45 protein-coding genes (1 of these 45 cut by a window edge) are annotated in these 55,800 nt (G+C 60.3%); 22 read left to right on the top strand and 23 right to left on the bottom strand.

Annotated features, from left to right (window positions below):
• On the bottom strand, positions 1–499 hold the start of the coding sequence (flhB, locus tag RBR41_RS07400; RefSeq protein ID WP_320351943.1) for a flagellar biosynthesis protein FlhB. The gene continues 581 nt to the left of window position 1, outside the view; only the first 499 of its 1,080 coding nucleotides appear in the window; it begins with the start codon at positions 497–499; the stop codon falls past the left edge of the window.
• Positions 500–759: 260 nt separating this feature from the next.
• Here flhB and RBR41_RS07405 point away from each other — a divergent pair, with 260 nt between their 5' ends.
• On the top strand, positions 760–2,010 hold the full coding sequence (locus RBR41_RS07405; protein WP_320351944.1) for an MFS transporter: 1,251 nt from the start codon (positions 760–762) through the stop codon (positions 2,008–2,010).
• Between the two features lie 470 nt (positions 2,011–2,480).
• Here RBR41_RS07405 and RBR41_RS07410 read toward each other — a convergent pair whose 3' ends face one another.
• The 9 genes from RBR41_RS07410 to RBR41_RS07450 form a co-directional block, all read right to left on the bottom strand.
• Positions 2,481–3,221, bottom strand: coding sequence for a prephenate dehydrogenase/arogenate dehydrogenase family protein (locus RBR41_RS07410; protein ID WP_320351989.1), 741 nt, complete (start codon positions 3,219–3,221; stop codon positions 2,481–2,483).
• Between the two features lie 212 nt (positions 3,222–3,433).
• A complete protein-coding gene (locus RBR41_RS07415; RefSeq protein WP_320351945.1) occupies positions 3,434–4,888 on the bottom strand; it encodes a 3-phosphoshikimate 1-carboxyvinyltransferase in 1,455 nt (484 codons plus the stop codon).
• Complete coding sequence (gene pheA, locus RBR41_RS07420) at positions 4,885–6,123, bottom strand: prephenate dehydratase (protein WP_320351946.1); 1,239 nt, start codon at positions 6,121–6,123, stop codon at positions 4,885–4,887. The genes RBR41_RS07415 and pheA overlap by 4 nt, the downstream gene beginning before the upstream one ends.
• Before the next feature lies 1 nt (position 6,124).
• A complete protein-coding gene (locus RBR41_RS07425) occupies positions 6,125–7,108 on the bottom strand; it encodes a 3-dehydroquinate synthase II family protein (protein ID WP_320351947.1) in 984 nt (327 codons plus the stop codon).
• A gap of 2 nt (positions 7,109–7,110) precedes the next feature.
• The gene (locus RBR41_RS07430; protein ID WP_320351948.1) at positions 7,111–7,908 is read right to left on the bottom strand and encodes a 2-amino-3,7-dideoxy-D-threo-hept-6-ulosonate synthase; all 798 of its coding nucleotides are present in this window, start codon (positions 7,906–7,908) and stop codon (positions 7,111–7,113) included.
• Positions 7,909–8,286: 378 nt separating this feature from the next.
• The gene (locus RBR41_RS07435; protein WP_320351949.1) at positions 8,287–9,405 is read right to left on the bottom strand and encodes a DHH family phosphoesterase; all 1,119 of its coding nucleotides are present in this window, start codon (positions 9,403–9,405) and stop codon (positions 8,287–8,289) included.
• A 98-nt stretch (positions 9,406–9,503) separates the two neighbouring features.
• Positions 9,504–10,424, bottom strand: a complete 921-nt coding sequence (cbiR, locus tag RBR41_RS07440) for a cobamide remodeling phosphodiesterase CbiR (RefSeq protein ID WP_320351950.1) — start codon at positions 10,422–10,424, stop codon at positions 9,504–9,506.
• Complete coding sequence (locus RBR41_RS07445; protein ID WP_320351951.1) at positions 10,417–11,541, bottom strand: glycosyltransferase; 1,125 nt, start codon at positions 11,539–11,541, stop codon at positions 10,417–10,419. The genes cbiR and RBR41_RS07445 overlap by 8 nt, the downstream gene beginning before the upstream one ends.
• A gap of 457 nt (positions 11,542–11,998) precedes the next feature.
• Positions 11,999–14,911 (bottom strand): insulinase family protein, encoded by a 2,913-nt coding sequence (locus RBR41_RS07450; protein WP_320351952.1) that lies wholly within the window; start codon positions 14,909–14,911, stop codon positions 11,999–12,001.
• A gap of 588 nt (positions 14,912–15,499) precedes the next feature.
• Here RBR41_RS07450 and rpsB point away from each other — a divergent pair.
• The 5 genes from rpsB to RBR41_RS07475 all read left to right on the top strand — a co-directional run bounded on the left by rpsB (position 15,500) and on the right by RBR41_RS07475 (position 21,519).
• Entirely contained in the window at positions 15,500–16,276 is a 777-nt protein-coding gene (rpsB, locus tag RBR41_RS07455) for a 30S ribosomal protein S2 (RefSeq protein ID WP_320351953.1), read from the top strand.
• A gap of 139 nt (positions 16,277–16,415) precedes the next feature.
• Positions 16,416–17,273 carry a translation elongation factor Ts gene (gene tsf / locus RBR41_RS07460; protein ID WP_320351954.1) on the top strand — a complete coding sequence of 286 codons (858 nt, stop codon included), beginning with the start codon at positions 16,416–16,418 and terminating at the stop codon, positions 17,271–17,273.
• 398 nt (positions 17,274–17,671) lie between these two features.
• Positions 17,672–19,279, top strand: coding sequence for a TerC family protein (locus RBR41_RS07465; protein ID WP_320351955.1), 1,608 nt, complete (start codon positions 17,672–17,674; stop codon positions 19,277–19,279).
• A gap of 270 nt (positions 19,280–19,549) precedes the next feature.
• Positions 19,550–21,226: an acetolactate synthase large subunit gene (gene ilvB / locus RBR41_RS07470; protein ID WP_320351956.1), complete on the top strand. Its 1,677-nt coding sequence runs from the start codon at positions 19,550–19,552 to the stop codon at positions 21,224–21,226.
• Positions 21,223–21,519: an ACT domain-containing protein gene (locus RBR41_RS07475; protein WP_320351957.1), complete on the top strand. Its 297-nt coding sequence runs from the start codon at positions 21,223–21,225 to the stop codon at positions 21,517–21,519. Before ilvB ends, RBR41_RS07475 begins: the two co-directional genes overlap by 4 nt.
• A gap of 671 nt (positions 21,520–22,190) precedes the next feature.
• On the opposite strand, the gene RBR41_RS07480 is transcribed toward RBR41_RS07475, so the two are convergent.
• Positions 22,191–23,951 carry a methyl-accepting chemotaxis protein gene (locus RBR41_RS07480; protein ID WP_320351958.1) on the bottom strand — a complete coding sequence of 587 codons (1,761 nt, stop codon included), beginning with the start codon at positions 23,949–23,951 and terminating at the stop codon, positions 22,191–22,193.
• A 199-nt stretch (positions 23,952–24,150) separates the two neighbouring features.
• Complete coding sequence (locus tag RBR41_RS07485) at positions 24,151–25,368, bottom strand: 6-phosphofructo-2-kinase/fructose-2,6-bisphosphatase (RefSeq protein ID WP_320351959.1); 1,218 nt, start codon at positions 25,366–25,368, stop codon at positions 24,151–24,153.
• A gap of 90 nt (positions 25,369–25,458) precedes the next feature.
• On the opposite strand from RBR41_RS07485, the gene RBR41_RS07490 reads away from it, so the two are divergent.
• The gene (locus RBR41_RS07490) at positions 25,459–26,151 is read left to right on the top strand and encodes an aspartate/glutamate racemase family protein (RefSeq protein WP_320351960.1); all 693 of its coding nucleotides are present in this window, start codon (positions 25,459–25,461) and stop codon (positions 26,149–26,151) included.
• A 114-nt stretch (positions 26,152–26,265) separates the two neighbouring features.
• Here the strand turns inward: RBR41_RS07490 and tyrS are convergent, their stop codons facing one another.
• The 8 genes from tyrS to hisI form a co-directional block, all read right to left on the bottom strand.
• Complete coding sequence (gene tyrS, locus RBR41_RS07495) at positions 26,266–27,462, bottom strand: tyrosine--tRNA ligase (RefSeq protein ID WP_320351961.1); 1,197 nt, start codon at positions 27,460–27,462, stop codon at positions 26,266–26,268.
• Between the two features lie 456 nt (positions 27,463–27,918).
• Positions 27,919–28,167, bottom strand: a complete 249-nt coding sequence (locus RBR41_RS07500; protein ID WP_320351962.1) for a hypothetical protein — start codon at positions 28,165–28,167, stop codon at positions 27,919–27,921.
• Between the two features lie 537 nt (positions 28,168–28,704).
• Complete coding sequence (locus RBR41_RS07505; protein ID WP_320351963.1) at positions 28,705–29,577, bottom strand: hypothetical protein; 873 nt, start codon at positions 29,575–29,577, stop codon at positions 28,705–28,707.
• Positions 29,578–30,691: 1,114 nt separating this feature from the next.
• Complete coding sequence (locus RBR41_RS07510; protein WP_320351964.1) at positions 30,692–31,423, bottom strand: hypothetical protein; 732 nt, start codon at positions 31,421–31,423, stop codon at positions 30,692–30,694.
• Between the two features lie 2 nt (positions 31,424–31,425).
• Positions 31,426–32,688, bottom strand: coding sequence for a sulfite exporter TauE/SafE family protein (locus RBR41_RS07515; RefSeq protein ID WP_320351965.1), 1,263 nt, complete (start codon positions 32,686–32,688; stop codon positions 31,426–31,428).
• 382 nt (positions 32,689–33,070) lie between these two features.
• Positions 33,071–33,844, bottom strand: coding sequence for a YkgJ family cysteine cluster protein (locus RBR41_RS07520; protein ID WP_320351966.1), 774 nt, complete (start codon positions 33,842–33,844; stop codon positions 33,071–33,073).
• A gap of 187 nt (positions 33,845–34,031) precedes the next feature.
• On the bottom strand, positions 34,032–34,925 hold the full coding sequence (hisG, locus tag RBR41_RS07525; protein WP_320351967.1) for an ATP phosphoribosyltransferase: 894 nt from the start codon (positions 34,923–34,925) through the stop codon (positions 34,032–34,034).
• A 10-nt stretch (positions 34,926–34,935) separates the two neighbouring features.
• Positions 34,936–35,352 carry a phosphoribosyl-AMP cyclohydrolase gene (gene hisI, locus RBR41_RS07530; protein WP_320351968.1) on the bottom strand — a complete coding sequence of 139 codons (417 nt, stop codon included), beginning with the start codon at positions 35,350–35,352 and terminating at the stop codon, positions 34,936–34,938.
• Between the two features lie 764 nt (positions 35,353–36,116).
• On the opposite strand from hisI, the gene RBR41_RS07535 reads away from it, so the two are divergent.
• From RBR41_RS07535 to RBR41_RS07565, 7 genes are all read left to right on the top strand, one after another.
• Entirely contained in the window at positions 36,117–37,910 is a 1,794-nt protein-coding gene (locus RBR41_RS07535) for a DEAD/DEAH box helicase (protein ID WP_320351969.1), read from the top strand.
• Positions 37,911–37,924: 14 nt separating this feature from the next.
• Positions 37,925–38,443 (top strand): hypothetical protein, encoded by a 519-nt coding sequence (locus tag RBR41_RS07540; RefSeq protein WP_320351970.1) that lies wholly within the window; start codon positions 37,925–37,927, stop codon positions 38,441–38,443.
• A gap of 69 nt (positions 38,444–38,512) precedes the next feature.
• Positions 38,513–39,451 (top strand): bifunctional riboflavin kinase/FAD synthetase, encoded by a 939-nt coding sequence (locus tag RBR41_RS07545; RefSeq protein WP_320351971.1) that lies wholly within the window; start codon positions 38,513–38,515, stop codon positions 39,449–39,451.
• Between the two features lie 65 nt (positions 39,452–39,516).
• On the top strand, positions 39,517–40,341 hold the full coding sequence (locus tag RBR41_RS07550) for a histidinol-phosphatase (protein ID WP_320351972.1): 825 nt from the start codon (positions 39,517–39,519) through the stop codon (positions 40,339–40,341).
• A gap of 1,776 nt (positions 40,342–42,117) precedes the next feature.
• Entirely contained in the window at positions 42,118–43,005 is an 888-nt protein-coding gene (locus tag RBR41_RS07555; protein ID WP_320351973.1) for a c-type cytochrome, read from the top strand.
• Positions 43,006–43,007: 2 nt separating this feature from the next.
• On the top strand, positions 43,008–44,399 hold the full coding sequence (locus RBR41_RS07560) for a cytochrome C (RefSeq protein WP_320351974.1): 1,392 nt from the start codon (positions 43,008–43,010) through the stop codon (positions 44,397–44,399).
• 2 nt (positions 44,400–44,401) lie between these two features.
• Entirely contained in the window at positions 44,402–45,991 is a 1,590-nt protein-coding gene (locus RBR41_RS07565) for a c-type cytochrome (protein WP_320351975.1), read from the top strand.
• 330 nt (positions 45,992–46,321) lie between these two features.
• Here the strand turns inward: RBR41_RS07565 and RBR41_RS07570 are convergent, their stop codons facing one another.
• Positions 46,322–46,846 carry a hypothetical protein gene (locus RBR41_RS07570; protein WP_320351976.1) on the bottom strand — a complete coding sequence of 175 codons (525 nt, stop codon included), beginning with the start codon at positions 46,844–46,846 and terminating at the stop codon, positions 46,322–46,324.
• Between the two features lie 259 nt (positions 46,847–47,105).
• Between RBR41_RS07570 and era the strand changes: the two genes are divergently transcribed.
• The 7 genes from era (at position 47,106) to fliQ (ending at position 51,952) form a co-directional block, all read left to right on the top strand.
• The gene (gene era, locus RBR41_RS07575) at positions 47,106–48,029 is read left to right on the top strand and encodes a GTPase Era (protein WP_320351977.1); all 924 of its coding nucleotides are present in this window, start codon (positions 47,106–47,108) and stop codon (positions 48,027–48,029) included.
• Positions 48,030–48,031: 2 nt separating this feature from the next.
• Complete coding sequence (locus RBR41_RS07580; protein ID WP_320351978.1) at positions 48,032–48,763, top strand: YggS family pyridoxal phosphate-dependent enzyme; 732 nt, start codon at positions 48,032–48,034, stop codon at positions 48,761–48,763.
• 150 nt (positions 48,764–48,913) lie between these two features.
• Positions 48,914–49,567 carry a flagellar basal body-associated FliL family protein gene (gene fliL / locus RBR41_RS07585; RefSeq protein WP_320351979.1) on the top strand — a complete coding sequence of 218 codons (654 nt, stop codon included), beginning with the start codon at positions 48,914–48,916 and terminating at the stop codon, positions 49,565–49,567.
• A 77-nt stretch (positions 49,568–49,644) separates the two neighbouring features.
• On the top strand, positions 49,645–50,220 hold the full coding sequence (gene fliN, locus RBR41_RS07590; RefSeq protein ID WP_320351980.1) for a flagellar motor switch protein FliN: 576 nt from the start codon (positions 49,645–49,647) through the stop codon (positions 50,218–50,220).
• Positions 50,213–50,878: a flagellar biosynthetic protein FliO gene (fliO, locus tag RBR41_RS07595; protein ID WP_320351981.1), complete on the top strand. Its 666-nt coding sequence runs from the start codon at positions 50,213–50,215 to the stop codon at positions 50,876–50,878. The genes fliN and fliO overlap by 8 nt, the downstream gene beginning before the upstream one ends.
• On the top strand, positions 50,811–51,605 hold the full coding sequence (gene fliP / locus RBR41_RS07600) for a flagellar type III secretion system pore protein FliP (RefSeq protein WP_320351982.1): 795 nt from the start codon (positions 50,811–50,813) through the stop codon (positions 51,603–51,605). The genes fliO and fliP overlap by 68 nt, the downstream gene beginning before the upstream one ends.
• A 77-nt stretch (positions 51,606–51,682) precedes the next feature.
• Positions 51,683–51,952, top strand: coding sequence for a flagellar biosynthesis protein FliQ (gene fliQ, locus RBR41_RS07605; protein WP_179980675.1), 270 nt, complete (start codon positions 51,683–51,685; stop codon positions 51,950–51,952).
• 347 nt (positions 51,953–52,299) lie between these two features.
• Here the strand turns inward: fliQ and RBR41_RS07610 are convergent, their stop codons facing one another.
• Positions 52,300–53,112: an RNA methyltransferase gene (locus RBR41_RS07610; protein WP_320351983.1), complete on the bottom strand. Its 813-nt coding sequence runs from the start codon at positions 53,110–53,112 to the stop codon at positions 52,300–52,302.
• Between the two features lie 133 nt (positions 53,113–53,245).
• Between RBR41_RS07610 and RBR41_RS07615 the strand changes: the two genes are divergently transcribed.
• Positions 53,246–55,162 (top strand): lytic transglycosylase domain-containing protein, encoded by a 1,917-nt coding sequence (locus RBR41_RS07615; RefSeq protein ID WP_320351984.1) that lies wholly within the window; start codon positions 53,246–53,248, stop codon positions 55,160–55,162.
• 180 nt (positions 55,163–55,342) lie between these two features.
• Here the strand turns inward: RBR41_RS07615 and RBR41_RS07620 are convergent.
• A partial coding sequence (locus RBR41_RS07620) for a hypothetical protein (protein WP_320351985.1) occupies positions 55,343–55,800 on the bottom strand: 458 nt, incomplete at its 5' end.

Here is a 55,800-nt window from a genome sequence, read left to right on the forward strand (position 1 = left end):
AGATGATCCAGGCGGGAATGACGGACAGGATAATGGAAAACATCAGGCTTTTTATGGTGCGCAATATCGTTTGGGGCGAAAACAGCATCTGTTTGATGCCCTTGAAGATATTGAAGCGCTGCATCTTGGGCTTGAACACCTTGGTGGTCCACAGCTTGCCCACCTGAAGGCGTTGGGCCAGCATGCTCAGAAAGGCCAGCGTGAGCAGCACGGGCATGGTGATTTTGCACACCTCCACCATGAGGTCCAGCGTCAGGCTGTAGACATTTTCGGGGTTGGGGTCGAACTCCCAGGCGTGGCTCAAAAAATGGCGGAAGATGTTTTTTATTTCTTCACTCATGGGGCCTATCCATGCATAAAGAATGGACATGCCGCCAAGCAGGCTCACAGCCTTGCCAAGTTCCTGCGATTTGGGAACATTGCCCTCGGCGCGCTGTTTGCTGACGCGCTTTGGGGTGGCTTTTTCTGTTTTGCTGGGGTCTTTCTGCGTGCCGAACATGCCGTATCCGCCGTCGTTTTATTGGCGCGGTTCCGGGCAGGGGCCGCGCCACATGCACTGAGCAAAAAGCGTGCCCGGTGCGCTGGCCAGGCACTTTCGCGGGCACTTTCGCCGGGCACTTTCGCCGTGCAGCGCGTCGGGCCGCAATCCACAGGCTTGAGGGTGGGGCGCAAGGGGTGTATGTGCAAAAAGATACATGTGCGTCACAACGGCGCACGTCAAAAGCGAAACCTGCATGGTTGCCATGTTCTGGCCAGCCCATGCCGCATATTGAGGAAGCCATGTTTTACGGGTGGAAAATCAGTCTGCTGTCCATGGGCGGCAACTTCATGCTGCAGGGCAGCGTGCTCTACTGCATGAACGCCTTTATGGAGCCACTGTGCGAGGCCTATGGCTGGACGCGCGCTGAACTCAACGTCAGTATGGCTGTGGCCGCCCTTGTGGGGCAGTTGGCCATGCCGGTGGCGGCTTCGCTTTCCGCACGGTTTTCATTGCGCCGCCTGATGGCTTCGGGGGCGCTTGTGGGCGGTGTTGCCACCATTTTTCAGGGTATGACGGGCAATATGGCGCTCTTTACCCTGCTGTTCACCATTGCCTGGAGCGCCACCCAGATCTGCGGCGGCGTGGTGGGCAATGCCCTGGTGAGTAACTGGTTCTATTATTTTCGCGGCCGGGCTTTTGGCGTCGCCAACGCGGGCACATCGCTGTCGGGCGTTGTTCTGCCTCTGGCGTCCATGGTGCTGATCAACCATTTTGACGTGAGTACGGCCTATCTTGTGCTCGGCCTGCTGACCTGCGCCCTGGCTCCCCTGTCCTGGGCGCTGGTGCGCGATACGCCGCAGGCCATGCACATGCACCCGGACGGCAGAAGGCATGACCCCCCGATGAGCCGCAAGCAGTGCGCGCCGGACACATCCTTCACCGGGCTTTTGCATTCGCCCCGCGCCTTCTGCCTGGGCATGACCTTTGGTCTGGCGCTCATGGTCAGTTCTTCGGTCATGAGCCAGATGAAGCCCCGCTTTGTGGACCTGGGCATTGCGCCCTATCCGGCCATGTTGCTGGCCTGCTCCGCCGCGCTGTGCGCGGCCCTTGGCAAGTATGTGTGGGGCTGGGCCTGCGACCGCTTCACGCCCCTGACCGCCGTTCACGGCATCATGCTGGCCTGCGCCGCAAGTCTGTGTCTGGGCTTTTTGCCGCCCAATGTGTGGACAATGACCGTCTTCAGCCTCAGCTTCGGCCTGTGCGTAGGCGGATTGTGGACAGTGCTGCCCGCCGTGGTTTCCTACTATTACGGCAGCGACAATTTTTTGCCCTCGTACAAGTTCGTGTCCATCTTCATCATGCTGCGCTGCCTGGGATATCCCATCATGGGATATTCCTATGAAATCACTGGCAGCTACGGAGCTGCGGACGTTGTTTTTGTGGGTTTGCTGCTGCTTTCGCTGGGATTGAGCCTGTACCTGCGTGAAGGCGACGCCGTGGAGGGCGCTGTGCGTCGGCGCAGGATTTAGGGAGCCGCTGATGTATTCCGTTTGGCGGCTTTGCTTCACTTTTTTTGAAACAGTCGAGAGCATTTTAACTTTGAAAAAGTGTAAATGCTCTAACGTTGCACGAGAGTGCAGCGCGCCACAACGTGGCGTGGATTCAGCCGCAAATCGCATTTTCAGCTGAATGAAAACTTTGAAATGTGAAACATTTCAAAGTTGATCTGCTCTAGGACAGAAGAGTCCACTCCTGCTTCAAAAAAGCTCGCGCCTTGCCAAACGAAACAACTGCGCGTTTCCAGGAGGCTCCTTAATAAGTGCTTCTTTAGAGCTAGTTCACGAGCGATGCTGTCGCCAACCGTAAGACTTCTTCGTCGCCTAAGGGCTGCCGCTTGAAATTGCTCTGGCGGGAGGCGTAAGCGCAGCTTCAGCCCTTACATCCGGTCTTTGTGACTGCCCGTATTTGGGGCCGCATTTTGGAGCACATTTGGGGCTTCTTACGCGGCCCCGTTTTCACCCTCGCTCTCGTCCTCCGGCCACCACCAGCCAGCCCGTTCACAGAGCAGATCTATGTCGCCAGCAGCGGCGAGGTTGAGCATCTGCCGATACTGACGCACGGCTTCGTGGCTGTGGGCGTTGGCTTCGAACAGCCCGGAAAAGAGGCGGGCGTCCTCCGTGAGCATCTTGCGGGCCGCGTGCTGCCTCCGTCGAAAGGACGGCGTGAGAAAGGGCAGTAAATCGTCCTGCCCGGCCAGCAGGGCAAAATAGGCCAGGCTGGTGATAAAGTTCATGTTCTGGATGCGGGCCATGGCCTTGTCGTGCTTTTCCGCCGAGGTTTGAAAGGTGCGGCAGCCAAGGTCGGCAAAAAAGCCTTCAACCAGGGCCAGGTGTTCCGGCCCCGCATGATGGCCCGGAGTGATGGCCACGGGCAGATCCGCGTCGGCTTCGGGGCTGGGGCCGAAAAGCGGGTGCGTCCCCACCACAGGCCCGTCCCAGAGGCGTTCCATCTGGCGCAGGGGCTGCTCCTTCACGGAGGTGATGTCGGCCAGCACCGCCGTGGGCGGCAAATGGGGGCAAACTGCGGCGGTCACATCTTCAAACACGGCGGCGGGCACACATATGATGGCCAGGGCCGCTCCGGCGCAGGCATGCGCCAGTTTTTCCGGCGTAAGGGGCACGTCCGCCCCGGCTATGTCCAGACCGGCGGCCTGGGCGCGCTGTATGAGCATGGCCCCCATGCGCCCCTGTGAGCCAATAACGACGGTCTTGCCCCGCGCGTGGGCGGGCGCAGTGTGGCGCGTCCCTGCCTGGCCAAGTTCGGTAGTCTGACCAGTATGGGCAGTCTGGTCGGTATGAGTGGTCTGCCTGCCCTGAGCGGTCTGGCCGTCCTGACATCCTGTCTGCGATTGTGCGCTCGCCCCTGTTTTCAGGGCCGAGCCAAAATGCCCTGTCATGCCAGCCGCCCCCAGATGTTCCAGAATTGCGGAAAAGACTTGCTGACCACAGAGGGGTCATCCAGTCGCGAGCGCACCGTGGCCTCGGGCAGGCACAGATCCAGCAGGGCCAGGGACATGGCGATGCGGTGGTCATTGTGGGCCGAGAGGCTTTGCCCTTCGGGCAGTACGGGGTGATTGGGCTTGCCGTTGTTGCGGCCGCCCAGGCCGTTGATCAGCATGCCGTCCGAAAGCTCGTCCACAATGACGCCGGTTTTGGCCAGTTCCGTGGCAGGGGCCTTGATGCGGTCAGATTCCTTGTGGCGCAAATGGGCCACATTGCGGATGCGCGTGGAACCCTGGGCAAAGGCCGCCAGCATGGCCACCGTGGGCACAAGGTCGGGGCAGTGCCCCATATCCAGTTCCACGCCGTGCAGGCGGGAGGGGTACACCGTGACGGCCTGCGGTTCAACGCTCGCCAGCGCGCCCATTTTCTGCAGGATTTCCAGCATGGCGCGGTCGCCCTGAAGGGAATCGGCCCGCAGCCCTTCCACGCGCACAGGGCGGCGGCCCAGGGCTCCGGCGGCCAGCAGGTAGGACGCGCCGGACCAGTCGCCCTCCACCGTGTATTCGCCCGCCTGGTAGCGGCCGGGATGCACGGTGACGCGCAAACAGCCTGGCCTGGCCTCGGCAAGCTGACGCCATGCGCCGTGGGGCAGGGTCTGCCACGCGTCTGCGGCATCGGGGCGGGTCTGCACTTCAAATCTGATGCCGTAATCCGTCAGGCATTGCAGGGTCAGGCCCACATAGGGCCAGGACACGGCCTTGCTCCCGCCGAGCGACAGGGTCAGGGGCGACGGCCCCATGGGTGCGGCCAGCAGCAGGCCTGAAAAATACTGGCTTGAAATATCCATGCCCAGTTCCACTATGCCGCCGCAGCGCGCCGGATCGAGACCGTCGGCGGTGATCACGCAGGGGGGGCAGTCGGGCTTTTCTTCAAAAACGGTTTTGGCACCCAGGGTCGCCAGGGCATTGGTCAGTTCGGCAATGGGCCGCTCGTGCATGCGGCCTGCGCCGTGGATGCGGAACACCCCGTGCCCGGCGGCCAGTACGGCCGTCAGCAGGCGACAGGTAGTGCCGGATTCCTCCACGTCACAGGAAAGAGGCGCTGCGGTTGTGCCGCCCGAAGGCCTGCCGTCCATGCCCGTGACGCGCCAGGCCCCGGAGGAGGGCGTGCTTTCGGGCAGTTCTTCCATCTTCGCGCCAGCGGCGCAAAGGATGGCGCGGGTGCGTTCCAGGTCGCGGCTTTCAAGCGTGTGGCGCACAATGGACGTGCCGTGAGCCAGGGCCGCACCCATGAGGTAGCGGTGCGAAACCGACTTTGAGGCAGGCGCGGTGACCGCCACTGTTTCCGCCGTGTTCGTGACATCCGCCTTGCTGGCGGCGGTCACGCTATCCTTGGTCTGGTTCATGATTCTTGCTGCTCCGATTCTTCCGTATGAAGGTCAAGGCGGTCCAGTTGCGGGCCCATGGGGTAGCTGCCCAGAATGCGAAAGCTGGTGCAGGCTTCGTGCAGTTTTGTCAGCAGGTTGGTATAGCGTGGGTCTTCCAGATCGCTTTCCACATCGGCGAAGAACACGTACTTCCAGCACTGGCCGCGCAGGGGGCGCGATTCCAGCTTGCGCATATTGATGTCATTCCTGGCCAGCAGGTCCAGCACGTGCGAAAGCGCCCCTGCCTTGTCCGGCAGGGTGAAGAGCAGCGAGGTCTTGTCCGCTCCGGTGTGGCCGGGCTGCGGGTTCTGCGTCTTGTTGCCGCCCTGTCCGCCGCTGACCTTGGGGCCGATGATGACAAAGCGCGTCCAGTTGCCGGGCTCGTCCTCAATGCGGCTGGCAAGAATGCCAAGGCCCATGAGGTCGGCCAGCTTGCCGTGCCCTATGGCGGCGGTGTGCCCCTGATCCGGCTGCGCGGCCCGCTGTGCGGCTGCGGCGGTGGATTCCACCGGCACCAGCCCCGCATTGGGCAGATGGGCGCGCAGCCAGCCGCCACACTGGGCCAGGGGCTGCGGGTGCGAATACACCGTGCGCACGGCGGCCAGGGATGGCGCATTGCTCAACAGGCAATGGGATATGCGCGAAAAAAGTTCGGCCTGAATAAAGACATCGTGCTTGAGAAAAAGATCAAAGCTGACGCCCACAGTGCCCTGCAGGGAGTTTTCAAGCGGAACGACGCCAAGCTCGCAATTGCCCGAAGACACTTCCTCAAAGACCTGCGTCAAATCGTTGCAGGGATGGAACGTGGCCGCGTGGCCCAGATACTCCACACCGGCAAAATAGGAAAATGTGCCTTCCGGGCCAAGATAGGCGACGTTTTGCGGCCGTTGCAGGGCGCGTGAGGAAGAAAAAATCTCGCGCCAGATGGCCCGCAGATGGTCTTCTGGCAAGGGGCCGGGGTTGCGGGCTGCCAGACTGTCCAGCACTTCCTTTTCACGCACGGGCTTGAAGATGATGCCCGGCACGTCGGCCTTGATGTGCCCCACCTCGCGGCTCAGGGCCGCGCGGCGGTTGAAAAGGGACAGCAGATTCTGATCCACCGCGTCTATTTCAGTGCGGATGGCCGAAAGGCGATCCTCGGCATTGCCGGGCTGCTCTTGGCCCCCCGCATTGTGCCGGGCGGCATCGGGCCAGTGGCTGTTGCTGCCGTCCATGCTAAACCTCCTGAATATCTTCGCGCACGCGCATGCCAAAGTGGCGGCCAGCTTCGTCCAGGCGGCAGAGCACGCGGTCGCCGGGCTTGAGGCCCACAACGCTCACGGCTTCGCCCTCTGGCGTGGTCAGGCGGATGGTCTCGGCATTCTGCAGAAAAACAGCGCCGGTCTTCACGCCGTCATCGGTCTGCACCTGCGCTTCCACCAGCAGCATGGGGCGCACTTCAATCTTGACCCGCCCAAGGGTGGCGACGCTGGTTTCACCGGTATAGTCCACAACAAGCACTTCCTGCCCGGCCCTGAATTCGCCAAGGTAGGTGGTCTGGTCGCCCGGCAGGCGCACATAGGCGTGCACGGCTCCGGCATTGACCCTGAAAGGACGTGCGGCCACGTATTCATTGTGCTCGGTTTCGGCGTGCACAAGAAAGGTGAACGCGCTGGAGTTGCCCACCAGCATGCCCTGCCCCTTGCGCAACAGCGAAAGGGTGTCGGCGCAGACGCGGTGCCCCAGGCCCACGGACTCCACACGGGTGATCACGGCAGTCTGAAGTTCTTCACGGGTGCGGGCCATCTTGCACTGAGCCACGATATCCTTGAGATCAGACACGGCCCCTCTGGATACAACAATGCCCGCCACACCGCGTTCCAAAATTCCTGCGGCAAGGCGGGCCTCGTCCAGCGTTCCGGCCTCGGCCAGCACACTGTCGCTCTGCGCCAGAAGGTTTTCTACCGGTATAACCTCCCAGCCGCGAGCCAGCACAACGCGCTCCCCGGCCAGCAGCCTTTGCAGCACGGCCTCTTCATCAGCCTTGGCATTGAGTTCCACCATGGGCGTTTCTTCGGCGGCCCATACGGTGCAGCGCGAAAGACCGGCCACCTGCTGCACATGCTCGCGGGGCACAATGACGCCGTCCACGCCGGACTCAAGGGCCAGCGTTACGTCGCCTTTGTCAAAGGGAGTGCAATTGAAGTAAATGCGTGACATGCCTATTCTCCCACGATGGTCATGGCCTGAGCCACAGAGGCGTTTTCGTGCACGATGGCGCGCAGGGCCTTGACGAGCGCCACGCGGTTGGGATGCTGAAAAACGTTGCGCCCCACTGAAATACCCGCGCCGCCCGCTGCTACGGAGTCGGAAACCATCTGGAGTATCTGGCGGGTGGATTCCATACGTTCGCCCCCGGCAATGACCACGGGCACGCAGCAGGAGGAGACCACCTCGGCAAAGCTGTCCACATCGCCGGTGTAGGGAACCTTGACGATGTCCGCACCCAGTTCCACGCCCACGCGGGCGCAATGGGCCACGATGTTCTTGTCAAAGCCGTTCTTGATCTGCGGGCCGCGCGCGTACATCATGGCCAGCAGCGGGATATGCCAGTTGTCACAGGCTTCGGCCACGCGGCCAAGGTCGGCCAGCATGAGGCGCTCGTTGGGGTCGCCCAGGTTGACGTGCACGGAAACGCAGTCCGCGCCGTGCTTGATGCCTTCTTCCACCGTGCCCACCAGGGTCTTGGTGTTGCCGTTGGGCGTAAGCGCCGTGGAGGCGGAAAGATGGACGATGAGGCCGATGTCCTTGCCCGCGCTGCGGTGGGAGCAGCGCACAAGGCCCTTGTGCATGAGTACGGCGTCCGCGCCGCCGAGGGCCATGTCATTGACGGCGCCACGCATGTCTACAAGGCCGTCGACAGCGCCGATGGTAACGCCGTGATCCATTGGTACGATAATGGTGCGGCCGTTCTCACGATTGATGATGCGTTCCAGGCGGACTTTTTTGCCAAGGTACATGGCTTGCTCCTTTCAGTTGCTGTGCTGCGTATTGCAGATCAAGTACATACTGCCTGTAGCCATGGACCGCGCGGCTGATGACATTTTTGTGCCCGGCTGCCCATACAAGAAAAGGGCCGCCGGCGGTTTGCCTGCGGCCCTTTGAACTTGCTAACTTGTATTTTCGCGTCAGCGAAGCTCCCGACCACAGGCATCCGTAAAGTACGCAAAAAAATACCAGCTATAAAAGCTAGCGGCGTAAGCGGAGGTGTGGTTGGAAGAAATGCGCTGCATAACAAAAATCCTTTTAAAAAACTTCTGCAAAAGAACTACGCCTCTTGGCCGTGGCGTGTCAAGAATATTGTTGAAAAAGCGGCATATTTTTTTACTGTACTGATTTTATTTCTTATTTTTGCAGTCCGAATGTTCATTCGGCGTGTGCGCCAGAGCGGCAGCGGCGAGGGCAGCGGCCGGAGTAGCGGCCGGGGCCGGGGCTGGCGCGGCTTCGTGCGCGGTCTGGGGCCGCAGCTTGCGGGTTTCAAGCCGCTTGAGCACAAAGTCGGCGGGCTTCACGTCTTCCGGCACGGCGTCCAGGCTGAACTCTGCCCGGCCAAGGGTGCGGTGCCCCCCGGCCTGTCCCACATCATAAAAACAGGCGTCGGCCAGGCGGCCAATGTCTCTGGCTCCATCACCACGAAAGATGACAATGACGGTTTTGTCCACAATGCCGCTGACCGCGATCCATTTGAGGCCGTGAACACGGGTAAAAAAGTCCGCCACGGCCACCAGCAGGTCGCCGCTGCTGACTTCATTGAGCCAGGCAAAGGCCCCGCTGCCCCGGCAGTCGGTAAGGCCGCGAAAGGCCCGCGAAAAAAGCGGCAGCCATTCGCGCAGGTATTCACTGCGTATGATGCGGCGCAGCAAGTTGTTGTCCGCATGGCGCGACAGCCACTGATAGGCGCGAAAATCGTCCTCGTCGCCCGACCGTTCAAAAGCCGCCGTATCCGTGCGAATGCCGTAGAGCAGGGCTGTGGCCAGACGCGGGCTGGGCCGCAGGCGCAGGGCCTGAAAATACCGCGTCATGATGGTGCTGGTGGCGCCAAGCCCTGGCCGGATGTCGCAGAAAGAGGGGTGCAGGGGCGCGGCCGTGCCGCACGTGGGCGGCGGCAGGGGGTGGTGGTCAATGATGCAGTCGAAGGGAATGCCCTGAAATGACTTGTGGTGGTGCGGCTGCGAATCCACGATGGCAAAGCGCGTGTACTGGTCGGCCTTTTCGGGCTGCCAGGCGCGCACGGGGATGCGCAGGTACCGTATCATGGCCAGATTGTCGGGCCGGGTCACTTCATTGACGCGGGCGATATCGGCATTGTGCACCCTGGGCAGAAGAAGGCGTTTCAAAGCCATGGCCGAGGCCAGAGCGTCAGGATCGGCATTGATGAGAATGCACCAGCGGTCATCTTTGTCCAGATTTTGTCGCCAGTCCTTCATGTGGGCGACAATTTCGGCAGTGGGCAACATTATTGGGTCATCCTTCGGGGGACTGGCCCCTGATTGTGCGGCAGCGCGGGTTGTATGTTTTGGCTTTTCAAGGACTTTTCGGGCCAGCTGTCGTTTCATTAGTCTTCGCCCGCCAGGGCCGCCAAAACAGGCAATGAGGCCGAGAGGCCGTCCCAGTTGAAAACTTCGATCATGTGTGTGGCTGTGGGCGGCGCGTCAGCCATAAGGCCCTGCGCGATGTGCCGCTGCTCCGGCGTGAAGGCCGTGAGCGGCAGGTGCTGGTCGCCGTTGCCCGGAGCGCTCCAGTGCAGCATGGCCGCCTGGCGCGGCAGTGCGGAGTGCAGCAGCCCTTTTTGAACATAGCCCAGGAGGTGCCCTACGTCCAGACAAAGGCCCAGGCCGTGGTCTGCGAGGAAGCTGCCGCCAAGGCAGAACACATCGCTGTGCGCCACATTTTCCAGCAGCAGGGGCGGCGCGGCGTGCCCCTGCGCGTGCCAGTGCCTCGCGAAATCCGCCAGCAGGCGGCGCTGCAAGGCGGGGGAACCCTCGGGCGGGTGCAGCACGGCGGCCTGCAAGGTCATCTGGGGCACAAGGGCGTACACCCTGTCCAGCACGGCCAGTGCCAGTTGGGCGGCCTCGCGGGCCGGGCTGGTCGCGTTTGCAGCCGCGCTGGCGGGCCAGGGCAGATCCACGGGCAGGTGAGCATGCCAGCGCAGGGGCAGGTGGGCAAGGGAGGCTGGCAGGTCGGCTGGCCCATAGTCCAGGCAGCCGCGCGTTTCAAAAAGGCACAGGCCCACCTCGTCCACCTTGTGAGCCAGAAAGGAGGCGTTGTCGGCCACATTGGCGGCAATGACAAAGGACGGCGCGGCGATGCGGCCTTCAAGCCGCTGGCCCCCGCCCTTGCGCGTCTGCTCCGGCGCGGGGCGTGCCTCTGCCCCGGCGCGTACATCTGTCCCGGCGCGTACCTCTGCCCCGGGGCGTGCCTCTGCCCCGGCGCGTACCTCTGCCCCGGCGCGGGCCGACCGGGAAGGATCAGGCATGGCAGCGGGCCTGCCCCGTCAGCAGGCTTTCAATGCCTGCCGCGTTGCGGATGGGATGGAAAAGGGACGCTGCCGTGGCGGCGGCTTTTCTGCCTGCCAGTTCAAGCACTGCGGGGTGTTCGGCTGTGCGTGCCAGAGCGGCGGCCAGGGCGTATTCGTTGCCCGGCGGCAGTAAAAGTCCGTTTTCGCCATGCCGGATAAAGCCTTCTTCCGTGCCAGTGGCAATGACCGGGCGTCCCAGCGAGAGGGCCTCGATGATGTCCCGCGTCCACGGGTGGCCAGCGCCGTCCGGCTTGACCATGCAGTGCATGGACAGCATGGCCGCTTCCACATTGTCGGTCCAGCCGTGCAGACGCACAATATCTTCAAGGCCCGTGCGCGCCAGAAAGTCCAGTATCTGCCCCACAAGGGGATGATCCGTCCTTGTGGCGTCCACGCCGTAAAAGTGCACTTCAGCATGGTGGGCGCGCAGGGCCGTCGCGGCCTCAAGGCAGGCATTCAGCAGGATGTCGTGCCCTTTTTGCGGGCGCAATTCACTGAAAAAGCCAAAGCGCACGGGTGGGGCCGGGGGCAGCGGGTGAAAGCGCGGCGGCTTCATGGGGGAATTGTATATGATACGGTGCGGGATGCCCCACCGGGCCAGCTGGCGGGCTTCCACCGGGCCGATGGCCGCGGCCGCGTGAAGGTGCTCGCGCAAAAACACGCCCGTGGCGTCCAGTTCCGGCGATTCTTCCAGCACCACTTCACGGGCGATAAGCACTTTGCGCTGCTCTGGAAAGAAAGGGATGAGGTTTGCGCAGGGAAAGCCGTTAAAGCACACGGCCTCGGCCCAGGCGGCCAGGGTTTGCGGCAGATCCGGGGCCGAGGGCAGCCCCTGCGCCGTGGCATCCGGCGGCGCGGCGCACCCCGCGTACACCAGCTTCAGTGACGGATGGGGAAAGACATGCACAGGGATGCCCAGGGCCGCGTAGTTGCCAAGGGCTGCCTTGGACGGATCGGGCGGCAGCATGCTGAGCACCTGTATGTCATGCCGATGCGACAACTGGCGGGCCAGCACGAAGAGGCTGCGGCCGGAGCCGCCGTTGTCTATGGCATGGGTACAGAAGAGCAGGCGCATGGATTTTTTCCATTGTCACTTGGTGGTACTGTGCTTGGAATCAGGGCAATTTCACTAGAGCAGGTTACGAATGAAATGAGTTAAATGCTCTGCAAGGATTTTTCTGAAAATCCTTGCCACGAAATGCGAGTAGGCGGGCTTTTGCCTGCCGTACGCGAGCATTTCAAGTGTTAAATGCTCTAGTGATGCTGTCGCCATCCATAAGGCTTCTTCGTCGCCTGACGGCTGCCGCTTGGAATTACTCCGACGAAGGGCATGGCTGTATGGCCACGGGCGGGCGCACGGCCCGCCCCCGGCCTGGCGATTATGAAAACACTGATTAAAGAGCCTTTTGGAAACGCGCAGGTGTTTCGTTTGGCAAGGCGCGATCTTTTTTCAAGCAGGAGTGGACGCTTCCGTCCTCACTGTTTCAAAAAAAGTGAAGCAAGTCCGCCAAACGGAATACATCAGCGCTTCCTTATACCAGTTTGCTGCTCTGCCAGCCGTGTTCCCTGGCGGCAGCTTCAGCCTTGGGGCCGCCCAGCACGCAGATGTGCCCAGTTTTGGCGGCCTCTGCCAGCACTTCGGAAAACTCGCGAAAATGCTTTTCAGTGGTGGAAAGGATTTCTTCACGCATGATGGCGCGGGCGGCGTCCGTATCATTGGTGAGCCAGCGGCTCAGGGACTGCGCGCCCTTGGCGTCGGGCAAAAGGTAGCTGTCCAGATCGCCGATGGCCCCCACGATGGCCTGGGTCAGTTGGGCCTTGTCGGGCGTAAAGCCGCGCAAAAACTCGGCCATGCCGTCAAAGGCCTCAAGGGTGGCGTCCACGTTGGGGTCACGGTAGGAAGCGCACACCAGGGTGCCGCCCATGCGGTCAAGATTGCAGAAGGCCCCGTACGCGCCGCCGCGCACGCGCACGCGCTCCCACAGGTAGCCCATGCGCAGATAACGCAGGATAACACTGGCCGAGCCGTGGTACACATAGCCCTGGTCATAGATGTTGGCGGCCTTGCCCACATAGTTGATCTGGGCCGGAGCGATGAAGGCTTCGGCTTGGGGCAGGCTCATGGGGGACTCGCCAATGCCGCTGGCCGCGCCGGAGCGGACTGGCGGCAGGGCCTGCAACAGCTGGCGCGCCTGGGTTTCGGCCAGGACAAGGCCAGCGGCCTCGGCGGTGCAGTCAAAAATCGCGCCGGGCCGGGCCACGATACGGGCGCGCAATTCTTCCAGATCGGCCATGAGCGTTTGCGGTTCCTGCTCAAGGCGCTGGAGCATGGAACGAACGCTTTCAAGGTAGCTCAGGCCGGAGGTGCGCTCGGCCAGAGCGCCCGCGCCGGTGAACCGCGCCCGCAAACGGGCGCTGACCGCCGCATGGCCTGCGGACTGGAGGGCGTTTTCCATACGGGCCTTGGCTTCCAGAAGCATCTGGCCCAGGCGCTCCTCAATGACGGCCTGATCCGTGAGGGGTTCCAGAAGTATTTCCTGCATGATGGCGAAGAGATCCGGCAGCTTGTCGTAGACCGCCTTGCCGGAGACGCCCATATAGCTCACGGTATGGCGGCTTTCACGCACGGTTCCCAGCAGGGTGTCGGCTCCCACGCCGCCGGTTTTGGCCGCCATGAGCTCGCCAAGTTCCGTAAAGTCGCGGCGCGCCGTGCCCATTTCGGTCAGGCAGCGGGAAAACAGGGGCAGCAGGGGCACAAGGCGGTCAGGCACATTGGCCAGGGGCAGCAAAAGGGTGGCGTAGGCAATGCCGCTGGTTGGCAGTTCATGGCTCAGCGCGGGTTCCGGCAGCTCCACGATGTTGCGCGGAATGGGCGCATTGTGGCGCGGCAGATCCTCAAGCCCCAGAGCGGGAATGCTGGCAAGGGCCTCCGGGCTGTCGGGCGCGCTCTGCACTTCCTCAAGCCGCAGGGTGTCGGCCGCCATGGCGGCGCGCGCGTCAGCGTCGGCGGCAGCCTGCACGGCGTCCACGCGGGATTTTTCAGCCTCGTCGCGGGCTTTGCCAAGGTTTGTGTCGGGCAGCAGCACGACCATGGCGCGGTGCTCGTTGTTCAGGAACCAGTCCTTTATGGCCTGCTCGAACACCGGCTCACCGGCGCTGATGCGCGCCTTGAGGGATTCCAGCGGCGCTTCCCAGGCAAGGGGAGCCAGGGGGTCGCCGTCGTACAGCCAGGTGGACAGGGCCTGGATCATGGCCGAAAGCCCGCGCGGGAAGCGGCCCGAATTGTTTTCGCGGTAGGCGAATTCCACCGAATTGACGGCGGCTTCCACCGCAGCCTTGGGGATGCCCTCCTCGGCAAGCTGGGCCAGGGTTTCAAAGATGAGCATCTCGACCTTGGGCACGTCCCTTGGGGCCACGCCCTTGAGACCGGTGGAGTAGTACATCTGGCGCAGGTCTGTCTCAAGCCCGCAGCCCGTCGTGTCCTCGCCCAGGCCGGAGGCTATGAGCGCCTTGCGCAGGGGCGAGCCCGGCAGGCCCTCAAGGATATGCTCCAGCATTTCCATAAGCAGGGCCTGATCCACGTCGCCGCGTTCGCCCAGCAGCCAGTTGACCGTGAGCAGTGCGCGCTTTTCGCCTTCAGAGGCGGCATAGGGCACTTCAATCTGGCGCGGGGTGTCCAGGCGTTTTTGCAGGGGCACGGCAGAGTTCACGGGCCGGGCGGTGTAGCCTTTCAGGGATTCGTTGACAAGGCGCAGGCGCTCGGCTTCCGGGTCGTCGCCCCAGAAAAAGAAGCGGGCGTTGCTCGGGTGGTAGTAGCTGCTGTGAAAATTGGAAAAAGCCTCATAGGTAAGGTCGGGGATGCGCTCGGGATTGCCGCCGGAGTCAAGGCTGTACAGGGTGTCGGGGAACAGCGCCTGCTGGCTCTGCTCGGAGAGCACGGAGTCGGGCGAGGAGTAGACGCCCTTCATTTCATTATAGACCACGCCCTTGTAAGACCAGGGGCCGTCGGCGCTGGGGGCTTCCACATGCCAGCCTTCCTGCTTGAGGATGTCCTCGCTGATGCGCGGGTGGAAGACGGCGTCGATGTAGACGTCAATGAGATTGTAGAAGTCGCGCAGATTGCAGCTCGCCACGGGATAGCAGGTCTTGTCCGGAAAGGTGAAGGCATTGAGAAAGGTCTGCAGGGAGCCCTTGAGCAGTTCCACAAAGGGTTCTTTGACCGGGTACTTGTCGGAACCGCAGAGCACGGAGTGCTCCAGAATATGGGCCACGCCGGTGGAGTCGGTGGGCGGCGTGCGAAAGCTCACGCCAAAGCATTTGTTTTCATCCGTATTGCTGATGGAAAGCAGTTGCGCGCCCGTGGCCTCATGCAGCCACAGCCGGGCCATGCCGTCCACTTCGTGGAGATGCCGTTCGGTGACAAGAGTAAAACCGTTGTTATTCATATTGATTCCTGCAAATAATTTTGGGGCCTGTTGGGAGTCTACGGCAAATGAACCCAGACTATAAGGGCTGCGGCGGGGTTTGAAAAGGGGCGGCAAAGCGCAGGCCGTGGGCCGCCTCTGGCGTCACTTGGCGTCACTGCGCGGCAACGTCCGGAGTTTTGCGCTGTGGGCATTCCTGCTCCCTTTCTGTCCCCGTCCCTTCCCGCCACCACCGGTTCGCCTCACCTCACCCGCGCAGACCCGGCAAGAGGCAACGGCAGGCCCGGCAAGGCGACAACGGCAGGCGCAGCAAGAGGACAAAGGCAGGCCCGGCAGGGGGCAACGGCAGGCCCGGCAAGAGGACAACGGCCCGACACTACAAAAGAATTACGCCCTGCGCCGCCTGACGGTCAAAAAGAGCGCACCCGTGCTTGCCAAGCGTGATTCGATCATGTATGTACTCCCTTTCTATCAAGCACACCCAGGCAGCGGCCCGGGGTGCCCGGTGGAATGCCGCGTGTGGCGGCGTTCTTTTTGCGCCAAAGGCGCAACATCGGGTTGCAGGGTCAGGGCGTGGGTGGAAGAAAACAACCCTTTGGAGGAATCCCAATGGCTTACGTCAGCATGAAGCAAATGCTGGAAACCGGCGTGCATTTCGGTCACCAGACCCGCCGCTGGAACCCCAAGATGCGTCCCTACATTTTCGGCGCGCGTAACGGTATCCATATCATCGACCTGCAGCAGACCGTAAAGCTCTTCCGCATTGCCCACGACAAGGTTGTGGACACTGTTGCCAAGGGCGGCAAGGTTCTGTTCATAGGCACCAAGCGCCAGGCTCAGGAAGCTGTGGCCACCGAGGCCGGTCGCGCCGGACAGTACTATGTGACCAATCGTTGGATGGGCGGCACGCTCACCAACTTTGTCACCATCCAGAAGAGCGTTGATCGCCTGAAGAAGCTGGAAGTCATGTTTGCCGACGGCAGCATCAACCGCTACCAGAAGAAGGAAATCCTGCTTCTGGAACGCGAAATGAACAAGCTGGAACAAACCCTCGGCGGCATCAAGAACATGGACCGTCTGCCCCAGCTTGCCTTCATCATCGACCCGCATCGTGAAGACATCGCCGTCAAGGAATGCCGCAAGCTCGGCATCCCCATCGTGGCCGTTACGGACACCAACTGCGACCCCGATGTCATTGACTATATCATTCCCGGCAATGATGACGCCATCCGCGCCATCAAGCTTTTTGTGGCCTCTTTCGCCGAAGCCTGCACGGAAGGCGAAGCCATGAGCAAGGACCACAAGGGCGAAGGCTCCAACGCTGAAGAAGCCATGCAAAAGGCTGCTGCTGCCGAGGCCGTGGCCGAAGCTGCTCCCGCCCAATAACCGGCTTTTCTGCTTTCGCATTTTGGGGGCAGCGCAACCAGTATAGATGGCTGCGCTGCCCCTGTTTGGATGCAGCACCGCACTATTCAGGCCTATTTGATAACTCCGGTTTCAGGCCGGACGCATTTTGGAGAATACAATGGCTATTACCGCTCAACTGGTAAAAGAACTGCGCGAAATGACTGGCGCCGGCATGATGGATTGCAAAAAAGCCCTGGTGGAAGTGGAAGGCGACCTGGAAAAGGCCGTTGACTGGCTGCGCCAGAAGGGCATGGCCAAGGCTGCCAAAAAGTCGGGCCGCGCCACCAGTGAAGGTCTTGTGACCGTGACCCTGAGTGATGACGGCAAGACCGTGGCCATGGCTTCGCTTTTGTGCGAAACCGACTTCGTGGCGCGTGGCGAGCAGTTCCAGAACATGGCCGCCAAGCTGGCCAAGACCGTGCTGGACAACGCCCCCGCTGACGCCGTGGCCCTTGAATCCCTTATGGGTGAAGAAGTGACCCAGCTTATCGCCTCTGTGGGCGAAAACATGCAGATCGGCAAGTTTGCCCGCCACACCAAGCCCGGCGAAAGCTCCGTCATCGGCCAGTACATCCACGCCAACAGCAAGATTGGCGTGCTGGTGTTTCTGACCTGCGGCAAGGCCGAAAGCGCCGCCAAGCCCGAAGTGCAGGAACTGGCCAAAAATATCGCCATGCAGGTGGCCGCCGCCAGCCCCATGGCTCTTGACGCCGCCAGCCTGGATCAGGCCGCTGTGGAGCGCGAACGCGAAGTCTACCGCCAGAAGGCTCTGGAAGAAGGCAAGCCCGCCAACATCGTGGACAAGATCGCCGACGGCGCCGTGAAAAAATTCCAGAAGGACGTGTGCCTTATGGAACAGCCTTACATTCGCGACGACAAGAAGACCATCAGCGACATCGTGCGTGAAACCGGCAAGACCGTTGGTGATGAAATCACCGTCACCGGCTTTGAGCGCATCCAGCTTGCCGCCGAATAATACTATCTGACTCGCCATGACCGGACGGGTTCGCCTGTCCGGACGGGTTCGCCTGTCCGGTCATAGAGCATGCATTTTTTTAAGGGTGCATGCTGCAAGCCGCGCGAGAGCGCAGCGCGCCGCAACACGGCGCAGATTCAGCCGAAGATCGCGTTTTCGGCAGAATGACGACGTTGCAATGTGAAGCATTTCAGCGTTATGCTAAGTCGAATACCGCGCCTTCGGGCGTAGCAGACTATTGACAAAAGGGGGCTTCGGCCCTCTTTTGTCTTTTTGAGGCCACGTCCGGCCTGCGGCGGGCGTCTGCTCTCGCAGCCGCCAGAGCAATTTTACTTTGAAATTGCTCCAAGGTCGGAATTCAGTTTTACAAGAAGGGGCACAGCCCCGGAGCAGAATATATGCTGGAATTTTCATGGGTAACGCAGCTTTCCGCCTGGGCCGGTCTGGGCACGCTGGTACTGCTGGAAGTGGTGCTTGGCGTGGACAACCTGGTCTTTATTTCCATACTTGTGGGAAGGTTGCCCGGCGACCGCAAGCGGCAGGCTTTCTTGGTGGGGCTTGGGCTGGCCCTGCTCATGCGCATGATCCTGCTCACCATCATGGCCCGTCTGGCCACGCTGATCACGCCCCTGTTCGTGCTTGGGGGGCACGGCTTTTCAGCGCGTGACCTCATACTCATGGCCGGAGGCGTCTTTTTGTTGCTCAAGGGCACCATGGAGCTGCACGACCGGCTTGAAGGCCACAGCGGCAGATATGCCGGAGAAACGGAGCACCATCCCGGATTCTGGCAGGTGATTTTTCAGGTGGTGGTGCTGGACGCGGTATTTTCGCTGGACTCCATCATCACGGCCGTGGGCATGGTGGAACATGTCACCATCATGATGCTGGCCGTGATCATAGCCATGAGCATCATGCTCATGTCTGCCGGGCCACTGCTTGCCTTTATGGAGCGTCACCCCACGGTCATTGTGCTGTGCCTGGGCTTTTTGCTCATGATCGGCCTGAGCCTTCTGGCCGACGGTCTGGGCTTTCATATTCCCAAGGGCTACATGTACGCGGCCATTGTGTTTTCGCTCCTGGTGGAAATGTGCAACCAGTGGGCGCTGCGCAACCGACGAAGACGCTTCAGCATGCGCGACATGCGCGAGTCCACGGCCCGCGTGATCCTGAATATTCTGGGCGGGAGCGCGCCTGGGCAGGGCGATACCCAGCTCGACGCAGCCGCCCTGGCGGGCGAAACCAAGGAACGGCTGTTCGCGCCGGAGGAACGGGCCATGCTGGCCCGCGTCATTCGCCTTGGCGGACGCACGGCCCGTTTTATCATGGTGCCGCGCCAGCGCGTGAACTGGCTGGACAGCAATGCCGACAGGGAGACCGTGAGCAAGCATGCCGCCGCGTCACGGCTGGCCTGGTTGCCCGTGCTGCGCCGCGACACCGACGAGGTGCTTGGCGTGGTACACCCTGGCGACATCCTCATGCGCGAAGGCGAGCAGCCCGAAGGGCAGTGGGATCTGACCAAGTTCATCCGGCCAGCGCCCACCATCTTCGAGCATACGCCCCTGCCTGTCATTATGGAGGATTTTCGCACCCATCCTTCGCCGCTGGCCTTTGTGCGCGACGAATACGGCAGCGTGGTGGGCATCATCACCCCGGCCGAGCTTTTGAGCGTGCTGGCCGGGCAGATGGGCGACATGCCCGCCGGGCCGGAAGCCTGCCGCCGCCCCGACGGCAGCTGGGTCATGCCAGGGCGGCTCACCATTGACCTTTTTGCCAGCTGGCTTGGCATCAGCCTGCCCAAGCGCCTGGACAGCGCGACCCTGGCCGGGTTCATTCTGGAGCGCCTTGGGCGCATACCCGAAAAAGGCGCGCACCTGCACTATCAGGGCTGGGATCTGGAAATCACGCGCATGGACAGGCGGCGCATTGACGAAGTGCGCGCCGTGCGCCTGCTGACGCCCCCGGTCAAGGGAAAGAAAAAAGCCAGGGATGCCTCCGGGCGGCGCTGATTGAAAACTCCGTCGTAAAACTGTTGACAAGCTGGCGGCCTCGGCTGTAATTTTACAAACGGTATGACAATGTACAACACATCTTTCTTCTTCAGCGGCATGATTTGCCTCGTTATGGTCGGCCTAGTAGTACGGGACCGATCTTTAGGCGCGTCATAAGCAGGGAAGAACAAAAGGTATATGTGAACCCCGCCGGCGCGAGCTGGCGGGGTTTTTTTACACCCGAAGACCGCCAGCAAGCCCAGCCAACGCAAAAGGAGCCTTGTGGCGATGTTACGTCTTACTGGAGCCGAATTAACCATACGCCTGTTGGAGAATCAGGGGGTCACCTGTATTGCCGGTATTCCCGGCGGTTTCAATCTGCCCTTGTACGACGCGCTGGGGCGCAGCGGAGCGATCCGCCATGTTCTGGCGCGGCACGAACAGGGCGCGGGTTTTATAGCGCAGGGCATGGCCAGGGTTTCCGGCCGCCCCGGCGTGGTCTTCGCCACATCGGGGCCGGGAGCCACCAACACCCTCACGGCCCTTGCCGACGCCCGCATGGATTCGGTGCCCCTGGTCTGCATCACCGGCCAGGTTCCCCAGAGCATGATAGGCACTGACGCCTTTCAGGAAGTGGACATTTACGGCATGTCCATCCCGGCCACCAAGCACAATTTTCTCGTGCGTTCTCCCGAAGAACTGCCGCGTGTCATTGCCGAGGCCTTTTCCATTGCTGTCAGCGACCGCCCCGGCCCGGTACTTGTGGACATTCCGCGCGACGTGCAGGTGGCCCCCGTCGAGGTAGACGGCCTGCCGGAACCCGGCAGGGCCACGCCCATGCCCACGCCCGACAGCGCGTCCCTGGCCAGGGCTGCCGAGCTTCTCAATGCTGCGGAACGGCCGCTGCTCCTGCTTGGCGGGGGCACGTCGTCGCCGGAGGCCGCCGCCGCCGTGCTGGAATTTATGGAGCAGCAGCGCATCCCGGCCGTCATGTCCCTGCGCGGGCTTGGCGTGGTGCCCCACGGGCATGAACTTGCCGTGGGCATGCTGGGCATGCACGGCGCACGCGCCTCCAACATGCTGGTGGAAGAATGCGATGTGCTCATGGTGGTGGGCGCGCGCCTGGGCGACAGGGCCACTGGCCGTCTGGACAGTTTTTGCCCCAAGAGCGGGCTTATCCATATCGACATCGACGCCAGCGAGGTGGGCAAGCTGCTCATGCCGCAGGTGGGGCTGACGGCGGACGCCAGTCAGGCCCTGCGGGCGCTCATGCCCCTGGTGAAGCCACGGGATCGCGGCGCCTGGCTGGCACGTGTGGATGCCCGCAAGGCCACGCACGGGCTGCGCTTTGACCGGGAGGACGACATCCTCTCCCCCTATGGCATCATCCGTCATGTGGCCAAGCTGGTGGGTGACGACGCCGTCATCGCCACGGATGTGGGCCAGCACCAGATGCGTGTGGCACAGGCCTACCCCATGAACCGCCCGCGTCAGTGGCTCACGTCCGGCGGGCTGGGCACCATGGGCTTTGGCCTGCCTGCGGCCATAGGCGCGGCGCTGGAACGGCGCGGGGGCATGGCCGTCTGCTTTACCGGGGATGGCAGCCTGCTCATGAATATTCAGGAAATGGCCACTGCCGCTGAAACCGGGGCCAACGTAAAAATCATATTGTGCAACAACAACGGGCTGGGGCTTGTGCAGCAACAGCAGGATCTTTTCTTTGACGGGCGCATCACTGCCTCCGCCTATACCACCCGCACGGACTTTGTGCAGATTGCCCAGGGGTTTGGCCTGCCTGCGGCCAGGCTTACCGCTGGAAAAGACCCACAGCGTGTGCTGAAAGAATTTCTTGGCAAACCCGGCCCCTGCCTGATTGAAGTGCAGGTGCGGGCCGAAGACAAGGTATTTCCCATGGTGCCGCCAGGAGCGGCCAACAGTCAAATGATCGAGGGGATTCCGTCATGAGCAGTTCCATCAAAAGCGCCCTTACCATGCTGCGCCTGAGCGTCAACAACCATCCCGGCGTCATGTCGCATATCTGCGGCCTGTTTGCCGGACGCGCCTATAATCTTGAAGGGATCCTCGTGACGCCCGAGGACGACGGGGCCACCTGCCGCATGTGGCTGGTGGTCAAGGATGACGGACGCATGGAGCAGATAGTGAAACAGGTGAGCAAACTGCACGATGTGCTGGACGTGCATGTGGGGCAGGCCGAACCGACGGTCTTCAACCGTCTGGCTGGATGCCTCGAATGCTGAAGCTCTTATAGCATTTTCGCATTGAAAATATCCATTTTCAATGCTTCCAAGACGCCCGCTTCGGCGCGTAACAGCGCAAATAAATAGCGATGCTGTCTTCATCCGTAAGCCCTACGGGCAACGGCTGAAGCTGCGCTTACGCCTCCGCGGCGGGCGTCTGCTCCCGCATCCGCCAGAGCAATTTCAAAGTGAAATTGCTCTGGCCAGTGCCGTCACGAGTGCCTTTCCTGGTATTTCTGCGTCGAACATCGCCCTGATATGACTGGAAAATCCATCTCGTGACGACACTGGCTGGGGCAGCGTAGTTTCCATGTGCTCGTTTCATTCCTAACTGCTCTACGCCGCAAAAAAACAGGGGCCGCGCACTTCATGTGGTGCGCGGCCCCTGTTTATGACGTTATGCCAGGAAGAGCTGTCTCTGAACCCCCCGCCTGTAAGCCAATAAAAGTTTCAGACAGTGGCGTAACGAGATGAATTTCCAGTCATATCAAGGAGAACGAGCCTTTTATGCAGGGAGTGTACTCTGATGGTACTCGACCGGAATAAAAGGTGAAGTTAGACGCAGAAATACCAGGAAAAGCGCTCGTGATGACACTGTCTGGGGGGGCATGGGGGAAGGACCCTTTTTCAAAAGGGCCCCTCCCCCACAAAGCTTTTCAGCGATAAATGCTCTAGCCCTGGTTGCTTTCGGACTTCATTTCATTGATAAGACGCTGCAAAACCTGAGACTGCCGCGCCAGTTCGGCCGTGGCCTGCGAGGCCTGGCCCATGGCCGAGGCGGTCTGGCTGGATATGGCGGCCACCTGTTCCACCGAGCGGTTTATCTCGTCACTGGCGGCGGACTGTTCTTCACTGGCAGTGGCGATGGAGCGTACCTGATCGTTGGTCTGGTCAACCAGGTTAACGATGGTGCGCAGGGTCTGGCCGGACTGGTTGGCAAGGTTGGTGGCTTCCTGAATGGTATTGATGGAGAGGTTCACCCCGGCAACGCTCTTGCGGGTGCCTTCCTGAATGCCGGTGATGACCGCGCCCACCTCGTGGGTGGCTGCCATGGTCTTTTCGGCCAGTTTGCGAACCTCGTCGGCCACGACAGCGAAGCCGCGCCCGGCGTCGCCCGCCCTGGCGGCCTCGATGGCGGCATTGAGGGCAAGCAGGTTGGTCTGGTCAGCGATGTCCGAAATGACGTTCATGATCTGGCCGATGCCTTCGGCCTGATGGCTGAGTGTGTCCATGTCCTCTTTGAGTTCCTGGCTCTGCCTGGACACCTCGTCAATGCCGTGCACCACCTTGGTGACGATGCTTTCGCCTTCCTGGGCCTGGGTGCGGGCGTTGCCGGACATTTCCGAAGCGTGCCCGGCGTTGCTGGCCACCTCGCGCACAGTGGCGTTCATCTGTTCCATGGCGGTGGCTGTTTCGCTGATGCGCTGGGACTGTTCGTCAGAGCCACGGCTGGACTGTTCAATCTGCGCGGACAGCTCTTCGGAGGCGGAGGTGAGGACGTTCACCACGCTTTCAAGCTGGTTGGCGGCCTGCAACATGCCTTCAGCCCTGGCGTGCAGGGCCTCTTCCTTGGCCGCCTGGGCCTCTTTCATGGCCACATGCGCCTGCTCTGCCTGCCGCGCGGCTTCAGTGCTTTTTTCTTCGGCCTCGGCTATTTTTTCCTTCATGGTGGCAACCATGTTTTGCATCACATGGTATACGCCGCCGGGGCGCTTTTGCGCCCTGAAGTTGACGTCAAGGTTGCCGCTGGCTATTTCGCCCGCCACGTGGGCCAGATAGCCGGGGTCTTCGCCAAGCTGACGCATGATGTTGCGGGTCAGCAACACGCCCAGGGTGATGGAAAGCAAAAGGCCGAAGCCAAGGGCTACGTAAAGAAGATTGCTGGACGAGTCTGCCAGCTCGGCATTGTGTTTGGCCACAAGAGCGCCCTGCTCACGCTTGGAGGCCACAAGGGCGTCAATGGTCTTCTGATAGATTGAGGAAATTTCTCTGCCTTTGCCGCTCAGCAGGGCATACGCCTCATCCTTGCGGCCTGCTTCGGCCATGGCCATGACCTCGTCGGTCATCTTTCTGAAATCCTGGCGGCGCACCTTGTATTCAGCCAAGATTCTGCGCCCCTCGTCAGAGATGAGGGTGGCTTCAACCTTTACGGCGCTGCTGTCGATGATGGCGCGAAACTGGGGAATGACGGTGCGCGCGCGTTCTTTTATGGCATCATTGTTTGTGGTGGCAAAATCCAGCAGATTAATTCTGATGCGCTGAAAATAGGCCGAGATGTTGACCAGGTCGCCCATGGGCTCCACCGCGCGCGTATAAAGAAAATTGTCGGCCTTGCTCATGTCGTGCATCCGCGAAGCGGCGAAAATGCCCACCGATAATGTGATCAGGGCCGAGGCAATAAACCCGGTCAAAAGTTTTGTCTGCAGTTTCATGGCGTTCCTTCGTTCTTTGTCCCCACGGCAACACGCACGGCGACAGCAATATACTTATCGGTTATAGGGTTTTAAACTTGATATCATTACCTGAAAAATCGGGTGTGGCATTACGGGCAAAGGAAATTCGCGCGCAAGGCGGTCTTCACGTGTACTGAAGAACGAAATGTATTGCCGATAAAAAAGCCAAGGGCAGGCATTACCTGTTATCGTCCTGATAGGCAACCCGTTCAAAAACCTTGCGGCGCGGGGTAAGGCTGATGTGATAATACTGGTTCTGGGGGATATAGATATAGGGGACGTCCTCACTGCGCTGGCGCAAAAAAAGTGACAGCAGCACCCGGTTGATGGCCTGATGGCCCACGATCACAAGAGGTGTGTCGCCAGCCAGAAAAAGGGCACGGCGCAGGCCGCGCTGCACGCGCTCGCCCAGCATGGCGTAACTCTCGCCATTGGGATAGGCGTAGGAGAATTTGTTGGCATTGCGCCCGGCGGTAACCTGCGGCATTTTTTCACGTATTTCGCTGTACAGCATGCCTTCGCAGTCACCGGCCCATATCTCGTTAAATTCCTTGAAGGCCATGATATGGGCAGCGGGGCGCTCGGCCAGCAGCGGCGCCGCCGTTTCGTGCGAGCGCAGCCGTGTGGACGTGAAAACCCAGTCAATTTCCTTCTGGCGCATATGTTGCGCCAGGGCCTCGGCCTGGGCGCGTCCTTTTGCCGTCAGGGGCGGATCGCCGCCGATGCGGCCGCGCACGTTGAATTCCGTTTGTCCGTGGCGCACAAGGTAGAGGCAGTGCACCCAGGCGCTGACCACAATTTCGCGTATGGCCGGGTAAAAGGGCGAGCCCTCGCAGGGGCGCTCGGCAAGAATCCTGTTGGCGGTGGAATCCACGCAAAGCCAGAACTTTTCGTCCTCAAGAGGCTCATAGATCGTCTCATAGTAGCCGATGCGCTTCATAAAGCTTTGCAGGGCCTCTTCTTCGCTGTAGGCCGCATATTCGGGCAGGGTGGTCTTGCGCCGGATGCAGGCCGTGAGCAAAAGCTGGTCTTCGTTGACGCACTCGACAAACAGCACCGGATAGTCGGTAAGCGTGCTTTCAATCATGCGGCGGCGGGCGCGGCTCACATTGGTGGCGTCCAGAATGGCCACTTCGCCCCCCTCGGCCAGCCAGTTGCGGGCCAAGTCCATGTTTCGGCGGCAGATCATTTCGCGGGCTTCGCGGCCTGCGGCATTGTTGGGATTATAAAAATCGGGATTGGTGGATTCCGCCCCCATAAGGGAGCGGCGCAGGTCGCCATTATTGAAAAGCCTGGCCTGAATATCTTCGGCCATAAGCCCGTCGCGGATGCGTCTGGCAAGGGTGGACTTGCCACGCGCGGGCAGCCCCACCATGGCTACATAAAGTTTTTGCATATGCCCTCCACTTGGCAGACTAGAGCAAAAGACCGTAAAACAAAAGCGGCGCGCGGGCGGCGCTGTAACCGTAACTGCTATGGAGCACACATGAAGACCATCGGCCTGATTGGCGGCATGAGTTGGGAAAGTACGGTTTCCTATTACCAGATAGTCAACCGCATTGTGAAACAGCGCCTCGGTGGCCTGCACTCGGCAAAGTGCCTGCTGTACAGCGTTGATTTTGCAGAAATTGAAGTCTGCCAGGCAGAGGGACGCTGGGACGATGCGGCAGCCATTCTGGTGGAGGCCGCCCGAAGCCTGGAGCGTGGCGGGGCCGATTTTCTGCTCATCTGCACCAACACCATGCACAAGGTGGCCCCGGAAGTGGCGGCGGGCGTGCGCATTCCCCTGCTGCACCTGGCGGAAGTCACGGCGGATGCGCTGCTGCGGCAAGGCATCGTCAAGGCGGCACTGCTGGGCACGCGCTACACCATGGAGGAAGATTTTTACTGTGGCGTACTGCGGCGGCGGGGCATAGAGGTGCTTATTCCCGAAGCTCAGGACAGGGCCATGATCAATGACGTTATTTTTCAGGAACTGTGCCTGGGCCGTATTGAAGACGCCTCTCGGCAAAAACTGCTGTCTGTCATTGACGGGCTGCGTGAACGGGGCGCGCAGGGAGTGGTGCTTGGCTGCACGGAGATAGGCTTGCTGCTGCCTCCGCAGGACGGGGATTTTCCCCTGCTGGACACGACCGTGCTGCACGCTACCGCTGCGGCGGAGATGGCACTGGCACGCTGAAAACGTGTGTAACTAAGCGGGGCCTGTAAGAATTTTAGGGGGTGGGGGCGTGGGGGAGGAGACCCTTTTGCAAAAGGGTCCCTCCCCCACAAAAGATCCTAAACAAACGCCACTTTAGCTGACAATAAGCTTCAAAAAGCGCTTTTTGCCGAGCTTGACCACGTATTCGCCAGCAGGCAGGGGGCTCAGGGCGTCTTCGCAGCGCTGGCCGTCAATGGCAAGTGCGCCTTCCTTCATGAGCCTTTTGGCTTCGCCACGGCTTTTGACCAGGCCCGCTGCCTCAAGAAAGGCGGGCGGGGTGCTGTCGTCGCCGCTCTGGCACTGGTATTCGGGCATATCGTCCGGCACGCCGCCCCCGGCAAAAACGGCATTAAAGCACTGCTGGGCTTCGTCTGCGTCCTTGGGGCTGTGGTAGCGGCTGACCATCTCGTGGGCCAGGGCTTCCTTGGCGGCCTTGGGGTGTACGTCGCCCTTGGCCACGCTTTGCTTCAGGCTGGCGATGTCTTCGAGGCTCTTGGCTGAAAGCAGCTCGTAGTAGCGCCACATGAGCTCGTCGGAAACGGCCATGACCTTGCCGAAGATTTCGGAGGGCGCTTCGTCGATGCCGATGTAGTTGCCGTAGGATTTGGACATCTTGCGCACGCCGTCCGTGCCTTCCAGCAGGGGCATGGTAAGGATGCACTGGCTTTCAATGCCGTAATGGGCCTGAAGGGTGCGGCCCACGAGCAGGTTGAACTTCTGGTCTGTGCCGCCCATTTCTACGTCGCTCTTGAGAGCCACGGAGTCGTAGCCCTGGCAGAGCGGGTAGAGAAATTCGTGAATGGATATGGGGCGCTGCTCGCGAAAGCGCTTTTCAAAATCGTCGCGCTCCATCATGCGGGCCACGGTGTAGCTGGAGGCCAGTTTGATGAAGCCGGCTGCGTCCATTTTGCCAAGCCATGCCGAGTTGAAGGCCACTTCGGTCTTTTCGGGATCAAGGATCTTGAAGACCTGCTTTTTGTAGGTCTCGGCATTGGACATCACCTGCTCTTCAGTGAGCGGCGGGCGGGTTTCGGAGCGGCCCGACGGATCGCCGATGCGACCGGTGAAGTCGCCGATAAGAAAAATTACATGATGGCCCAGTTCCTGGAAATGACGCATCTTGTGCATGACCACCGTGTGGCCGAGGTGCAGGTCGGGCGCGGTGGGGTCAAAGCCCACCTTGATACGCAGGGGCGTGCCGCGAGCGATTTTTTTGCGCAATTCGTTTTCGTCAATCAGTTCGGCCACGCCGCGCTTAATGATTGCCATCTGGCGGTCGATATCGGTCATCACCCTGTCCTCATGTGCTGGCTGCGGTATTACAGTGCTGTTGGTAAAAAACGCGGCACAGAACGGGGTTCTGTGCCTGCGCAGAATGACAAGGATACCCCCAAGGTTGCTGGGGTGTCAAATTTTCACTGCATGTAGGGTCAACTTCTGGCAGCAACCAGAGGGATCAGGGCAATTTCGCTTTGAAGGTGCTCGCACGATGGCGTGAGTGTGTTGCGCGCCACAACGTGGCGTGGATTCAGCCGGAAATCGTATTTTTCGGCTGAATGAAAACTTTGAAATGTGCGGCATTTCAAAGTTGATCCGATCTAGAGCATTTTAACTTTGAAAAAGTGTAAATGCTCTACGCTGTACGAAAGTACAGCGCGCCACAACGTGGCGTGGATTCAGCCGGAAATCGCATTTTTCGGCTGAATGAAAACTTTGAAATGTGAAGCATTTCAAAGTTGATCCGATCTAGATGCCGAGCAGGGCGTAGACGCGGCTCTGGCTCAGTCCGCCATGCACCGAAAGCGCGGCGACGTTATCCTGCGCAATCATGTTCAGGGTGTCGTCCATGACGGAGTCAACCTCGTGATCTTCCAGCAGTTTGGGCGTGCTCAGGTTGACCACATCCTGCACTGCGGCGGGGGTGGAGCCGGAATCGTCCTTGTCGGGACGCGGAAACGAGAAGGGGTGAAATGCATTGAGGCCGGAAATTTCCATGGCTGTATCCTCTATAATATGGCCGCATGTGCGGGTGTGGTCAAACTTTCCGCCCTGAGCGGATGCCGGAATTCATGCAAATTGGGTGCCATGAAGGTGTGCATGTTTCTGACGGTTCTTGCCACACTCGTTGAAAGCTCACTGGCACTGCGGGGAGGGCACGCGCATGAAGTTGCAGGGCGCTGGCCTGCCTGTTGCGGGCCGCTACCCGGCGCTGTGGGCGTACAGTAAATAGGGCGTGCAGGTTTTTGTCGGCAGGGCGCCATGCTCTGTGGGCCAGGCGCAAAAAACCCTTGCACAGGACGGGTGCCGAAGCGCCGGGGAATTTGGGGGCCAGGCGAGGCCGTCGCGAATGGCGCGGTTGAGACAGATGGCAGTTGTGACAGATGGGTGGCCGTGACAGATGGCGGTTGTGCCAGATGGCGGTTGAGACAGATGGGCGGTTGTGGCAGATGGCGGTTGTGACAGATGGGCGGCCGTGGCTAATGGCGCGGTTGTGCCGTGCTGCGTGGGTGGAGCGGCAATTGGGCAGACAGTTCAGACAGCCAGCAGGGCTTCCTCGTCAGCATCGGGATACTCGTCAAGACAGGCGCGCAGGCGGTCAGAGCCCGAGGCAATGATGTCGTTCCACTGAAGAGCCGGCCCAGGAAATTCCCAGTTGAGTTCTTCAGCGAATAAAAGGCGCAGGCCCACGCCTTTTTCGCACACGTTGCGGGAAATGCCCATTTTTTTTGACAGAAAGATGTGGGGAGGCGCCGAGGCTGGCGCTTTGCTGGGAACAATGAAGAACAGATAGAAAATGTTGCCGGATCGGGAGTATTGGGCAATTTCTTCCGAGACGCAGGCACACGCGCCGCCAGCGGAAAGGTTTACCAGGGGCAGGGGATTGGGCTGGTCGGAGTTGTAGTAGAGGGTCAGCAGGTCGCGTAGTTCCGCTCTGGTGGCGGGCACTTCTTCAAGGGGCATAACCCCCGCAAGGCGGCTGCGTTCTTTGCTCCAGGAAACCCGCCTGTCACGGCGCATCTTGCGCGTGGAACAGGTGTTGGCAAGGCGCAAAAAGAGGTTGCGCAGTTCGTTTTTTTCGTTGTAGCTGACTTCAAGCACCAGCCCTGCCCCCTGATAGCCAAGGCGAATTCTGCCAGAGGGCGTTTCTTCTTCAAGGCAAAAGAAATATTCGCAGGTATTTTCTTCAGATTTGCATTTCCCCTCCGTAATTTCCTTGTGGCGCACCACAAAATGCACTTCGCGCCCTTCAACCTTACGAAACCTGCCGTGCAAAAGCACGTCCGCAGGCTTGCCTTCGTGCAGAATGCAGCACCTGACGCGCACGTTTACCCTCTGCCGCATGGCATTGGTAAAGGCTTCCGCAAGATCGGAGTTCCAAAGGCTGAAAGAGTTGATGCTGATCATTTCGTTCTCATCTTGCGGCTACAGGCCCTGGTCGTTCCGCTGGGGGGAGAGACACCCCGAAGCGTTTCATAAAGGGGACGTGGCAATCATCATGAAGCGCGCTGAGACGTTTGTACAGGACAGGGAAGCATTTGTTGCTATGATAGAAAAATCTGCATGGTTGGCAGATACTATACTATAAATGTTGGCACGTTCCAGAGCAATTTTACTGGCGATGCTGTCGCCATTCGTAAGGCTCGTAGACTCGCCAACGACTGTCGCAAAGACAGCATGCGTAACGACACAACTTGTTCCATACAATCGCTGTCGCCATTCGTAAGCCCGCAGGAGCGGGCAGCGGCTACCGCGAGAATGGATACTTCTAATGTAAAATGCTCTAGTATGATAAGTTTATCAGTTAGTCAATGAAGGGCGCTGCCCGATTTGTGGATATGCAGCAAGACCTTTGTATATAGTCTGTAATTATACCCCGTTGACTGTACCGCAAAAAAAACAAGGTTCACTGGGGCCAGAGCAGTTGACGAATGGAATACAGTAAACGCTCTGCAGGAATTTTTTTGAAAATCCTTGCCACCAATAGTTATTTTCGCTGTTAAGCGCCGAAGCGAGCGTGCCTTGAACTTTGTGCGCGTATATTCTCAATGCGAAAATGCTCTAGTGTATTGTGCGCGGCGCAAGGGCATGCTGCCATGTTGTTCCAAGCGATCAATGATTTTTATGCTTCGACGCATGGCGCTTTTATCTTGAACGTATTTTTAGTGATATATGGTGCCTTCAGATGTACCGCTTTGCCGGAGAGTGAGCAAGCGAAACGGAATCATTAGCGCTTTTTACCCTTGAAAAAAGTGCGCGCCCTCATGGTGCGCGAGAGTGCAGCGCGCCGCAATGCGGCGTGGATTCTGCACAGTGGTCGGCGCGGCACCCTGATGCCTGTGAGCGTAGCCTCATGGTTGGCCAATATGCGGAGGATATGCCGGGCCGATGCTCAGGGCTGAAACCAGCGCACCACTTGCCGTGCGTGCTGGAAAGCAGGCACGTTTTCTGTCTGTGCCTTCAGTCATAAAAACGGGCTGCCCGTTGGGGCAGCCCGTCTGATTTTGTGGAACAGGGGCGTTTAACTTTCCTGCTTTACCTTGGACTTGGTCATGGCCAGGCCCATGCCTTCAAAAAGTTCAAAGATGGCAAAGCCGTACCACAGGGTGTAGAGCACGTAGAAGATGAGCATGGCGCTCATGAGAATGAGGTGCTCGGAAACCTTGGCAGGCGGCACGCTGAAGAAGTTGTTGCCCGGTTCAATGGCGCGACGCAGCACGTTGTCAACGACCTGGGCTTCACCAATCTTGTACTGCTTTTGCAGTTCCTTGATGCAGGGCGAAAGCACGTACCACCACGCAGCCGCGACCTTGAGGGCGGGCTGGCCGTCGTACTTCTGCGAAACGGCGTCGGCATTGTTGTTGTACAGATTGTCGGCGTCATTGGTGGCCGAGGTCAGGATGGGGCCGAGATCCCCGGAAAAGCTGACCTTGCCGTCTTCAACGCGCACGTCAGTGGCGCCGGATTTTTCAAGCACCATACCGGCCAGGGCCGCGAGGTCAGCTTTCTTGAGCTTGACCGTAAGCTGAACGGACTTGCCTTCTACTGTCTTGACGCTGTTACGCACGCCGGGAATGAAGTAGGAGGAGCCCTTGGACAGTTCATTGAACACGTTGTCCGCGTATTGCAGACCGGTCATATGATTGCCGAGCTCATCCTTCATGAGGGGCATGAGCATGATGCCAAACAGTGCCAGAAACGAAATCAGCAGCAGGCAGCCACGAATAAAGGGCGCTTTAGCATGTACGAGCATAATCAGGCCTCCCCTCTGAGCTTGCCGATGTTAAAGAAGAACTTGCTGAAAACCCAGAGGCCGAAAAATGCCACAACGACCCAGAAAACGACGTTGCCCACATTTTCGATAATACCCACAAGACTGGGCGACCAGTGCAGCACTTCCATTTCCACCAGCTTTTTGGGCAGGGTGGCGGCACGGTTGATAAAACCGGCAATGATGGAAATGGCATAGAAGCCGCGGATGTGGATGCCCTTGACCACCTTGGTGGTCAGAGCGCCGACCTGGATGCCCAGCAGTGAACCGAGCAGCATGCCGATGGCCAGGGTGTAGAACACGTAGCCGTAAATGGCGTACTGGCCGATGGCGGCAAAACCGGCGGTAAAGATGATCTGCAGAATATCGGTGCCCACTGTGGTCATGGAGGACACGCCGAAGATGTACACGAACATGGGGAAGGTGACAAAGCCGCCGCCCACGCCCATGATGGCGGCCAGCAGGCCCACAAAGACGCCGCCAGCGGCAACGATCCAGCCGGAGATGCGGCGGCCGCCGGGCACGAGGTCTTCATCAAAGGAGATCATGGGGGGCATGCGCAGGCCCTGAAGCTTCACGGCAAGACCGGTCATGCCGGAGCTGCCGCCGTGCGCGTCCTGACTTGCGGCAGCGCCGCCGCGCGAGCTCTTCAAAAAGTCAAACAGGGCATAAAAGCCGAGAAAGCCCAGCAACACAGCGTAAATACTGCTGATGAACAACTCGGAAAGCAGGGGGTCGGCGTTGTAAAGGCCCTTGTTGATGGCGCCGCCGATAAATGTTCCGATAATGGACCCGGCCAGAAAGGCCACGGCCAGTTTGCCCGACACGTTGCCAAGCTTCTTGTGCACCGTGGTGCCCATGATGGCCTTGGCGAAAATGTGGAACAGGTCAGTGCCCACCGCCAGGATGCCCTTGACCCCCACGGCCATAAGCGCCGGGGTGATGATGAAACCGCCGCCAGCACCGATACACCCGGTGATGAGACCGGCGGCAAGGCCCACGGCTATGGACGCCAGAAAAATGTTAGTGGTGTAAAAGGCGGGCGCGTAGGCGCTTTTGCCGCCCAGCATTTCGTGGTACTCATAAGCCTCCGCCAGGCAACCCGCAAGAATCGGCACTGCCAGCGCCAGAATCAGCAGCAGTTTTTTGCGGTTCTTGAGAATGGAGGTCGATACCTCCAGATCCCATTTCGCGTAGGCTTGCGAGCCGCTCAGCAGAAACTCATACACTTGTCTGCCAAAACTCATACTCTCCTCCAATACGATTGTGGCCGGCCAACGGCCGTAGGTCATGGCCCCAACAATGACGTGTACAGGCACTTGTGGCTGCGCGGCGCGCCCCGGTGCAGCCTGTGCGTTGTTAACTAGCTGTTTTTCATGGCAAAATGAAAAAGGCCAATCTTTTCCCATACACGGAGCTACCGTGACACATTCTTTTGTTTTTGTAAAAGAAATTTATCACGAGCGGCAGTTTTTTGTGACTTGCGTGGAGAAAATACCCCCTTTGCAGGTCACTTTTGGGTTAATTAATCCAAACTGTTGGTGTAAAAGAACAAAAATACGCACCTTATTGCTCGGTTTCTTGCCGTTTTGCGTGTCTCTTCGTGATATTGTGAAAAAAGGCACATTTCTATTTTTTTGCAAGTCCCTGGCTTTGCCCGAATATGATCAGTTCCAGCCAGTCCAGGGCAAAGTTCAGGGCCGCCACGTCTCCGTCCAGGCTGTCTTCCATAATGGCAGTTTTGCGCGCTGCATCAATGGCCACATGGCTGAACATGTTCATGGCGTTGATGAGTTCGCGGAATTTGTCGATCTGAAAAAGGCAAAGCACGGCCGTGGTGGCCATGCGCGCCTCAAGGGGGTTGCCGGTAGCGCGCACCATGGCCATCAGGCGCATATAGCGGTCATTGGCCTCATTGAAGGGCTGCAGCTCTTCATTTTTCATCCACTGCTGCGCGGTGCGGCTGGTGCCCTTGTCAAACCCGTGGCAATGGGATTCGCGCACGATAAAAAAGCGTTCGGCAACGCCATCTGCAGCCATTTTTGTGCCGCGCCCTATGGGGTAGTAGCGACACGCGCCCGGCCTGTCCTCGTATACGGAACAGCCCGCTGGCGTCACAAAGGGGCAGGGTTCGTCCGGCCCGTCCAGCATGCGCAGCATGGGCAGGGGAAAGCCCGTGTCAGGGAAGGAGCGCAGGGTGGTAAAGGTGTTGAGAAAAACATCGCTGGCCATGCCCAGGTGACGGCGCAAGCGTGAAATGTCGTAGGGGGTGAGCGGCAGGGTGAGCTCCGCGCAGCAGCGATTGAAGCAGGGCACCTCGGGGTTGCAGTCAAAGCAGAAGGTTTCGTCTGGGCCAAGCTCGGGCAGGTTGTCAATAAAATCGCGGCTTGCGTCTTTGCTCATGGGGGCTCCTTGTGGGGACGGGGATTGCGGGCGGCACGGTTGCCGCAAGGGGGCCGCAAGTGTGCAGTGGATGAACCGTAGCTGTGCAACAGTCGTGCGGTACGTGCGCAGCAGATGCGCGTGTGCGCCAGCGGCAAAAAAGAGAAGGGCGGCCCGCGTCATTCGGCGGGCCGCCCTTGGCATCCTGTTAGATGACCTTGTTCAGGGCGTATTCGATAATGCCTTCGGCTCCAGCCTCGCGTAGGCGCGGGATAAGGTCGCGCACCACGTCGATCTGCACCACGGACTCGACCGATAGCCATTTTTCGTCCCGCAGGGGGGACACCGTGGGGGAGTTGAGCGACGGCAACATTTCAAGAATGGCCGCAAGGTTGTCCGCCGGGGCGTTCATCTTGAGGGCCACCAGATTTTCTGCCCGCAGAGCGCCCTGAAGCAGCAGGTCAAGCTGCTCGATCTTGGCGCGCTTGCGCGGGTCGGCCCAGGCGTCCCTGTTGGCGATGAGCACAGGGTAGGAGACCATGACTTCGTCAATGATGCGCAGGCCGTGGGCGCGAATGGTGGTGCCGGTTTCGGTCACTTCCACAATGCCGTCGGCAAGCCCTTCCACCACCTTGGCCTCGGTGGCTCCCCAGGAGTAGAATACGTCCACATTGACGCCGGCTTTTTCAAAATAGCGGCGCGTCAGGCCCTCAAGTTCGGTGGCAATGCGTTTGCCCGCGAGGTCGGCGGCGCAGCGGTACGGGGCGTCGCCCGCCACGGCCAGCACCCAGCGACAGGGCCTGTTGGAAGTCTTGGAGTACACAAGGTCGGAAACGCGCACGACCTTGTCTTCGTGGTTGCGCTCGGCAAGCCAGTCAAGCCCGGTGATGCCCACGTCCAGCACGCCAGCCTCGATATACTCCCCGATTTCCTGCACGCGGCACAAGGATGCCGTAATCTCGGGGTCGTTGATGTCGGGAAAATAGTTGCGCGTATGCTTGCGGATTTTCCAGCCCGCGCGCTCAAAAAGATTGATAGTGGCTTCTTCCAGCGAACCCTTGGGCACGCCCAGTTTGATGATGGGCTTCGTATCCGCGCTCATGTTGCAGTCCTTATTTTACGCCGTAGACTTTTTCAGGGTCAAAAACCATTGGGGCGCACAGGTTTGCTGCGCCGTCCTTCCATTCCCGGTAAAAACAGGTGCGCCGACCCGTATGGCAGGCCGCGCCGCCCATCTGTTCCACCAGCAGAAGTACCGTGTCATTGTCACAGTCCAGCCGCAGAGCGCAGATCTTCTGTACATGGCCGGAAGTACCGCCCTTATGCCAGAGTTCCTTGCGGCTGCGGCTCCAGTAATGGGCTTCGCCGGTTTCAAGGGTTTTGCGCCAGGCTTCTTCATTCATATAGGCCAGCATCAGCACCTCGCCTGTGGCGTGGTCCTGCGCGATGGCGGGCAGAAGGCCCTTGCTGAAGTCGGGCGCAAAATCCGCGCCGGGAACGGCTGCGGGTGTTTGTTCCGGGGCTGTCATACTCACTCCTAGAGCAGATTACCTTTGAAATGTTCCTCATTTCAAAGCTTTCATTCAGCCGAAAAATGCGATTTTCGGCTGTATCCACGCCACGTTGTGGCGCGCCGCACTCTCGTGCAGTGGTAGAGCATTTACACTTTTTCAAAGTGAAATTGCTCTAAAAAAGCGGTGCCATGAACCGTGAGCAGTGCGTGCGCACGCGCTCGTGGTCGGCAAAGGGATTAAATCTAACCAGAAGCGCCATGAGACGCAAGCAAAGCCTGTGCGGCTGCGGGGCGCAGGGGGCCGTAGCCATTACAGGGCGCGCAAAAAATGTTTTTGGCGGGAAAAGTGTTGCGTCACTGCATGTGGCTCTTATCTGTATCGTGTGGCAGGCCGCACGTTGCAGTTTGCTCTGAAGGCGTTTTACGGCGCAAGTGCTCCCTTGTTGCGGGATGTGTACCTCGCCCCCGGCGTATGCGCAGCCTGTCTGTACTGTTGTGCGCCCCGGCGGCGTTGCAAGGCCGTTGCGGATGTACATGCGTAGCGGTACACTGTTCGTGCAGTGTGCCTGTGCCGGATGATCGCCAGCCGCGTCATGCACGGGGTCTGCTCTGGGGCGGGCCACGTGGGTGGACAGTATGCGCGGTTACGTGGCCCGTACATGCCCCATTTTTGGTTCATTCACCGCCTTGATCCAGGCAACTTGCGCAATTTACCACGCTATGGCATGTTCGTCCGTTAGCGAATCATATTTAATGGCGGGATGCCGCCGGGAATAATATATGCCAGAACATCAATTGCCCACCGACCCCGACACAGCCTCCGCAACAGCGAAAGACGCGCCGTCTGGCGTCGCGGCCGCGCCCCTTGAGGGCATATCCGTCAGCGAACCTGAAGACGCGCTGCCGCGGGTAACCCTAGCCGATCTGCCCCAGGCCATGCACGAAGCCTGCGCCCGCGCTGGCTGGCAGGGGCTTATGCCCGTTCAGTCCCTGGCGTTCCCCTATCTGCTGGAAGGGCGCGACATCATGGTGCAGTCGCGCACTGGCAGCGGCAAGACCGGCTGCTACCTTTTGCCCATGCTGCCCCGACTGTCCGCCGACCTCAAGGCGCCGCAGGCCCTTGTGCTGGCCCCCACGCGGGAACTGGCCGTACAGGTCGAGCGCGAGGCCGCCACACTGTTCGCGGGCACGGGCATTGTCACTGTCGCCGTTTACGGTGGCGTGGGCTACAAAAAACAGATGGACGCCCTGCGCGACGGAGCCCAGCTCATCGTGGGCACTCCCGGCCGCGTGCTGGACCATTTGCTGCGTCGCACCCTTGACCTCAAGGACTTGCGCGAACTGGTTTTTGACGAGGCCGACCGCATGCTCTCCATCGGCTTTTACCCGGACATGAAGGAGATACAGCGCTATCTGCCCCGGCGGCCCATCCATACCTGCCTGTTTTCGGCCACGTATCCTCCGCACGTGCTCAAGCTGGCCGGGGAGTTCATGTCTGCGCCGGCCATGCTTTCCCTTTCGCAAAAAGAAGTACACGTGGCCGAGGTGCAGCACCTCTTCTGCGAAGTGAAGCCCATGGATAAAGACCGCGCCCTGGTGCGGCTGCTGGAGACGGAAAATCCCGCTTCGGCCATCATTTTTTGCAATACCAAGTCCAACGTCCACTATGTGACGGGTGTCCTGCAGGGCTTCGGTTACAGCGCCGACGAGCTTTCCGCCGACCTTTCCCAGTCCCGGCGTGAGGCCGTGCTGGAAAAGATCCGTCAGGGCAAGCTGCAGTATCTGGTGGCCACGGACGTTGCCGCGCGCGGCATTGATATTCCCGAACTGTCGCACGTGTTCCTGTACGAGCCGCCCGAAGATCACGAAAGCTACATCCACCGCGCAGGCCGCACGGGCCGCGCCGGAGCCGCAGGCACGGTGATTTCTCTGGTGGACGTCATGCAGCGCATGGAACTTGACCGCATCGCCAAGCACTACAAGATCGGCCTCATCCCCCTGCCCCTGCCCACGGACGAAGACGTGGCCCGCGTGGCGGGAGCCCGCCTGACAGCCATTCTTGAAGGGCGTTTTCGCAATCTCACGGGCCTTGAGCGCATGCGCGTGGCCCGCTATACCCAACTGGCGCGCGACCTCGCGGCCGAAGGGGGAGATGACGAGGACAGCGCCCTGCTGCTGGCCATGCTGCTGGATGCGGCCCATCAGGAAAGCCTGCGTGAAAACCGCTTTCCCGACCCGTCTTCCCCCAGCCCCGCAGCAGGCCAGAGCGGCGGTTCGCGTCAGGGTTCGGGCCGTGGCGGTTCAGGCAGCCGTGGCGGCAGAAGTTCCAGGGGCGGCAACGGCGGAAACAGTGACCGCAGCGAACGTAGTGATCGCAATGAGCGTAGTGACCGCAGCGAACGCAACGATCGTAGCGACCGCAGCGAGCGCAGCGAGACCGCCAGCGGAGAAAACGCGGAGGCCCGCTCGGGCAGACGCCGCCGTTCTTCGCGCCGCCGTGACGGCGAACAGGGCAGGGATGCCGGGGACACTGCGCCCCGGAATGAGCAAGGCAAAACGGACAGCGCTGAATAAGCCGACGGAGTTGTATGCGTCATATGGACGGCACACCGGGACCAGCTTCTACAACCACATCCCCGGAAATGGCGACACCCGCCGTTCTTTCCGACACCATGCGGCAGGCTCTGGATAATTTCATGGCCTTGTATGAAGACGCGGATTTTACTGTGGAACTGGCCTATCTGGGCGTGGGGCGCATGCAGTTTTTGCGCCGCCGCCAGATGCTGCTTGAGCTGCGCGGGCTGTACATGGCCCTCTGGCGGCTGGCATTGGCCAGGTCTTTTCCGCAGGACGCTGACCTCATGTTCGATACGTTTTTGCGTGAATACGCCGCAAAGAACAGGGACAGGGCCAGCGCCCGGGTGCTGACGCGGGGGCGCGAGTACTGGGGCATGCTGGAACCCATGGGCGACGGCGACTTCAGTGACGTGGCGCGCCACCTGACCTCCTTTTTCGCCAGGACTGAAATGGGCGACAAGAGCGTCAATCTCAAACTCGTGCTGCACATCCGCAAACTTTACAAACATATATTCGACAGGCTTATATAAGGCCGTTGCGCAAGGGCCCGGCAGTCCGGGTCTTTTGCCGTGCGGGTATTTGCCTTGGAACCGGCAGACATGAATATTGCACATTCCATTGAAGAGCTTTCTTTTATTGAGGCCAGCGGCCTCACCATCGGCAACTTTGACGGCGTACACCTTGGGCATCAGGCGCTCATACGGCATACGCTGGATGTGTGCGCCGGTGAAAAGCTGACGCCCGTGGTCATGACGTTCTGGCCGCATCCGCGTCAGGTGGTCATGCCCCAGCGTGAGCACATGCCCCTGACCACGCGCGAAGAACGCTTTGCCCTGCTGGAAGCCCTTGGCGTGGAGCATGTGCTGGAACTTCCCTTTACTCCCGAACTGGCCGCCCATGACGCCAACAGCTTTGTGCGGGAATTTCTTGCGCCGCTGCACCTGCGTCATCTGATAGTCGGCTATGACTTTTCCCTGGGGCGCGACCGGGGCGGGCATGTGGAGACGCTGCACCGCCTGGGTGCGGATGCGGGTTTTTGCGTGGAGCAGCTGCAGCCTGTGGTTGTGGACGGCACTGTGGTGAGTTCAACAACGCTGCGCGCGCTTATCGGCGAGGGCAACGTGCGTGAGGCCGCCCGCCTGCTGGGGCGCTTTCACGGGTTCAGCGGCGTCGTCGTGCACGGCGACGGTCGCGGAGCCGGTCTGGGCTTTCCCACGGCCAATCTGGCCCGTCCGCAGGTGGTCATTCCCACCGAGGGCGTCTACGCCACCCTTGCCACGCCTGCCGACGCCGACGGCCATACCTGGCCTGCAGTGACCTGCATAGGGCGCAAACCTACCTTTGGCGACAATGATCTCACCGTGGAAACCTTTTTGCTTGAGGGTGGACGGGATTTTTACGGTCAGGCCATGCGTCTGGATTTTGTGGATCATTTGCGCGGGGAAAAGCGGTTTGACTCCGTGGAGGCCCTCAAGGCGCAAATCGCGGCTGACGTTGACCACGCGCGCCGCATCCTGGCCGCCTTCATCCGCCTGTAGCCTTCACCCGCCTGAAGGATGTTATACGGGTGGCTTTTGGGGCAATATGGGGGTATGATTGAAGCATGATACGCGCTGATCTGCATAATCACACCCTTGCCGCTCACGGCCGCGACACGGTGGCCGCCATGTACGAGGCCGCCAAGGGCAGTCACCTGGAGTGGTACGGTCTCTCCGAACATTCGCCCCTGCCGCCCGGCTATGCCTGCCCGCTATACACCGGCGACCTTACTGTAACTTTTCCCGCCTACGTGGATGCCGTGCTGGCCCTCAAGGAAAGCGCGCCGCCCGAAGGGCCGCGCGTGCTGCTCGGCATGGAACTGGACTGGCTGCCCGTCAATGTGCCCTGGATGCGGAAGGTTTTGGGCCACTATCCCTTTGACTACGTTATCGGCGGTTTGCATTACGTGCAGGACGTGCCTGTGGGTTCGCCGCGAAGCTGGGGAGAGGGCCTTGCACTGCCGCAGCGCTTTGCACGCTATGACGCCTATTATGAGGAAATGGCCCGCCTGGCCGCCAGCGGCCTGGTGGATGTGGTGGCCCACCCGGATTTTATCAAGGCCTGCTGCTATGACGATTTTCAGGCATGGCTCAAACAGCCCGGCAGTCTTGATCTCATAGCTGGCGCGCTTACCGCCATGCGCGACTCCGATACGGCCATGGAAGTTTCCTCCGCCGGACTGCGCAAACCCTTCCACGAGCCGTATCCCGGCCCCGCCATAATGGAAATCGCCGCTGACCTCGGTTTGACCATCAGTTTTGGCTCCGATGCCCACGCCGCCAGCGAAACCGTATCCCACTTCGAAGAGCTGGCTCGCTACGCCCGCAGCTACGGATTCAAAAATAACCGTATCGCTGTGGGGAGGGAAAGGATATTGCTCGATTTTTAGGGGGGGAGTAGTTTTGCTTTGTTGGGGGGCGTTGGGGGCATGCGCGGCGAGCGCTCTGAAGAAAATAAAGCAGGGCTTGTCCTTTGAGAGGTGGCTTTTGTGCCCTGCGGGCACGGGAGCCCTTTTTTATTTGTTGTTTGGGCCGCCTCCGGCGGGGGATGGGGCGCTGGGGGCATGCGCGGCGAGCGCTCTGAAGAAAACAAAGCAGGGTTTGTTCTTTGAGAGGTGGTCTCTGTGCCCTGCGGGCACGGAGGCTTTTCTTTTTCTGTTGTTTGGCCGCCTCCGGCGGGGGCAAGGCGGGGCCGGTTATGGGGCTGCGCCCCCTTCTCGGCCCCCCTTGCATCCCCCCCGAAGCACCCCGCTTGGGTTTTCCAGCTTCCGACATTTCGCGAGGGCTGCGCGGCTATTGCTGCGGGAGCTTCCTCGCTTCGCTCGGCGATCTCCCTGCGCGCCACGCAATGCCATTGTACGCCTTCGCGTTGGATGAAAGGCCGGGGGCGTCGCATTAATAGTGGGAAGTCTCAGGAATGGCGGTTTGTTGTCGGGGAAAAGCGCGTTGTGATGAAGGATCTGAACTTTGAGGCCGATTTTTTAAGATGCGTGGGTAATGCTCTGTTGGTGTTGAGGGTTGCATAGAGGTGCGGCAGAGGCAATGCTGTCTCAATTTGAGCACGGCGAAAATCCTTCGGGCGAACAACCGATCTCTAACAATCAAGCGTCATTCCTGCGACTTCTTGCAACAAACCGACGCCTTCGACCTCTCATCCAACGCAAAGTCGTACGCTGGCATTGCGCGGCGCGCAGGGAGATCACCGAGCGTAGCGAGGAAGCTCCCGGAGCGACAGCCGCGCAGCCCTCGTGGAATGGTGGGATATGGAAGGCCCTTGAAGGCCAGTCCGTGGGAGTGTGGGATATACGACAAACCCAGCGGGGTCGTCCGGGGGGAGTGCAGAGGGGGCCTCGGAGGGGCGGCAGCCCCTAACAGGCCCCCATCTGCCGCCCGCCGCGCAGGCGGCCCAAACTACAATAAAGAAAAGCCCTCGTGCCCGCAGGGCACACAAGCCACCTCTCAAAGGACAAGCCCTGCTATTTTTTCTTCAAAAGCGCTCGCCGCGCATGCCCTCGCTACGCCGTCTCGCCGCGCAGGCGGCCCAAACTAAAATAAAGAATAGCCGTCGTGCCTGCAGGGCACAGCAACCACCATTCAAACGGCAAGCCCTGTTTTACTTTCTTCAAAAGCGCTCGCCGCGCAAGCTCTCGCTACGCCGTCTCGCCGCGCAGGCGGCCCAAACTACAATAAAGAAAAGCCCTCGTGCCCGCAGGGCACACAAGCCACCTCTCAATGGACAAGCCCTGCTATCTTTTCTTCAAAGCGCCCGCCGCGTATACCCCCGCTACGCCACCCCGCCGCGCAGGCGGCCCAAACTACAATAAAGAAAAGCCCCCGTGCCTGCAGGGCACACAAGCCACCTTTCAAAGGGCAAGCCCTGTTTTGATTTCTTCAGAGCGTAAGCCCCATAACCCCCTAAAACCGCAATAATATCCTCGTTTTTACCAGCGTCCTATTTCCTAAATAAAAACGCTATTTGCAGCTATGCGAAAAGACAGTGTTTTTTTAAACACCCTGTTGACAAGGTTCTGTATTTTTGAAATTCATACAAAGAATAGTAATCCTTCTTTCTCTCTGAGAAACAAGGGTGCTATTCTTACCAAACCACACAGGATTACGTCCATGCACACCGGGACAGCCCGGGCCGTGCCCCAGCAGGAGTTACAATGAAAAACCGCGGCGTATATGCCGGGCTCGTTCTGGCGGGCCTGTTGCTTGTTTTTGGCGTATGGGTGCTGTCATTTTTTGACACGACGCTTTCGATCAAAAGGGTGGCCATGGACTCGGAAGTCGCGGCCAAGCGGGTGGCCCTGCCATCGGGGCAGGCGCTGTTCAATCCGCCCAGGCCCGAGGACGCGCCCGAAAGCATCCGTGAAGAAGTCATGCTGGGCTACAAGATCATGACGGAAACCAGCAAATACGCCTGGCAATATGTCGGCAATGGCAAGGACAGCAAACTCTCCTGTTCCAGCTGCCACTTTGAGGGCGGCCGGTCCATGGAGAGCATCTCCCTGGTGGGGGTTGGCGCCACGTACCCGCGCTACCGCGACCGCAACGAATATACGGTTGATCTCGGCATCCGCATTCAGGGCTGCTTTGACCGCAGCATGAACGGAACGCCGCCGCCGCTGGACGGGCAGATCATCCAGTCCCTGCTGGTCTATCTGCAATGGATTTCCAAGGATATCCCCATCTATTCCAAGCTGCCCTGGACCTTGCCTGAAAGTCTGGGCAATCCCCACAAGCCCGACACGGCCGCTGGCGCAGAGGTGTACAAGGACGTATGCGCACGCTGCCACGGCGTGAACGGCGAAGGTACGGACATTGCGCCGCCCTTGTGGGGCGACGGGTCTTACAACGACGGGGCCGGCATGCACCGTATACGTACCCTGTCCACCTTTGCCTGGCACTTCATGCCCAAGAACGCCGCCACGCTCACACAGGAATCGGCCCTGGACGTGGCGGGCTACATACATGAAAAGCCCAGGCCCAAGTTCGTGCCCAGCCATCCCGACAAGATTGAGCGGCTCATCCCCCTGACGGAAGGGAAGTAGCCATGATTTTTCCCATACTGCACATTCCGGGTGTTGGCGATGGCATGACCATCGCCATGGACGCCGTGCTGCACGTCGTCATAAGTCACGGTCTGGCCATTGGCTTCATGACCATGCTGATCCTTTTTCAAACCATGACGTACGCGGGCAAGGGGCCGCACTGGGCGCGCATCAGCCGCAGCCTGCTGGGCCCGGCGGTGGTGGTCATCACTTCCGTGGGCGCGGTGACGGGCGTGGGCATCTGGTTCATCACCGGCATTCTCGCGCCAGAGGGCATAGGCTCGCTTATCCACCTCTTTTTCTGGCCCTGGTTCATCGAGTGGGGGGCCTTTACCTCTGAAGTTATCCTGCTGCTTTTTTACTACTATCTGTGGGACAGGCTGGCGGAGAAACATCCCGGCCGTCTGACCGCCCTGGGGTGGGGCTATGTGACCATGGCCGTCATCTCGGCCATCCTTATCTCGGGTATTCTGGGCTTCATGCTCACGCCTGCCGGCTGGCCCTGGGGACAGACTTTTGATCAGGCTTACTACAACCCCACCTTTGCGCCGCAAGTGTTTTTGCGGCTGGCTGGCGGGCTTGCCATAGGCTCGCTGCTGCTGACAGCCTGGATAGCCTGGCGCTTCAAGGGCACGCGGGAGGAGCGGGGCAGCGCCCTGCGGCTCGCGGGCGGCGTTTTTCTTGGCTGTGTGGCCGTGGGCGCGGTCAGCGCGTGGGTGTACTTCTCGCGCGTGCCCATGACCTTTCTCACCCACTGGAAGTTCGCAGTGGCAACGTCCTACATGTCGCAGAAGCCGGACTTTCTGCCCGCCCTCAATGCCGTTGCGGTGGGGGTGCTTTGCCTCACCGGGCTGGTCGCCGTACTGCGCTGGCCGGTGGTATGCCGCATTCTCTGCATCCCGGCTATCCTGCTCAGCGTGTTTATGGTGATGGAATTCGAGCGCATACGTGAATTCGTGCGCGGGCCGTATCTGCTGCCCGGATATATGTACGCCAACCAGGTGCCGCTGGCGGAAAAGCTGGCGGTTGACGAAACCAAGGCAAGCTATCTGCCGCGTATGCGCTGGGTGGACGACAACGGTACGCTGCCGCCGGACATGGTGGCGGGCAAGGCGCTGTTTGCCGCCAACTGCGGCGTGTGCCACACCACGGTCAAGGGCGGGCTGAACAATATCGGCATCCGTGTGGCCGGGCGCACCCTGGACAGCCTCAACGCCATTGTGTCCATTACGGAAAACCTCGGCCCCTTCATGACGCCCTTTACCGGGTCTGAGCCGGAGCGCCTGCTGCTGGCCAGCTACATTTACATGCTCGGAAAAGAGCAGGGCTATATCAAGATACCGCAGGCGCCGAAAGCTCCGGCAGCCCAGGCGGCGGCCAGGGAGGCGAAATAGCCATGAACAAATGGACTGATCTCTTCCTCCTGCATCCCCTGCCCGAGGGCTGGCTCAACGGCCTGCTTTTTGTGACCTTTGGCCTGCACCTGCTGTTTGCCCTGCTTATTGTGGGCACGGCCGTGCTGGGATTTGTGTTCTTTTTGCAGGACTGGCTGGACAATGATCAGCCGGGCCAGCACTGGAACAGCAAGTTCCTGCACACCCACCTGGGACTCAAAAGTCTGGCTGTGGTGCTTGGCATTGCGCCTCTGCTGCTCATACAGATCCGCTATTCCTACTCCTTCTTCACGGCCACGGGGCTTTTCGCCTATGCGTGGCTGGCGGTGATACCCCTGCTGATCGTGGCCTTTCTGCTTATTGACGGCTTTAACCATTCAATGACGAGCCGCGCCTGGCTGGCCATGATCTGCGGCGTCATCGGCGTGGGAGCCCTGCTTACGGTGCCTGCCATCTTTACCGGGGCGCTGGCGCTGATGGAGCGGCATGCCCTGTGGGCGCAGTTCGGGCAGTCGGGCGGACAGGATTTCGCCACCTTGCCCGCCCTGGGGCCGCACTGGCTGTTGCGCTATCTGCATGTCATCGGCGCGGCTCTTGTGCTTGGCGCGGCCTTTCAGCTCTTTTTCTCCACAAGGAACAATCCGGAGAAAACCCCGCGCCTGCGGAGCTGGATTTTCGGCGCTACCCTTGCGCAGATACTCATAGGCATTCCGCTGCTGTTCACTGTGGCCGCAGAGCTTACCTGGATCATCGTTGCGGCGCTTACGGTGGGCGCGACGGCTGCCCTGCTGGTCTTGTGGGTGCTGCGTCCCCGCCAGTCCGCTTCGGAACCGGCCCCAAGGCCCGTGCCGCTGCCCGCGCCGCGCAGTCTGCTCTGGCTGCTGCCCCTGGCCTTTGCGGCCATGCTGGTGGGCCGCCAGTTCATACAGGACGGGGCCATGAATCCCCTTCAGGCCGCCAACGACGCCTACCGCGCCGAGCGGGCCAAGACCATGGATCCTTTCCGTCAGCCTTCGCTGGACGCCTACGCCTTCAAGCTCAAGACCGTGTATGACAACGGCGACGTCATTTACGATCAGGCCTGCGCGCCCTGTCATGGTCTGGAAGGCAAGGGCGACGGCCCCGCAGCCAGGCAGCTGATTATACCTGCCGAGCATGTGGCCGACATCCGGGCCAACAGGGAATACGTCTACACCCTGGTGCGGGACGGGGTGCCCGGTTCCGGCATGCCGTACTTCCGCCTGTATGACCGCGAAAAGATCGAGATGGTGCTGGACGCCATGGGCAAGCGCTTTGGCATGTTCGGCAAGACCGATGTGCCGCAGGACCGCGAGCCGGAGAGCGACGCCATGATCGTATGGGCTGAAACCTGCTCTGTCTGCCACGGCGTGGAGGGCGAGATCACCGCTTTCGGGCATACCCTGCTGCCCCCGCCGCCGGATTTGCAGCAGTACACCATGACCCATTCCCGTGCGCTTGAGGTCATCACCAACGGCTACCCCGGCACGGTCATGCCGCCATTCCGCCACCTGCCCCAGGAAGTGCTGGAGGATCTGACCGTCATCAGCAATACCTTCAGGGCGGTGAAGTAAGCGTTTGGAATACCTTGGGCCGTTGGCGGTAAAGTCGCCAACGGCCCGAAGAACCGGAGTCAACAGACTCGGAGGCGGGCCATAAATCGGCCAGCTGACGGGCCAGCCAGACGGATATGGCGTCATGGGCGCATGGAATGAAAACCGCGCGGTCTGACGCAGTGTGGAGGTCGGGAGCGCCCGTCCGCCGCATCCGCATCCGCCGGAAGGACGGTATTCACAAAAGCGCGCGCAAAAAAGAAAAGAAAACTGCCCGAAGGCGTCATCCTTCGGGCAGTCTTTTTATGATACTGGTTGGCAAGGCGGCAGAAGCCGTGCCGATGGCTCAGTTCAGGATTCCAGCCCCATGGCGTATTCGCGCTGTTCGCGGCGGCGTACCAGCCAGAAGACCAGCAACGCGCCCAGCAGTTTGCTGACGCTCATGGTTATGATGGACCAGGGCGTGGCAAGGCCGATGATGAGCAGAAAGACGACGCTGTCCAGAGGCGCGCCCACAAGGCTTGAAATGAGTATGCGCTGCGAAAAGGGGCGGTTGGTAAAGGTAAACAGCGCCCAGTCGCCCAGTTCGCCCATGGCGAAGGCGGCGGCGCTGGCCAGCGCAAGCTGGGGAGTGGCCATGTACCAGCTTATGACGCAGCCCACCAGCATGGCCCACAGCACCTGATGGCCAACGCGGCGCTGCGCATAGTCGCGCACCACGAAAATAAAGCCCACTATCAGCGACAGCGGGGCCCACATCTCGCCATTGGGCAGTTCAATCAGGGGCGTGACGGCAAAGGCGTAGTTCACGCCTACAATAAGCGCCATGTAGGTAAAGAGAGTAAACATGGCCGCGAGAGTAAGCGTTGGCGGCATGTCCGTCAAGAGAAGCGCAAGAGAAGCGCGGCCGCAAAACACGCCGGGGCAGAGGATAAAATATTATAACAAGCTGCTATTTTTTGTGTTTTTAAGGCAGCAAAAGGCGTCCGCCACAGGGCGGCAAAACCCGCAAGCCAGGCTTGCGGCTTGACCACAGCGCGCGGATATGGGACAGAAAAACAGTTTAGTATGTATCTAGAAAAATTCTGCGCCCTTTTGCGCGCACCGTAGGCCGGATCTTCGGCCAGGAGATGTAATGACCGACCTGCAATACCGTTGCGGCTGGGTGGCACTTATGGGGCCGCCCAATGCTGGCAAATCCACTTTGCTCAATTCCATTCTCGGGCAGAAGGTGACCATTGTCACACCCAAGCCGCAGACCACACGCAATCAGATCGTGGGCATCCACACCGATGCGGATTCCCAGATCATTTTTATGGATACTCCCGGTCTCACCCAGGTGCGTGGCCGCCTGAGCAAGACCATGATCCAGGCCGTATGGCAAAGCCTTGGGCAGGCCGACATCATCATGCCGGTGCTGGACGCCCATTTGTACATCCGTCACCCCGAATTCCTCGATCGCGATCTGGCCCCGGTGGCCCAGGCTCTGGCCAGTGATGACCGCCCGATGATCGTTGTGGTCAACAAGGTTGACCTCTTCAGCGACAAAAGCCGCATGCTGCCGCTGCTCACACGGCTGCACGAAATGTGGCCAAAGGCTGAAATATTCCCCGTGTCCGCCCTGCGCCGGGACGGCCTGGTCGACCTTGTGGCGCTTATCAATAAAAAGCTGCCCACGGGGGTTGCCCAGTTCCCCGAAGATCAGATATCCACCGCGCCCATGCGCTTCATGACGGCGGAAATCATCCGCGAGAAGCTGTTTCTCCATCTGCGGCAGGAAGTTCCCTATTCCGTGGCTGTTGACGTGGAAAACTGGGAAGAAGACGAGGAGCGCGGGCAGACGGTCATTCATGCCACCATTTACGTGGCCCGCCCCATGCACAAGGCCATGGTCATCGGCCGGGCCGGGCAGTCCATCAAGGCCATCGGCACCGAGGCCCGCAAGGACATTCAGACGCTGGTGGGCGGCAAGGTGCATCTGGAGCTTTGGGTCAAGGTGCGCGAGCACTGGACTGAAGACGCGGCCTTTTTGCGCGACATCGGCATGATGGCGGAGTAGCTATGGATCTGCTGGAGCGTTACGGTCTTGTTTTGGACAGGCTGAACTCCGCCTGCGCCGCCGCAGGGCGGCCCAGGCAGGATGTGACCCTCATCGCCGTGTCCAAGCTGCACCCGGCGGGCGACGTGGCCGCAGTGGCCGCCGCTGGCCAGGTGGACTTTGGCGAAAACTATGTGCAGGAGGCTTTGCAAAAGCGTGAAGATCTGGCGGCAGACGCCGGATCCGCCGCTCTTGCCGCTGGCATCCGCTGGCACATGATAGGGCATGTGCAAAGCCGCAAGGCCGCGCAGGTGGCCGGGGCCTTTGCCCTCATACACACGCTTGATTCTCGCAAGCTGGCGGACGGCCTTGAAAAGCGCATGGTCGATGCAGAAGGGCGGCAGCCAGTGCTTTTTGAGATAAATATCGCCTCCGAGCCGCAAAAAAGCGGCCTTATGCCTGCAGATTTACCGGCATTGACCGATTATGTACTTGAGAGATGCCCGCACCTGGACGTGCAGGGTCTCATGTGTCTGCCCCCGGTTTTTGACGCCGGTGATGCGGCCCGTCCCCATTTTGCCCATCTGCGCGAACTGCGTGACGGCCTGCGCCAGCATTCTGGCCTGCCCCTGCCCATTCTTTCCATGGGCATGAGCGGCGACTTTGAGGCCGCTGTGGCCGAAGGGGCGACGCTGGTACGCATAGGCACGGATATTTTCGGGCCGCGTCCGGCCAAAACGCCGCCTCTGGCATAGTGTCTGCAACAGTTTGCAACAGGCATTGAGGCCGGTTTTGCGGGCAGCGGCGTTTCGGGCCTCTTCGGGCTTTCCGAAGGCGCTCCCCTCCCGTGAACATGACGGCGGCGCGGCATGGCCGTGGCGCTGCAAAGGCCAACGGAGTTGATTATGGCGGCCAAGGAAAAAGAAGCCCCGGCCCTGCCCGAGGGGGCGGTTGAAGTCCCCAAGAAAAAATCCCGGGTCAAGCGAATAGTCATTATTTTGGCGATCTTGCTCATGACCTTGAGCGGCGCTGGAATCGGCGGCTACTGGTGGCTCTATCTGCGTACACCCTCCAGCAGTTCGGGCGCTCCTGCGTCCGATGCCGCTGGCGCGTCTGCCGCTGCGGGCCAGCCTGCGGGTTCGTCCCAGGCGGGCGGTCAGGGCGGCCAGGGCGGAGTATCCGCACAAGGTCAGTCTGGCGGCCAGGGCGCAGGCGGAGGCGACGGACGTATTGAACGGCAAAGCGACCTGCCCCGCAGCGGCGGCATGGTGCTGCCCCTGCCGTCCATTACCGTCAACCTGTCCGACCCTACCGGGCGGCGCTATCTCAAGATGGGTATGGAGGTGGAGGTCAACGCCGATGTTTCGGCTGCCCTTCAGGCCAACAACGCTCGCATCCGTGACGCCATCATCATGCTGCTTGCCGGTAAGAATTACGCGGACATATCCACCCCGGACGGCAAGGTGCTGCTCAAGGCCGAAGTGGCGGCGCGCCTTAACCAGATACTTGGGGCACAGCGCGTTATCCGCGTGTACTTTACGGACTTTGTGGTCGAATAGCTTTTTGCGCGGCTTCGCCGCATGGCCAACGCCCCGGACGCACACACGCCCGCGGCAGGAAGACAACGAGGTGACCTATGTCGCAGGAAGATCAGGACGCTTTAGCCGCCCAGTGGGAAGCCGAACTCGCCAAGGAGTCTGATGCAGCCGGAGATTCCGGCGGCACGGCTGAAGCCGCCGCCCCGACGGCAACGCCGCCCGCTGGCGACGACGCGCAGCGCCAGGCCGATGAGGCGTTGGCAGCCCAGTGGGCCGCCAGCATGGCCAAGGAAGAGGACTCTCCTGGGCACCAGTCCTTTGGCGGGGCCGGGGCTGGCATGGGCGGCCATGCGACCGAGGCCCATTTCAAGGATATGACGGAGATGGCCCGGCAGCCAGCCGACAACAAACTCAAGCGGGAACTGGACTTTATTCTGGACATTCCGCTGGACGTTTCGGCCGAGCTTGGACGCACCCGCCTGCTCATCAACGAACTGCTGCAACTGGGGCAGGGTTCGGTGGTGGAACTGAACAAGCTTGCCGGCGAGCCGCTGGAAGTCTACGTCAACGGCAAACTCGTGGCGCGCGGCGAAGCCGTGGTCATCAACGAAAAGTTTGGCGTGCGCCTTACCGACATCATCAGTCCCATTGAAAGGGTGAAACAGCTTGGCTAGCCTTGCACATGCCGCAGCACATGTCGCAGAACATGTAGTTGCCCAGGCCGCGACGGGCGGCCCGGTCTCTTCGACGCTGCCCGCAACGGGCGGATCGGGGTCGGCGGTGCGCGGCGTGGTGGAGCAGGGTGCGGCAGCGTTGCCGCACGGGCTGGACAGGGCGGTGGAAAACGCCGTTGAACTGACACGCCAGGGGCTTGGCGCTGCCGCGCAGGCGGCGGGCCGCTTTGCCGACACCCTTGCTGACAACCTTGACGGCGGTTTGGCCGGGCAGGCCGCAGCCAGGGCGGCTGAACACGGCACGGGCCTTGGGGGAAGCTCCTTTTCCTGGGGCGGCTACGCGCAGGCCGTGGGCATACTGTTTTTGCTGGTTGCCCTGTTGTGGCTGGTGGTCTGGGTGGTGCGCCGCTTTGGCAAGTTCAATTTTCTGCCGCGTCCGGGGGCGCTGCCCAAGGGCGCTCTGGTTATGGAGGCTCAGTTGCCGCTTGGCCCCCGCAAAGGGCTTATGGTGGTACGCTTCTTGAATAGAAGGCTGTTGCTGGGAGTGACCGACCAGCACATAACCCTTCTGACAGAGGAGCAGGCGCAGCATGAGCCGCAGGACAAAAATTTTCAACACATCATGGAAGAAGCCGCTCGCAGTACTGACAGCCGCTAGCCTTCTTTTTTTGCTGCCCCATCTGGCCCATGCCGCCCAGGACATGGCCATGCCCACCTTGCAGCTCAGCCTTGCCGGCGGCGCGAAATCGCCGGAAAAAGTCTCGGTGCTGCTGGAAATTCTCTTTCTGCTCACCGTCCTTTCGGTGGCTCCCGCCATCATGCTCACGGTCACCAGCTTTACCCGCATCATCATCGTGTTCAGCTTTCTGCGTCAGGCCATGGGCGTGCAGCAACTGCCGCCTACCCAGATACTGGCAAGCCTCGCCATTTTTATGACGGTGGTCATCATGTATCCCGTGGGCAAGCAGATCAACGACGATGCCCTGCAGCCCTACCTCAGCGAACGCATGGACTACAAAGAAGCGCTGGACAAGGCGCAGGCCCCTCTGCGCACCTTCATGTTCAAGCATACGCGTGAAAAAGACCTCTCCATCTTCTATTCCATCAGCAAGATGGAAGCCCCAAGGAGCAAGGAGGAGGTTCCCACCATGCTGCTGGCGGCGGCCTACGTCATCAGCGAGCTGAAAACGGCCTTTACCATCGGCTTTCTCATCTACATTCCCTTTCTTGTCCTGGACATGGTCATTTCCAGCGTGCTGCTGGCCATGGGCATGATGATGCTGCCCCCCATGATGGTCTCCATGCCGTTCAAACTGCTGCTCTTTGTCATGGTTGACGGCTGGAACCTGCTGGTGGGCTCGCTGGTCAACAGCTTTTTGCTCTGACGCAGGTCTGGCATCATTTTTGTAAGTATAGAGAGCCAGTTGTTGGCAGTGTCAAATTTTTCCGCGAGGGTAAGCCCATGTCTCCTGATTTTGTCATCGGTTTTGGCCGTCAGGCCATTGAACTGTGTCTCATGATGGCTTTGCCCATGCTTGCGGTGGGTCTGGGGGTGGGTGTGCTTGTGAGCGTCATTCAGGCCGCAACCCAGATTCAGGAAATGACCCTGACCTTTATTCCCAAGATCGTCTGCATGTTTCTGGCCCTGCTGGTGGCCCTGCCGTGGCTCATGGAGCGCATGATAACCTTCACGCGCGACGTGTTTATCAATATCCCCAATTACGTACGGTAGCCTGATGCGGTTCTTCTGCAATTCCATCAACAGAGGCAGGGGATTTTTCCACTGCCCAACGACGCGGACACTGTGCCATGTGCCGGAACTCGTATAAACAGTACCATGTACAAAAAGATGTAATTGCAGCAGGGAATATAGAGAATCAGATTAAGTCTAGAGAAAATACAGAAAGATTTTGCAGATCAATACAAAAAGGAAATGTCCATGACATTTCCTTTTTGTATTGTCTGACGCCCCATCCTTGTGTAGGCTGGAGATCGTGCGCTTTGTCAGAGGGTAAGAAACAGTTTTGTTTTTTGCGTGGGGCGCGCGTCAGAATGGCTGCGCCCAGCCCTGCGGCAACTTCAGGATTTGGCGCGTACGGATGCCGCCAGTCCCAGAAGAATGGCCCCGGCCTGCGCCACATTGAGCGAATCAAAAGTCCGAGCCAGGGGTATGCGCAGCATATGCGCGCACCGCTTGGCCACGCCTGGCCGCAATCCCTTGTCTTCGTTGCCCAGCACCAGAATGGCGGGCAGACACATGGGTTCGGCAAAGGCGTCCAGGCTCCCGGAGCCGGGTTGGCCGCCTGCGCCATAGATGGTCAGTCCGGCCTCTTCAGCGCTGTCCAGGGCATGCCCCAGGTTTGTCACGCGGGCCACGGGCAGATGCTCCAGGGCTCCGGCGGCGGCGCGGCGGGCGGCAGGGCCCAGATAGGCGCTGTTGTGGCGGGGCATAATGATGCCCGCGCCCCCAAGGGCGTAAAGAGTGCGGCAGAGCGTGCCCACATTGCCGGGGTCCTGCACCTGATCAAGGGCCAGGACTATGGGCAGGGGAGCCTGCTCCAGGCTCGCAAAAATGTCTTCAAGCTCGCAGAAGCTGGTGACAGAAAGGCGCGCCACCACACCCTGGTGACTGACGGCGTCCCGGCCCGCATCACGGCCTGCCTCGCGGTTAGCGCCACTGGCAGGACGGCACAGACGGTCGAGAACGGCCTGTTCCACCAGCGTAAAACGTACGTCGTTTTTGCGGCAGAGGTTCTGCATTTCGCGGGCTTCGGGGCCGCGAAGCCCCTTTTTGCAAAACACGCAGTCAATGCGCTGCGGGTCGCTGGACAACAGTTCCAGCACGGGTTTGAGGCCCGGCAGAAGAGGGGCGTCTTCAGATTGGGTATGCATACGCGCCTCCGCGCGGAGTGACACGGCCGCCATGAGCTGCCGAGGTAAAAAATATGAGGAAAAGAGCGTCCACAGTCACGGCTGTGTACGCATCTTCCCGGCTCCTGGCAAGCCGGGCGGACAGGAGAACGCCATGACGGAATCTAGTATGGACATTGCCGCACAAGGACGCAAGGGTGTTACCGTAGGGCTGCGCCTGTGCGTGCTGGCGGTTGCGTGTTGCCTCATGCTGGCCGGGGGCTGCGCCTCGCGGCAGAGTGGCGACTCTGGCGGTCGCGGCGTTTCCTTTTCTGTCCCCGATGACGACCCCACTCCCTTGAGCAGCAAAGAAATGGCGGCGCTCCAGTCCACGGGCCAGGTGGATAAAAGCGTGCCCCCCGAAGCCATGGACGACGTGACCCGGCAGTACAAATATTATCTGCACAAGGGGCGCAATTCCGTCTGCGTGTTCTCCAAAAGGGCCGAGGGATATTTGAACTATTCGCGTCAGGTTTTCCGTTCGCGCGGTATTCCCGAAGAGCTGGCCTACCTTGCCATTGTTGAAAGCGGCTACCGCGTTGACGCCCGCTCCCCGGTGGGGGCCGCCGGCGCGTGGCAATTCATGCCCGGCACTGGCGAGCGCTTCGGCCTCACCCAGGACTGGTGGACGGACGAAAGGCTTGATCCCTATGAATCCGTGGAAGCCGCCGCAGACTATCTGCAAAAGCTGCACGAATACTTTGGCGACTGGCCCACGGCCGTGGCTGCCTATAATGCTGGCGAAGGCAAGATCAGCCGGGCCAAGGAAGGCACGGGCGGCAAGAACTTCTATGAGATAAAGGCGCGCAACCATATGCTGGACGACAAGGCGCAACTGCGCGAGGAAACCAAGCAGTATGTGCCGCGCTTTCTGGCCATTACCAAGATCATGCGCAACCTGCCCGATCTGGGCTTTGAGCCCATCCGTCCTGAAAACGCGCCTGGGGTGCAGCGTCTTACGGCGCGTCCCGGCACTGATCTCAATGGGATGGCCGAGGCCTGCGGCATGAGCTGGAGCGAATTTGCCGCCTATAACCGCCATCACAAACACAGGATCACAGATACGGGGCGCTCCACCTTTGTGTATGTGCCTGCCCAGAAGGAGCGTCAGGCACAGGCTTTTCTGGGGTCGTCACGCTGCACGGCCTATGCCGGGTGGGGTGCCATGCGGGTGACCAGCAATGCCGACTCGTGGGAAAAAATCAGCCGACGTTGCGGCGTGCCCGTGGCGCAACTGCGCGCGCTCAATCCTGGCGAAAGCCGTTTGAGCGCAGGACAGACCGTGCTTGCGCCGCGTTCGGTGGATATGTCCGCCAAGGCAGTGGCGGCGCTGGACGGTAAGGCGCAGTCAAAGGCCGAGGGCGGTAAAAAATCAGCTTCTCCGGGCAAGGCCGTGCCCCAGGCTTCGGCCCAGTCCTCGCCACAGGCTTCAGGCCAGAGGGCGGTTCAGGCTCCAGTTCAGGCTCCAGTTCAGGCCTCGGCGCAGGCTTCGGGCCAGCCATCGGCGCGGGCTGTGGCCTCGTCGGGCAGCCATACGCTTCAGGCCAATGAAACCCTGTACGCCGTGGCCAAACAGCACAACGTCACGGTCAAGGATTTGCAGGATCATAATAATATAGAGAACCCCAATGCGCTGCAGGCAGGAACCGTCCTGCGCATTCCGGCTGGCGCCGGCTCTGCGGCCAACACCGCAGCCGGGCCTGCAAACGTGCCTGCTGGAAAACCTGCGGCCAGCTCAGCCGCCGGGACTTCGGTCAAACCTGCGGCCGTCTCCGCAGCCGGGCCTGCGGCTGGCGGGTCAGACGGCAGAGTGGGCGGCAGAGTGGGCGGCCCGGCGAGCGGCACGGCGAGCAGCCCGGCGAGCACCAGGCCCGTGCCCAAGGCGACCAAGACGACGTATACGGTGCAGGCCAAGGACAGCCTGTGGAAGATCGCGCGCGAACACAAGGTCAGCGTTGAAGACCTCATGCGCTGGAACGGCGTGAACGAGAAAAACCTGCGCGCGGGCTCTGTGCTGGTGGTTGAGCAGTAGATTGCGCTGTCGATGGACAGTGGGTTGCGCTGCGGCATGATCCGCGAGTTGCGCTGCAGCATGTCTGCTGCATGTCTGCGGCATGATCTGCGGCCTGATCTGCGAGTTGCGCTGCGGCATGTCTGCTGCATGTCTGCGGCATGATCTGCGGCCTGAACAGCGGCATGGCAGCGGCATGACCTACGGGTTGCGTTGCGGGTTGCGTTGCGGGTTGCGCAGCAGCATGGGCTGCGGCATGGGCCGCAACATGAACTGGCGGGTAAGGAACAGGTGAACAGCACCTGCGTGGGCATTTTGAAAATCCTGCCGAAGAGAGGTTAGCGGTATTTTCGCAACGTTCCGAAAAAAACCGCGCCCGTGGCCGATAAACGGAAATGCACCCCCAACCGCGCCGCAACAAACTGATAAAAAAAGAAGAATTTGGTTGACACCAACCCCCGCCTTGAGGCAAGTTCTCCTTTCGCGCAACGGCACTGACCTTGAAACGACACGCAGGCGAAACAAACTTCGTCGGGTCGCAAGAAAGTGATTGACGGGGTGCGAAAAGAGGTGCATAAGACTTCTCCCGCTCATACAAAACTGAATAATGACTTTATCTTGCGATAGCGAAATCATTTCAGCAAAGCGAAAATAAGTGA

The sequence above is a fragment of the Desulfovibrio sp. genome (assembly GCF_034006445.1).
In the GTDB taxonomy this organism is placed as follows: domain Bacteria; phylum Desulfobacterota; class Desulfovibrionia; order Desulfovibrionales; family Desulfovibrionaceae; genus Desulfovibrio.

What these genes read in the sequence shown, in the direction of transcription:
- fliQ (WP_179980675.1), top strand. Translation starts at nt 51,683, where the DNA reads ATGTCTCCTGATTTTGTCATCGGTTTTGGCCGTCAGGCCATTGAACTG.
- RBR41_RS07435 (WP_320351949.1), bottom strand. Translation starts at nt 9,405, where the DNA reads ATGTTGCCCACTGCCGAAATTGTCGCCCACATGAAGGACTGGCGACAA.
- RBR41_RS07475 (WP_320351957.1), top strand. Translation starts at nt 21,223, where the DNA reads ATGAGCAGTTCCATCAAAAGCGCCCTTACCATGCTGCGCCTGAGCGTC.
- RBR41_RS07610 (WP_320351983.1), bottom strand. Translation starts at nt 53,112, where the DNA reads ATGCATACCCAATCTGAAGACGCCCCTCTTCTGCCGGGCCTCAAACCC.
- RBR41_RS07485 (WP_320351959.1), bottom strand. Translation starts at nt 25,368, where the DNA reads ATGCAAAAACTTTATGTAGCCATGGTGGGGCTGCCCGCGCGTGGCAAG.
- fliP (WP_320351982.1), top strand. Translation starts at nt 50,811, where the DNA reads ATGAGCCGCAGGACAAAAATTTTCAACACATCATGGAAGAAGCCGCTC.
- RBR41_RS07505 (WP_320351963.1), bottom strand. Translation starts at nt 29,577, where the DNA reads ATGATCAGCATCAACTCTTTCAGCCTTTGGAACTCCGATCTTGCGGAA.
- RBR41_RS07430 (WP_320351948.1), bottom strand. Translation starts at nt 7,908, where the DNA reads ATGTACCTTGGCAAAAAAGTCCGCCTGGAACGCATCATCAATCGTGAG.
- RBR41_RS07580 (WP_320351978.1), top strand. Translation starts at nt 48,032, where the DNA reads ATGGATCTGCTGGAGCGTTACGGTCTTGTTTTGGACAGGCTGAACTCC.
- fliL (WP_320351979.1), top strand. Translation starts at nt 48,914, where the DNA reads ATGGCGGCCAAGGAAAAAGAAGCCCCGGCCCTGCCCGAGGGGGCGGTT.
- RBR41_RS07570 (WP_320351976.1), bottom strand. Translation starts at nt 46,846, where the DNA reads ATGCCGCCAACGCTTACTCTCGCGGCCATGTTTACTCTCTTTACCTAC.
- pheA (WP_320351946.1), bottom strand. Translation starts at nt 6,123, where the DNA reads ATGGACGGCAGCAACAGCCACTGGCCCGATGCCGCCCGGCACAATGCG.
- RBR41_RS07465 (WP_320351955.1), top strand. Translation starts at nt 17,672, where the DNA reads ATGCTGGAATTTTCATGGGTAACGCAGCTTTCCGCCTGGGCCGGTCTG.
- RBR41_RS07550 (WP_320351972.1), top strand. Translation starts at nt 39,517, where the DNA reads ATGATACGCGCTGATCTGCATAATCACACCCTTGCCGCTCACGGCCGC.
- RBR41_RS07520 (WP_320351966.1), bottom strand. Translation starts at nt 33,844, where the DNA reads ATGAGCAAAGACGCAAGCCGCGATTTTATTGACAACCTGCCCGAGCTT.
- RBR41_RS07555 (WP_320351973.1), top strand. Translation starts at nt 42,118, where the DNA reads ATGAAAAACCGCGGCGTATATGCCGGGCTCGTTCTGGCGGGCCTGTTG.
- era (WP_320351977.1), top strand. Translation starts at nt 47,106, where the DNA reads ATGACCGACCTGCAATACCGTTGCGGCTGGGTGGCACTTATGGGGCCG.
- RBR41_RS07510 (WP_320351964.1), bottom strand. Translation starts at nt 31,423, where the DNA reads ATGCTCGTACATGCTAAAGCGCCCTTTATTCGTGGCTGCCTGCTGCTG.
- RBR41_RS07500 (WP_320351962.1), bottom strand. Translation starts at nt 28,167, where the DNA reads ATGGAAATTTCCGGCCTCAATGCATTTCACCCCTTCTCGTTTCCGCGT.
- hisI (WP_320351968.1), bottom strand. Translation starts at nt 35,352, where the DNA reads ATGACAGCCCCGGAACAAACACCCGCAGCCGTTCCCGGCGCGGATTTT.
- RBR41_RS07410 (WP_320351989.1), bottom strand. Translation starts at nt 3,221, where the DNA reads ATGGGGGCCATGCTCATACAGCGCGCCCAGGCCGCCGGTCTGGACATA.
- RBR41_RS07450 (WP_320351952.1), bottom strand. Translation starts at nt 14,911, where the DNA reads ATGAATAACAACGGTTTTACTCTTGTCACCGAACGGCATCTCCACGAA.
- RBR41_RS07540 (WP_320351970.1), top strand. Translation starts at nt 37,925, where the DNA reads ATGCGTCATATGGACGGCACACCGGGACCAGCTTCTACAACCACATCC.
- rpsB (WP_320351953.1), top strand. Translation starts at nt 15,500, where the DNA reads ATGGCTTACGTCAGCATGAAGCAAATGCTGGAAACCGGCGTGCATTTC.
- ilvB (WP_320351956.1), top strand. Translation starts at nt 19,550, where the DNA reads ATGTTACGTCTTACTGGAGCCGAATTAACCATACGCCTGTTGGAGAAT.
- RBR41_RS07490 (WP_320351960.1), top strand. Translation starts at nt 25,459, where the DNA reads ATGAAGACCATCGGCCTGATTGGCGGCATGAGTTGGGAAAGTACGGTT.
- RBR41_RS07615 (WP_320351984.1), top strand. Translation starts at nt 53,246, where the DNA reads ATGACGGAATCTAGTATGGACATTGCCGCACAAGGACGCAAGGGTGTT.
- RBR41_RS07560 (WP_320351974.1), top strand. Translation starts at nt 43,008, where the DNA reads ATGATTTTTCCCATACTGCACATTCCGGGTGTTGGCGATGGCATGACC.
- RBR41_RS07515 (WP_320351965.1), bottom strand. Translation starts at nt 32,688, where the DNA reads ATGAGTTTTGGCAGACAAGTGTATGAGTTTCTGCTGAGCGGCTCGCAA.
- RBR41_RS07425 (WP_320351947.1), bottom strand. Translation starts at nt 7,108, where the DNA reads ATGTCACGCATTTACTTCAATTGCACTCCCTTTGACAAAGGCGACGTA.
- RBR41_RS07565 (WP_320351975.1), top strand. Translation starts at nt 44,402, where the DNA reads ATGAACAAATGGACTGATCTCTTCCTCCTGCATCCCCTGCCCGAGGGC.
- RBR41_RS07545 (WP_320351971.1), top strand. Translation starts at nt 38,513, where the DNA reads ATGAATATTGCACATTCCATTGAAGAGCTTTCTTTTATTGAGGCCAGC.
- hisG (WP_320351967.1), bottom strand. Translation starts at nt 34,925, where the DNA reads ATGAGCGCGGATACGAAGCCCATCATCAAACTGGGCGTGCCCAAGGGT.
- RBR41_RS07415 (WP_320351945.1), bottom strand. Translation starts at nt 4,888, where the DNA reads ATGAACCAGACCAAGGATAGCGTGACCGCCGCCAGCAAGGCGGATGTC.
- RBR41_RS07445 (WP_320351951.1), bottom strand. Translation starts at nt 11,541, where the DNA reads ATGCGCCTGCTCTTCTGTACCCATGCCATAGACAACGGCGGCTCCGGC.
- cbiR (WP_320351950.1), bottom strand. Translation starts at nt 10,424, where the DNA reads ATGCCTGATCCTTCCCGGTCGGCCCGCGCCGGGGCAGAGGTACGCGCC.
- RBR41_RS07535 (WP_320351969.1), top strand. Translation starts at nt 36,117, where the DNA reads ATGCCAGAACATCAATTGCCCACCGACCCCGACACAGCCTCCGCAACA.
- RBR41_RS07405 (WP_320351944.1), top strand. Translation starts at nt 760, where the DNA reads ATGCCGCATATTGAGGAAGCCATGTTTTACGGGTGGAAAATCAGTCTG.
- fliN (WP_320351980.1), top strand. Translation starts at nt 49,645, where the DNA reads ATGTCGCAGGAAGATCAGGACGCTTTAGCCGCCCAGTGGGAAGCCGAA.
- tsf (WP_320351954.1), top strand. Translation starts at nt 16,416, where the DNA reads ATGGCTATTACCGCTCAACTGGTAAAAGAACTGCGCGAAATGACTGGC.
- tyrS (WP_320351961.1), bottom strand. Translation starts at nt 27,462, where the DNA reads ATGACCGATATCGACCGCCAGATGGCAATCATTAAGCGCGGCGTGGCC.
- RBR41_RS07480 (WP_320351958.1), bottom strand. Translation starts at nt 23,951, where the DNA reads ATGAAACTGCAGACAAAACTTTTGACCGGGTTTATTGCCTCGGCCCTG.